Raw genomic sequence first — 44,499 nt, 5'->3', positions numbered from 1 at the left:
CCCCGATCCTGCCGCCCCACTGCTGGGATGCAGACCTACCCAGCAACACATTTATGACCTATAACCCTCGCATACTCCCACGTCGATTCCCCTACGCTACGCGTGGGCTGCCAGCTCCTCTGATCTGCGACTGTAGCGGTAACCCCAGCGACGGCAGCCTCAATGAGCAGTTCGGGCATATCTGGCTCGCCGAAATCAGCGTGGAGCTCCGCGATTTCCCCCCATGCCTCCACAAGATCTCTCTGCTGAGCCGACGCCACCAGGACCCGAGTACTGACGACGTTGTTGATGGCAGCGCCGGCCTCTTCCAAAGCGACACGGAGATTCTCAATGCACTTGCCTGCTTGCCCGGAGTAACTGCCGATGTGGGCGGTGGAGCCACCTTGATTCAAAGGACAGGAACCGGCGAGGAAAACGAACTGAGCATCTGCCGGCACCCTTGCCGCGTAGGCGTACTCCGCGACGTCGGAGAGGCGTTGGGAACGGATGAGCTTCGTAGGACTGGTCATGACCTCATTGAAGCAGACCCCCTCCTTGTCCGGATGAGGACAGGCAGGGGGTCTGCAGAAGTGGACAGTCGCGGGAGTGTCCCGTGCTCAGACGGCTGCGGCAGGTACCGGTGCTTCAGCGGCGTCGACCGGCTGCTTGCGGACCCAGCGTTTGAGCGCGATCACAGTGAATGCAGTCACGGCAGCGCCAATGACAACAGCCAGCAGAAACAGTGGGAATCCACCAATGGCGAACGGTACGAACACGCCGCCATGCGGTGCGATGGAGGTGACACCAAAAGCCATGGTCAGAGCGCCTGTCACGGCGCCACCTGCCATTGAGGCGGGGAGAACTCGCAGCGGGTCAGCTGCTGCGAATGGGATGGCGCCCTCAGAGATGAACGCTGCTCCCAAGAGAACCGCAGTCTTTCCGTTCTCACGTTCCACAACGGTGAAGAGTTTCCGGTCCAAGAAAGTAGCCAGTGCCATTCCCAGCGGTGGAACCATGCCCGCTGCCATGACGGTAGCCATGATCATCAATGGGGCCTCACTTTCGACGCCGACTCCAGCGGAGATTCCGGCCACGGCAAAGGAGTAGGCGACCTTGTTGACGGGGCCACCAAGGTCGAAGCACATCATGAGACCCAGAATGAGGCCAAGAAATACCGCTGCGGTGCCGGTCATCGACTGCAGCCAGTTCTCCAGTCCTGCCGTGAGTCCAGCGATGGGACCTCCAAGGAGGATCACCATCAGTCCACCAGCGACCAAGCTAGCGACCAGTGGAATGATGACAACGGGCATCAGTCCAGCCAACCAGCGAGGCACCTCTAGTTTGCGGATCCAGTAGGCGACCGCACCCGCCAGGACACCGCCGATAATGCCGCCAATGAACCCGGCGTCCATCGCTAGTGCGACGGCGCCTGCTGTAAAGCCTGGGGCAATGCCAGGACGGTCGGCCATACCGAATGCGATGTAACCGGCCAAGGCGGGAACAAGAAAGCTCATGGCAGTCCCACCGATGACGAAGAACACAGCGCCCAGATAGGCACCGAGCGCCCCGAACCCACGGAAGTCGTCGGGCAGATCCGCCTCTGTCGGGAGATTCCACAGGGCCCGGTCAAAGGCGATGTCGTCTGCGACTTCGGTGATGCTGTACCCACCGAGCAGGAACCCCAAGGCGATCAGCAGACCACCGGCTGCTACGAACGGAATCATGTAGCTGACTCCGGTCATGAGCACGCGCTGGACTTTCCGACCAAAGCTCTCCGACTCTTGCTCGCCGTCAGAGCTTTCCTGCGCTTCAACCGACACAGTCTGTGCGGCAGGGTCTTCGGCGGCACGCAGGGCCTCCTCGATCATGCCAGCGGGATCATTGATAGCGCGCTTCACCCGAGAAGCGACCACTGGTTTCCCCGAGAACCGGTGCTTTTCACGGACATCGACATCGGCAGCGAAGACCACCGCTGAAGCTGCGGCAATCACGCTGCTAGGCAGTGCGTCTGCACCAGAGGCTCCTTGCGTTTCCACGTGGAGGGTGATGCCGCGAGCTTCAGCGGCCTGGCGCAGTGCGTCAGCTGCCATGTACGTATGGGCGATACCCGTGGGGCAGGAGGTGACCGCGACGAGTGAGATGGATTCTGGTGCGCCCTCAGGTGCCGGAGCTGAGGCGCTGGGTGCGTTGGATGCGGTGGACGGCTGCTCGTCAGGGGTAACGGCTTCGTCGATGAGGCTCACCACCCGCTGCGCAGAGGACGCGTTTCTCAGGGACTGCACAAATTCATCGCGCATAAGATACGTCGCCAAAGCGGAGAGAATCTTGAGGTGATCCTGGTTCGCGCCATCAGGGGCGGCGATGAAAAACACCAGGTCGGCCGGGCCGTCAGTGGAGCCGAAATCTACGGGGGAGGCGAGTCGGGCGAAAGCGAGTGTTGGTGCGTTGATTGCACTTGTGCGGCAATGCGGAATCGCAAACCCTCCAGGCATGCCCGTCGCCGACTCCTGCTCACGATTCCACGCGTCGTTGAACAGTGCCTGCGAGTCGGAAGCGCGGTCTGTGGTAGCTATGTGCTCTGCGACGGCCTGGATAACCTCACGCGGTGTGGTCGCGCGAATCTGGTCCAGACTGACGAGCTCGCTGGTGATGATACTCATGATGCGTTGCCCTTCATAGTGGTGTTGAACTCGTCGACGACCACGTCGGCGAGTGTGAGGTCAGTGGGTCCCGGCATAGCGGAACCCGGCAGGGTTGCGGCCGCGCGCCCTTGAGCTACGGCTTGTCGAAGACAGTCAGCGGGTGATTCGTCTCGCTGGTGTGCGATGAGGAAGCCCGCAAGAGCGGCATCCCCGGCGCCTACGGTGCTGCGAGCTATGAGAGGTGGACCATAGGCGAACAGAACAGCGGCGCCCACATCACCTGGTTGAGGAATAAACAACGCTCCACGAGCTCCGAGGGTGACCAGGGCAGCACGGACTCCATACGGCTGAAGTGAATGGATGAGATCCGCTACAAGCTCGACGTCAGCTTCCAGCGCTTCAGCCGACACGGCTGAGGTCGCTTCAGCGCCGTGGACATGCTGGTGCAATTCCAGGAGTTCCTCAGCATTGGGCTTGATGAGGTCGGGCTCGGCGGTGATCGCCTCTGCCAGAGCGACGCCGGAGGCATCGACCGCTATGAGAGGGCTTCGAACGAAAGCTGTGCCGCGCAACTGATGAGTCAGCTCCGCATAGAACGCGTCAGGTGCCCCCGGTGGCAGTGACCCGGCAAGGGCCACCCACGAGGCCTTCGCCGCATGCTCGACGACGAGACTAGTAAGGGCTGCAGTTGCTGTGGCATCAACGGCAGGACCCGGTTCGTTGATCTTCGTGGTGGTGCCTGAAGGATCTGTAATCGTGATGTTGGTCCGCAGGGGATGACCAACCGGAACAGTGGCATGTGGCAGATGGATTGATTGAAGGGCGGTGAGGAGCGGATCGCCGGTGTCCCCGGGCAAGAGCGCAAGAGTCTCAGCTGAAGCTGCTGCCAGAGCACGCGAGACGTTCACACCTTTGCCACCAGGGCCACTATGGCTCGTCACAGCTCTGTGAACCTGCCCGGGCACTAGCGGTGCGGGTAACTCAATGGTGGAATCTAAACTCGGGTTTGGGGTGACGGAGAGGATCACGCGACCACCACCTGGACCTCAGCCTCTTCGAGAGCGGCAGCGAGCTCAGCAGCTGGCTCAGCGTCTGTGATCAACACGTCGACGTCGTTCAGTGCTGCAAACTGCACCAGAGTGGTCTGTCCCAGTTTGGACGAGTCCGCCAACAAGACTCGGTGGCGGGCCGCGCAGATATGTGCGGACTTTACTGCAGCTTCTGAGCTGTCAGGAGTGCTGAGGCCGAAAGCCGCGTCAACCCCGTTGGCGCCTATGAACACCACATCGGCGCGGCGGCTTTGCAGAGCACTGACGGTGTCCGGACCGACCGCGGCTCCGGTCACGCCCCGGATGCTTCCGCCGAGAATCTCGACCTGGACTCCGGAAGCTGCGGAGAGCTTCTGGGCAATGGGAACAGCGTTCGTGATGAGGTAACGATGGTGGCCGTCCAGCGAGGACTCTACTGCTAACAGATCTGCCAGTGCCTCTGTAGTGGTACCTGCATCGAAAATCATAGACCCCCCATCAGCGGGCGGTAAGAAACGCAGAGCGGCCTCAGCGATCCGCTGCTTCTGTGCTGTGTGGCGACCGAGCCTGTCGTGCCGAGACGTTTCTGCCCGAGACACAGAACCAGCTGGAACTGCGCCACCATGAACTCGTTGCAGACTTCCTTGGCTCTCCAGCAAGTCCAGATCGCGGCGGATTGTCTCCTTACTCACCTGCAGCCGGTCAGCCAACACCTGCACGGTAACGGGACCATCCTTAAGGCGAGCAAGGATGCTGTGATGTCGTTCCGGTGTGAGCTGCGCCATGCCGTCTCCTAAAAGTGATGCGAACCACACAAATGTGGGATTGGACCGACTTTATCTGTGTTTATCTGTGTTTGCAACACTATCTAGCCCAAAAACACAGAAATATGGTCATGAGAGGTTAGTGCAGGCCTTGGCTCAAGCTAGGGGTCGACTAAGGGTGGGCGAGCATCGTCCTCACGCAAGTGCCTCCTCGAGCCTCTGCGAAAACTCTTTGGTGTAATACCATCCAGGTCGCCCACCTGCTCCGAATAAGAGCACTGGGTGGCTGCTTCGCTGCCTGGTTGCGAGGGGAAATCGTTCGAAGTGGGCCAGTCTGCGCCACGAGGCTTCAGGTTTGTCCGCGAGTCCTGTGTAGGTTTCGGCCTCATTTTAGAGGGGGCGATGAGCTTGCCCCTAAAGTATTTTGGGGATCAAGGTCAAAATAAAAATGACATAATTCATGTTGTATAAAGAGATATACTATATGCTACTCCTGCTGGGCGAGGAGTGGAAGGAGGCGCGATTGGTCAGCGCATCCGACTTGCGGAACTCTGGGATAGGTGGACCGATGTCCTTATTGGCAGCGCAGTAGGCAGTGAGTACCATATTGTGATCCAGGGGGATTGACATGCTCAAGGCTGATGCGCTGAGGCAAACGGTTCAGCACTACAACGGTGTGAAGGCCCCTTTTGTTCTGCTACTAGGGCCCTTTGGTGCAGGCAAGGGGCGCTTCATTCAAGATCTAGAAACCCTGCTTGGGTCCCAGTTTGAACTGTGTTCTACGTCCTCAGTTTCTGGAAGATCTCTGCGCAGGCGCCTCAAAGCCTTTGACGCTCCAGGAATCGACACGCCAGCAGAGGCTGTCTCCAAGCTCCACGGATCCACGCTCGGCAACGGAATGCTTGAGAGCCGGCTCACGAGAACTCTAGTTTTCCGCGATGTGGACCTTTTCGACGAGGACTCCCTTGAAGTGCTTCGGCTGGTGATCGCCGCGCAGTGGGTAGGTGTCATTGCTACATGTTCATCTGAGTCCAACATCGGCTCTCAGTTGAGCCGATCGGTCCATGGAGACCGTGGCCTCCCCCTCAAGCTCAATGCTCTTGCCGATGAGGAGGTCAAAGGGCTCTTGGAGGAAGTACTGGGTGCCCCTCCGACATCGGCACTCCAGAGCTATCTGCAGAGCGTGACCGGCTCTTTGACAGAAGACCTGATCGTTGTGGCTGTCACAGGGCGCCATGAAGGGTGGATCGCCACGATTAACGCGCGAAGCGCCATTCTCCGGTCGCCTATTTGGCTCGACCGTCGCGGGGCTGACGCCTTCAGGCAAGAAATTGAGAGTATTCTCAGCGAAGGCGTCGTCGAGTTGCTTCGACAGGTGGCACTTGCCGAGCGAATCCCCATCGTGAACCTCTTCGCGGATGCCGAAACGCGTGACATGGTGTACTGGTGTGAAGAAGCGGGACTGCTTACCCTTCGCGGGTCCCACGTGCATTTGGCACGGGCCTGGCATCGACACGCACTGGTGTTGTCCATTGGTCACGATGGTCTCGCTGAACAAGAAACCTCAGCGGGGATTCTGCACTACCGTATCCAGTCCCATGTGCCTGACACGGACGCCGCTCTCTTCGCTGCGGGAGAGCATCTTGAGAGTGGCCTTCTTGACCAAGCATGGTTCCTTGTCAGTGACATACCCAAGAGCGATCCCAGGGTATTGGGAATCGAGGCCAGCGTCCTGGCCGTCAGGGGAGCGCCAAGAACGGCGCTGGACACCCTTGTGCAGCGGGATTCACCGGCAGATTTTACAGCCGATGTCTCAGCGGTTGAGGCGTTCATCCGTTCAGCTTTGCTCTCCGCCCCAAGTAGTGACAATTCGGTTCTGGCTGATCTGTCGCGAAGACTGGAAATGCTGGAAGATTTCGCGCCCGAAGGCTATTTGAGGACTTTCCAGCCACCCACCGGGCCGTTGGCCCCATCCCGTCACCGGCCGCAGGAGGCCAGCGACCTCGGCCAATATGTAGTAGACGCACAACTTCTCGCAGACGCCAGTTGCGCAGCGCTCGATGCCTATGCAGCAGTACTGGCAGGCGACGGTGAACGTGCTCGGTCTTCTCTAGCTGTCATCATGAGTATCAGCGCTGCCGAACTGCCGATCATTGCAACGACGTGGATCCTCGAACGGGTGGGTTTGGCGCGCGTATTGGCTTTCCCAGATGAGCACGTGCTTCCCCATGAGTGGATGGTGGGGGAAACGGCCGAGCGCAGGCTGCAGCACGCCATTACTGATCAAGCCCTACTCGCCCTCAAACACATTGTGTGCGGGGTCGACTCCGAGATTCTTCGAGTTGAGTTGGATGACCTCTGGCTCCAGTTCGAGGTAGGGCTGCCCTTGGGAAATGTGTCCCGGAGGCTGCTTGAGGCGCTCGACTTTGTGATCTCTGGACCGAGATCGGAAGAGATTTTTGGGCCCGCTGGCATCAGCGTCCCTTCGTTCGGCAGGACGTTCAGTGACGTCTGCGTTGAGGTGGTCGCAATTCTCGGGCGGTTGCTTCACGTGCCGGCACGCGACCTGATTCCCACTCTGTACAGCACCGCTGATGCGCGGCCGTTAGCGCCGGGAATGTGGCGGACCTCCATGCGATGCCTTCTGTTGCGCCGCGCGAGCCTCCTGCCAGCAGGTGTTCTGCGAGAGCTTGTTGTCTTAGCGCGCACGGCCGGAGTCGAACCGGAGGTTGTGGGCCGCGTCGAGGCCTATCTGGAGTGTGGACCACCGGCCGGAGCAGAAATGCTCGCTGAACCGATACCGGGCCACCCCGCCTTCAGATTCTGCGTGGACAGGATCACCGAGCATCCTGGCGCTCCCCAGCTGAGGTCTGACATCGTAGAGCTGCTCTCTGATCGAGAGGCCCATGTCACAGTCTTGCTTGCTGACGGTGCGAACGCAGTTGAGGTGGGAAGCGAATTGGGTATCTCTGTCCGAACGGTCCAAGCACATATTCGCAGCATCTACCGAAAGCTCGGCGTGGGTTCCCGACTTCAGCTTCTCGCCAGACTCACTGGGGGCGGTGGCGAGTAGCCATGACTATTCGTTCTCGAGGTATAGAATCACCAGGACTTGAGCCTGCAGCCGAGATAGTCGACGAGATACTGAGGGTCCCTTCCTCGCAGAACGTGGCCCTCGTTCTTCCCGGTCTGTGGTGCCTGGACGACGTCGTTGCTCGTCTTGGTGAACACGCCCCCGCGCTCTCCGTAGACGTGACGCATGGCTACCGATCAAGGACCTGCGCACTTGGGGCAGCACTTGATGCCGCCAATGGTCCCGGCGGTCCGTCGACGTCTGATCCTTTAGCAGATCGACTTGAGCAATGGTCACGTGAGGCATTCGTGGCGAGTGGCTCCGTTCCCTGGGTTGTCGCCGAATTCGCAAACCTCATGGACGGTGCCACCGCAGCGCTGCTTCATGAATTTGCGGGCCGTGGATGGCTACGACTCCTGCTTCCCATGCGTCATCTCGCAGAAAAGTGCGAGCTCTCGATGGCCCTGCAAGAGGCTGGGGCACTGGTCGAGCTGTTTCCGCGGCTCCTCAGCGAGCAGGGGATGGGACGCGCCCTTGAAGCATGGGTTGGAGCCCGCGTGTCAACCACATCGCAGCGCCGCATTCGCGCCCTCAGCGGAGGCCACGTGGCACTGGCGCGCCGCGTCGTTGAGGCCTCTATCCTGCAGGGTGTCCTCCGGCAGCGCGACGATATGTGGATGTGGGAACCAGATGAAAAGCCCCTCCATGACGCTCTGGAAAAGGAGAGCGGTCACCTCCAGAGCGGATTGACCGAAGCAGAGAGAACACTTCTGCGGCTCACAGCTGTCGCTGGACGGATTCCTGAGCAGTGGGCCGTCGAAGAGTTCTCCGATGACGTGGTGCTCAGCCTCAGGCATCAAGGGATTCTTGGCCCAGACTACAAGGCGCGGCTGGGAAGCGTTGACTTGCGAATCCAGCCAGAGGCCCTGCGCGAGGCCGTTCGCAGAGTGGTCCGCGATGTCGGGGCGATGACTTTGTGGTATGCCTATGGAAAGAGAATTCCGCGACTCACCGGCAGCGCGCTGTCGGAAGCGGCTCTGGTGTGTTGGGCAGCCAAATCAGGCGAGCCCATTCCTTCTCTCCGAGCTCAATGGGCGGCGCGGGTGTGCATCAATCATGGGTGGTATGAGCAGGTCGGGGTGCTCAGCCAGGCGCTGGCCACCATTCCTCCGGTGATGCGGGCACTTCGAGCGCGAGCCGAATATGCACAGGGCAATATCGCAGGTGCCAGCGATGAGCTGAATCTCCTGTTGAGGCAGAGTGATCACTCCCTTGGCGACGCTATAGATGAGAAGACACTGCGTGAGTCCTTGATCCTCGCCCGACGCATGAGTCTGTTCCATCCGGAGATCGCAGGGCCTATCGTCGGACGGCTCACCGCTCTCGGTGCGGCCGCCAGCGCCCCATCCCTCGAACGGGTGATCGCAGTCACCCAAACGCAGGAGCCCGAGGACTGGGTGCGAGAGTTGCTGGAGACTCGCGTGCACGGAACCTGGGAGGAATCCGTCACCGCCCAGCTGTGGGTCGGTGTCAAGCTCGGGCTTCGCATGCATCCAGAGCGGGGAAGGCTTGTGTTGTCCTCCCTTCTGGATGACCTGATCCGCGAAGGCGGACACCCCGATATCGAAGAAGCCGTGGTCGCTGTACTGCTGCTCATCGTGACGGCTCAGGGATGGCGAACCGACATGATGCGCGTTCACTTTCAAACGTGGAATGGAAGGACCCTCGGGGGTCCCGCACTTCCCGGGGTTGCCAACGTTGTGGCAACTATCGTGGCCATGCAGCAGGACCGAATGCAGAGCGCGCATTTGCACGCATCGGCCGCCCTGCGGGCATTCGGCATGAGTGATCCCTACGGATTAGTGCCTTTCAGCGCCTCGCTTGTCATGGCCACTGCGTCCTACCTAGATGAAGAGACCGGAGCAAGGGCGCGTCGCCACTGCAGCCCACTCATCGGTAGTGGAGACGTCAAACGGGGAATACCCTCCCTCCGGTTAGCAACACAGGGTATGGCGCTTATTGGGAGTGGGCCTCCTACGCCAGTGGTTGCATCCGCTTTGCTGCCCCTCGCACGGCAAGCTCGTGAGGAATCAGAGCTCCTCCAAGAGCAACAACTTCTCCTCCTTTCAGTGCTAGGGATGTCGACAGAGGCGGCTGGACTGATCCTAGAGGCTCCCTGGGGAGACCAGCCAGGACGGCCGAGCATGATCTACAGGCTCGCGGAAGCCCTGACGACCGACGAGGACCGCCTAGCAGTTGAGACCGCAGAGGTCTTTATCGCAGCAGGTTCTCAGCATTTCGGGCTCACGATCATGGCCGCCCTGTGGGCTCGACGTGACCAACTTGATAACGTGATACGCGCTCGAGTCGCCAAGATTGTGTTGTCTTTACGGCAGGAGCTCACAGAGCCCTCATGGCTGATCAACACCTTCGATGATCTCACCCTATGTTCGCGGGAGCGTTCTGTTCTCGAAGCGCTCCACCGGGGCGACACCACGCGCGCTATTGCCCGAATGCTCAGTGTGTCCCCCCGGACGGTCGAGTCAACAGTCTCGGGTCTGCTGAAGCGCTTCGGTTGCGCGAACCGAGTCGAGCTCATCGGCTTGGACCTGCTCACTCACTGAGCCGGACATTCACCCGCGTGCTGACTTCTTTGCAGTCTGCGCTCCGAAACCTTTGCGAGCACCGTCTCCCGCTCTAAAGTCCCTCGTCAGCGCAGTTAACAACCTCATTGGGCGCTGGTCCTGGCGTGCTTGCTGTGTTCCCACTGTGCGGATATCACCAGTTGCGCTCATGAAGATTGCGGAGATTACCTAATGCCTCCTTATCCCTTAAGCAGGGAATGTGCAGTAGCTCGCAGGGCCTTCGCGGAAAGTGTACAGTCACCGCAGTCCCAGTTCGCGCCAACTAACTAAAAAGAATTAAAACCTTACGTAAATATAACTATTGTCCCGGATATTCGTCCTTAAATAGAGTGTTCACAGTGCTTCTATAAGAGGCGCGTGGAATTTCTAACAGGGGGCAATATGCGTAATCAGGGTGATTTAACCTGCGCAAAACAAAATGTTTACGTTGGGTCAATTAAGAATCGTTTAGTGATTGGTCGGCCTTTCCACGGCCATCTTCCTCTCGCTTCTCCGTCCAGCAGTGATGGCGGAACAGCGAAGGCTCTTCTGCAGACGCCACATGCGGGATCAGCCGCGGATTCTGCGGCACCTATGCGTGGCATCGGATCAGGTGACTGTATACCCAGAGGGATACACCTGATCTCCGCAGCGCACGCTATCACTCCGAGCAGCTAGCTCGATTCGGATGAGGCAGCAGTTGAGACGCCTCCGGGATCGGGTTTCAGAAAAGCGGTTGAGTGGCCCGCGGTCCCCGGGGCGGACACATCCGGAGTGGTCAGCGCACCTTCCTCGTTTTCCCCGCAGTCTGACTGACATCTTCTGCTTCATCACACCCCTCCACCTGAGCACAGTCCTGTTGAGGAGAGCCTGATGAAAACCCCACACGTCACAGCAATCATTCCTACCACCGGGCGTCCCGGCCTGCGTCGCGCAGTGTCTTCCGTTCTGCGCCAAAACCAAGCTGTCCACCCTCTCGTCGTCGTTGATGACCCGGACTCCTTCGACCATGTCAGCAATAAGCTTGAAGGTCTTGCGTGTTCACTGGTCAAGACTGCCGGCGGTGTCGGAGGGGCCACCGCGCGGAACCTTGGCGCTCAGTTCGCGGAAACTCCATACCTGGCGTTCCTTGATGAGGACGACGAATGGCTCACAGAGAAGACGGCCGTGCAGTTGCCCCACGCTTCTGGAGACACTGTCGTCTCTTCACGTGCGATGCTCGTGGGCTCCAGCAGTCGTATAGTTCCGGACAGGTTGCACGAACCCAGCAGTGAATCACTTGCGGACTATGTTCTGGACCAGTCCACGGTCAAAGTCCGGCAGCGGTTCATGCAGACCTCAACGTTGCTCTGCAGCCGCGAAGCAGTTCTTGAGGTCCCCTGGGATGAGCAGCTCACCCGGCACCAGGACTGGGATTGGATGATCCGACTCGACGCCGCTGGTTTTTCTGTTCAACAGCTTCCCGAGGTGCTAGTCCGCGTCACGCAGCAGAGAGCTTCCTCCTTCTCCAAGCGGCAGGACTGGCAGGCAAGCATGGAGTGGCTCCGCACGCTCGAAAACGAGGTCTCGGTCAAGCCAGCGGCCGATTTCATGGCCTCGATCGTTGCTCGGGGAGCTTTTGAGTCGCGGGCCTGGGCCAGCGGTGCCCGTGCGCTAACCGACAGTGTCCGGCAAGGGGCTCATGGGTCAGCCCTCATGGTGGGCGCAAGCGGCATTCTGCGAGCAGTGGGCCGTCGTGGCTGAACGATCCTGTCCTGTCTCCTCGGCGCTGTACTCAAAAGCTCTCGATTCACACGATATTTCCACATCTCACAGCACCATCGACTCCGGCCAGAGAGAAAAGGCCATGGGTCCGATCACAGGATGGGCTAGGCACCTCATGCCCGAATTTTCAGTCGGTCGCTACAAGTTGCAGGGGGCAACGATATGAGTTTAGATACGCACAGCACGGCTCAGACATCAACGACGCTGTTTCGCCAGACAACTGACTTTGATACGCCAACGGCCCTGCCGACATCAGATCCGGACCGAGCTCGTCGATGGCGCGCCCGGCAATCCGCGATCCTCGTTAGCTCCGACACGCTAACTATGGTGGCGGCGGTACTGTTCACTTCGGCGGCACCGTGGACCAACAGTTTTCAAGCAGTCAGCAGCCCTTTGACAACCGGTTTGCTGATGACTGCGTGGATGGTTCTTCTCATCACGTGCGGTGCCTACCGGGTAAGAGGAGTCCAGACGGGGCCACTCATTCGGTCAGTGGTCACTGCCTCAGTGATCATCGCCAGTGCATCTGCGGTCGTGGGCATCCTGCTTCCATGGGAGGCAGCGCGGATGCACCTGTTGGTCACCATCCCGTTCGCATTCTTGGGGCTCATCGTGGTGCGCGCCCTATGGTTCACTCTGGTCGCGCGATCTACCGGAGCCCGAATGGGTACTCGTCGCGTCGTCGTAGTCGGCAGCGCGGACAAGAGCGTGCACATAGCAGCTGAGCTTCAAATGAGAGCCTCAAACTCAAGCTACGCGGTGGTCGACGTCGTCACGTCCGCAACCGGCGGAGCTGAACTTTCGAACGGCCAGCAATTCGACATGGTCGCCTCAGCCCGAGACGCAGTCTTGAGGACTGGCGCGGATCTGGTCGTGGTGGCAGGAGCGGACGCACTAGACCCGCAGGCGCTCCGACGCCTCACCTGGGATCTAGCGGACCTCGATGTTGGATTGGCTGTAGCCTCGGGACTTGGCGATGTCGCGCGGTGGCGGTTGCGCACAGAGTCAGTTGCCGGACTAGCCATGGTTCATGTAGAGCACGCCAGGATGCGTGGAGTATCCGCATTTCTCAAGCGACTTTTCGACATCGTCTTCTCCTGTGTTGTCCTTGCGATCATCTCTCCGGTGTTGCTGGTGATCAGCCTCGCGATCGTGGTGGACAGCAGGGGATCCATCCTGTTCAAACAACGGCGGATCGGACTGGACCATAGCCGGTTCACCATGCTCAAGTTCCGTTCCATGTGCGTGGATGCCGAGCAGAAGCGCGCTGAACTGATGGCTCAGTCAAATGGCAATGGCGTGATGTTCAAGATGCGCAGTGATCCTCGAACTACCCGTGTGGGTCGCTTTATCCGACGATTCAGTCTTGACGAACTGCCCCAGTTCATCAATGTACTTCGGGGCGACATGTCAGTTGTGGGACCGCGTCCGCCACTACCTGGGGAGGTCGCGGCCTACGACGAGCGCGCTGACCGCCGGCTCATGGTGAAACCCGGGATCACTGGTCTGTGGCAGGTCCATGGACGCTCTGATCTGAGTTGGGAAGAGTCCTTGCGTCTGGATCTCTACTACATCGAGAACTGGTCCATTGCCTCCGATGCCCGCATCATCCTCCGCACCGTTCAGGCGGTGGTGACCGGATCTGGTGCCTACTAGGTGAGGCGCAGAGTCGCGAACCTCACCATGCTGAGCGCAGAAGCTCAGCTCCATAGTCCGCTCTCCGGCGGTAGGACCCCCTGCCCGCCGTCGGAGGGCTTCACCCATCCCTGGATTTTTTGGATGATCAGTTCTCAGCGGCAGACCGCATCGCATGCAGCAGGTCTGTGTACAAGTCCTCAGGATCTTCTATACCCACCGAGAGGCGGATGAGGCCTTCCGGGACGGTCTCGGGTTCCCCGGGGTGGCGCCGCCGACGCTCTGCCAAGGACTCCACCCCTCCGAGGCTGGTGGCGGGGGTCCACACCTCCATGTTTTCCAACACGGCATCAGCAGTCTGCTTACTCGTCATCTCCACTGTGATAATCGCACCAAATCCGCGCAGCAACTGAGTTGCCCGGTCGAACTGCGGATGGTCCGGCAACCCCGGATAGGAAACTGCTACCAAGGGGAGGGAATCCTCGCCGAGGAGTTCACTGAGCCGGGACGCCAAATAGCCGGCATTTCGTTCAGCCGCATCAAGTCGCACAGCCAGAGTGCGGACCCCGCGCAAGGCGAGAAATACCTCCATGGGCCCAGGAATGGTGCCGTGGAGGTTCCGATGCGCTCGGAGTTCGGCGTTGAGTTCGGCGTCGTTTGTGACAGCAGCCCCCATGATGACGTCGGAGTGTCCGGAGAGGAATTTGGTCACCGAATGGATGACCACATCTGCTCCGTGGTGGAGCGGATTCTGCCGCAACGGCGTCGCGAACGTGTTATCGACCGCTGTTGTCACCCCCAGCGCCTTGGCTTCTGCCAGAAGCACAGGCACATCCGCGACTTCGAGCATGGGGTTGGTCGGCGACTCAATCCAAAGAGTGGCTTTCGTGGTTGCGGCATGAGCATCGGCAGCAACCTTGCGGACGGTGGCGAGCACCTGCTCGGTGTCAGCGATGTTCACACGGTGAAGTGTGAACAGGCCCTTATCCGCCATGTGCTGGGCCATTGACGCAAACCCCATATAGGCGTGCTGCGGAATAATAAGGTGTCCCCCCAGCGGCAGTTGACTCAGCATGGCGGAAATTGCGGATTGGCCGGAGGAGAACAGCAGGCCATGGGCCCCGTCCTCCAGCTCGGCCAGCAGCTCCTCCAGCGGCTCGAAACTGGGGATCCCCTCCCTCGCGTAGACCTGCGGGTACTCCACACTGGGCCGGTAGGTAAAGGTCGAGGTGAAGTCAACAGCTGGGTTGACCGGCGAATTCGGCTCGTGCGGCCGGCCGGCGGCAACTATCCGCGTGCGTCGATGGTGTGTCATAGGCATGGACTCAGGTTAGCGAATCCACTTGCCGAGTCGGCTCAAGGCACGTTCCAGAACTTCATCGTCCTTGCAGAACGCGAACCTCAGCAGGTAGTTCAGTGCATTGTCGGGCTCCTGCTGGGTGCTCGGCAGAGTCAAAGCCGACACGGGGATCGCGCCGACCCCCGCATGTTCCACCAGTTCCGCCGCGAACTCCGCCGCCGTCTTATCCGTCACGGCGGAGACATCAGCCAGAATGAAATACCCGGCCGCTGGGCGGAAGGGGCGCAGTCCTGTGGCGGTCAGCCCTGACATCACCATGTCACGGGCACCCTGAAGCTGCTGCTGATTCTCCGCGAAGAACCCGCGGTCGTCTTCCAAACCTTGAGCGGTGGCCCATTGATAAGCCGGGGCAGAGGTGAAGGACAGGAACTGCTTGACCCCGCGGACGCGGTTCACCAGGCTCGCACTGCCGGTCACCCAACCGACTTTCCACCCCGTCAAGGAGAAGGACTTACCGACCGAGCTGACAGCTACAGCAGTGTCCTCGGCCCCTGGGACGGAAAGCACCGGCGTGTGGGGTGCAGCATCAAAGGTGAGGTGCTCATAGACCTCATCGCTCATCACCACAGCCCCCGCCTGACGTGCGATGGCCACAATCTCGGTCATCTCCTCCGCTGTGAAGACTGCGCCGGTCGGATTATGCGGCGAGTTCAACAGAATCATCGAGGTCCGCTCCGTGACCGCCGCGCGCAAGCCGGCAATGTCCGGCCGGAATTCGGGGGCCTCCAAAGGGACGGTCCGCAACTCAGCGCCAGCCAACGCCACCATAGCTCCATAGGAGTCGTACCACGGCTCGAAGGCCACCACCTCACTGCTAGGTTCCGCGAAGGACAAGATGCTCGCGGCGATTCCCTCAGTGGCTCCAGTCGTGAACAACACCTGGTGGGCAGGATCCAACGTGATCCCATAGTGGGCTTCTTGATGTGCAGCGACCGCATCGCGGAGAACGGGCAGCCCGATTCCCGGCGGATACTGATTGGTCGGCCCCGCATCAGAGGTGATCGCCTCTGCCGCAGCAGCCCGCATCCACTGAGGGCCTTCGCCATCGGGGAATCCCTGACCCAGATTGATGGCTTCGGCCTTCATGGCTGCAGCCGTGGTGCGTTCGTAAACAGTGGGTAAGACGGCCTCGGCAGCGTGGTCATAGGTATTGGCACCGGCAGCAGCTCGTGCCCAGGGGAGGGAAGGCATGGGTTCATCGTAATCGTGATCGCCATCGAGGCTACTGCCCGTGGCAAGATGACTTCCATGCCACACGACCCGCTCACCGTTTCTCAGGCTGGTGAAGACGCCGTGGTGGAGGTGCTCCGCCGCGTGATCGACCCGCATAATGCTGGGCGTCCCGGTCTGTTCCTCGGACCTGGGGACGACGCCGCCGTACTCACCTGTTTCAGCGCCCAGACAGTTATCACCACCGACACCCTCAGCGAAGGCCAAGACTTCCGGCGGCAATGGTGGGCCGGATCCCCGGCGAAGGAATGGCCACAGGATGTGGGGACCAAAGCTGCAGCGCAGAACCTCTCGGATCTCAATGCTATGGCAGCCACCCCGACGGCACTGCTGATCAGCCTGACGCTGCCTCCGGAGTTCTCGGTGGATTGGGTCAGAGACTTCTACCAAGGTGTGGTCCGAGCCTGCAGCCAGACCGGCGCGCAGCAGTGCGTGGTGGCCGGCGGAGACCTCGGTTCTGGTCCAGAAATGTCAGTCACCATTACCGCCCTCGGCGAGCCCCGCGAGAAAGGCCGCCTGCTCAAACGTGACGGAGCCAGGGCCGGCGATGTGCTAGCCGTTTCCGGAGTTCTCGGGTACGCGGCGGCAGGGCTGGCCCTGCTGGAGCAGTCCATGAAACCGGTGTCGAGCGAACCCGCTGCCCACGCTTGGGAAGCCCTCACTGGCATTGCGGCACAATGCGTCGCTGCGCAGAAGCGGCCACAGCCCCCACTGACTGCCGGGGTCACGGCGGTCCGCGCGCAGGCATCCGCGGGAATGGATCTCAGCGACGGACTGATGCGCGACTGCAGCCGCCTCGCCCGAGCCTCGGATGTGCGGATCACATTCGATGACGCCGCTCTGGCCGCAGAGGCCCGGGTGTTGGAGCCAGTTGCCCGGCAGCTCGGGTTGTCAGATTCGGTCTGCCGCGATTGGGTCCTCACCGGAGGGGAGGATTTCGCCCTCCTAGCCGCATTTCCGCCCGAGGTTCCGCTCCCAGAGGGATTCCGCCGTCTTGGTTCGATCGAGTCCGGTCCGGCCGGGGTGAGCGCTGAAACCTTAGGAACCCACCGCGGCTGGGATTCTATGCGCAGCGAGTAACCGCTCTCCGGTGTTCAGTGGGTGGTTTTGCGGCCGAGTTGGGTGAAGGTCCAGTTTGCGTTTTCCCATTGGTGGGGGTTGAGGACGTTGCGGGCGTCGATGATGCGGCGGGTGGTGACTTTGTTGTTGAGGTTTTCTGGGGTGAGGGTTTTGAACTCGTCCCATTCGGTGGTGAGGATGACCAGTTCTGCCCCGGTGACGGCCTCATCTAGGGTGGGGGTGTAGGTGATGCGGGGGTAGCGTTTAGCGGCGTTGTGGCTTCCCTGGGGGTCATAAACCTGTACGTCAGCACCGGCGTTGAAGAGCCTGGCGGCGACGTCGAGGCCGGGGGAGTCGCGCACGTCATCGGAGAGGGGTTTGAACGTGATACCCAGGACGGCGATCTTTTTACCGATGACGTCTTGGCCTAACAGGTCGAAGGCCAGGGCGACGGCCTTTTTACGCCGGCGCAGGTTGATCTGGTCCATTTCATCAAGGAACCGCATCGAATGATCCAGTCCGAGTTCCGCGACCCGGGTTTGTAGGGCTCGGATGTCTTTGGGTAGGCACCCGCCGCCGAAGCCGACTCCGGCGTTGAGGAATTTACGTCCGATCCTTGTGTCGTGGCCGATGGCATCGGCCAGGGTGGTGATGTCACCGCCGACGGTTTCGGTGACTTCTGCGAAGGCGTTGATGAAGCTGATCTTGGTGGCCAGGAACGCGTTGGCGGCGACTTTGACTAGTTCCGCGGTCTGGTAGTCGGTGCTGATCCACGGGGTGTTGCGGTTGAGGGCTTCGGCGTAGACCTGCCGGAGGACTGCTTCGTCGTCCTCGTGGGTGGTGCCGACCACTAACCTGTCGGGGGTGATGGTGTCTTCTACGGCGAAGCCTTCGCGCAAAAATTCAGGGTTCCAGGCCAGGGAGACGTTGACCCCGGGGTTTTTGGTGTCCTGGACGAGGTCGGCGAGGCGGGCGGCGGTGCCGACTGGGACAGTGGATTTACCGACGATGAGGGAGTCTTTGGTGATGGCTTGGGTGAGGCTGGTGGTGGCTGCATCGACGTAGGTCATATCGGCCCCGGTGCCGCCCTTGACTTGGGGGGTGCCTACGGCGATGAAGTGGACATCGGCCCAGGCGCCGACGTCGTTGAGGTCGGTGGTGAAGCGTAGCTTCCCGGATTCCACGTGTTTGCGGATCAGATCTGGGAGGCCGGGTTCGTGGAAGGGCAGGTCTCCTGCGGAGAGGGAGGCGATCTTCTCCGGGTCGATATCCACCCCGACCACGTTGAACCCCAGCTCAGCCATACACGCAGCATGGGTAGCACCAAGATAACCAGTACCAATAACAGAAATATTCTTCACTTGAGCAGTCACAGAGGACATCCTAAGCGGCATACGTGACGGAGGGATTAACGGCCGTCAGTCGTCAGCGTCCTGAAGTCCATGGTTAGCATCGGGATTTGCCCGGACAAGCTCGGTGAGCTGATGGGCGGCGGCGACGACGACGCCGGCGAACTTCCTGCCGGGCTGACGGGAGAGCCTTTCAATGGGCCCGGAAATGGACACCGCAGCAATAACCCTGCCCGAGGGTCCGCGCACAGGTGCCGATACTGAAGCCACCCCGGGTTCCCGTTCGCCAAGAGACTCTCCCCAACCACGGCGGCGCACACCCGCCAAGACAGTGGGGGTGAACCGAGCCCGCCACAGACCCTCCACCAGACGTTCGTGATCCTCCCAAGCCAAGAGGACCTGCGCAGCAGAGCCAGCCTTCATGGACAACTGCGTTCCCACCGGAATGGAGTCCCGTAAGCCGATAGGACGCTCGGCAGAAGCCACGCAAACCCGCGCCTCACCCTGGCGGCGAAAGATCTGAGTCGATTCACCAGTCACATCACGGAGCTTCAGCAGGATAGGGCCGGCTGCGGACACCAGCTGGTCATCCCCAGCGGCAGCAGCAAGCTCCGCCAAGCGTGAACCAATCACATACCGTCCGCGGACGTCCCGGGAAAGAAACCTGTGGTGGACCAAGGCAGAGGCCAGGCGGTGCAACGTGGGACGAGCCAGGCCGGTGCATTCCACCAGCTGGGCCAACGTGGCCGGCCCGGCCTCCAAGGCGTCCATAATCATGACGGACTTGTCGATCACACCGATGCCGGAGGGAGAGTGCAGAGGTCTGGGTGAGTCGGGACGTGGGCCCGTTGAGGACGCAGATTTCTCGGCCATGCAGGACAGTCTAGCGCGGGTCTCACATATTGAGATGTGGGCACGCTGTTCTAGAGGCTCCCAGGCAACAATGGTTCCCTAGATAAGCGAAGCCCTACCGGGCCGGCGTCGTCGTTTTTCACCACCCTGAAAATTACGACGACGCCCACAGATTTCTGGAGGAACTCATGGTGGAGATTGCCAGCGACAAACCGCTGACCTTGGCGGAGAAGGTGTGGCGTGACCACGTCGTGGTCCGGGGAGAAGACAAAGACGGGCAACGTTCGCCCGACCTCCTCTACATCGACCTGCACTTGGTTCACGAGGTCACCAGTCCACAGGCATTTGAAGGCCTCCGGCTAGCAGGACGCCCGGTCCGGCGGCCTGACCTCACCATCGCCACTGAGGACCACAACACCCCCACCCTGGAGATCGACAAGCCGATCGCCGATCCCGTCAGCCGCATCCAGGTAGACACTCTGCGTGCCAACTGCGAGGAGTTCGGCATCCGGCTGCACTCCCTGGGCGACGCCAACCAGGGGATCGTGCATGTGGTGGGACCGCAGCTGGGTCTGACCCAGCCGGGAATGACTGTGGTCTGTGGAGACTCACACACCTCCACCCACGGAGCATTCGGATCCCTGGCCATGGGTATCGGCACCAGCGAGGTCGAACATGTCCTGGCTACTCAGACACTTTCCCTCAAGCCCTTCAAAACCATGGCTGTAACCGTTAACGGGACACTGCAGCCCGGAGTCAGCTCCAAAGACATCATCCTGGCGGTCATCGCGAAGATCGGAACCGGCGGAGGCCAGGGCTACGTCCTGGAATACCGCGGCACCGCGGTTGAACAGCTTTCCATGGAAGCGCGGATGACCATCTGCAATATGAGCATCGAAGCCGGTGCTCGTGCAGGGATGGTCGGCCCCGATGAAACAACCTTTGAGTACGTCAAGGGCCGTCCGCATGCGCCCACTGGCGAGGACTGGGACGCTGCAGTGCAGTACTGGCGTTCTCTGCGCACCGAAGACGGTGCCGAGTTCGACGCCGAGGTCACGATTGACGCCGACACACTCGAGCCCTTCGTCACCTGGGGCACCAATCCGGGCCAAGGTGTGGGACTGAACGAGTCCGTCCCGCAGCCCACCGACTTCGACGACCCCGTAGACCGCGAATCTGCCGAGCGAGCTCTGCAGTACATGGGCCTGGAGCCCGGCACGCCCATGAAAGACATACGGGTGGACACCGTCTTCCTTGGATCCTGCACCAACTCTCGGCTCGAAGACTTACGCCTGGCAGCGGAGATCATCAAGGGTCGGCAGAAGGACCCCCAAGTGCGCATGATTGTGGTGCCAGGTTCAGCGCAGGTCCGCTTGGAAGCCGAAGCTGAAGGATTGGACCGGGTCTTCAAAGACTTCGGAGCGGAGTGGCGGTTCGCCGGCTGCTCCATGTGCCTCGGCATGAATCCCGACCAGCTGGCGCCAGGGGAGCGGTGCGCTTCAACCTCGAACAGGAACTTCGAAGGCCGCCAGGGCAAAGGTGGACTCACCCACCTGGTCTCACCCGTTGTCGCTGCCGCCACAGCAATTCGCGGCACCCTCTCCGCACCCTCCGATGTCCTACTACCTGAACCGGCCCCTGCATAGCTTGAGGCGCGATGGCCGGTGCGAGCCGGCTTCACAGGCGAGCGGAGCCGCCCCGCCGCCGGAACTAGCACTGGAGCACCCCATGGAACCCATCATCACCCACACCGGCACCGGTGTACCGCTGAAACAGTCCAATGTGGACACTGACCAAATCATCCCCGCAGTATTCCTCAAGCGCATCACAAAAACCGGGTTCGAGGACGCACTGTTCTACGCCTGGCGCAAAAACCCAGACTTCGTGCTCAACCAGGAAGCCTACAAAGGTGCCACTGTGCTGGTCGCCGGACCAGATTTCGGCACCGGCTCCTCCCGAGAACACGCAGTCTGGGCGCTAAAGGACTACGGCTTCAAAGTCGTCATCTCATCCCGATTCGCCGATATCTTCTACGGCAACTCAGCCAAACAAGGCCTCGTGGCGGCCAAAGTGGCCCAACCCGACGTCGAACTCATCTGGAAAGAGCTGGAGAAGGACCCCACCACGGAGATCACCGTGAACCTGGAGTCCCGCACAGTACGGTGCGGATCCGTGGACACCAGCTTCGACCTCGACAACTACACACGTTGGCGTTTGATGGAGGGTCTTGACGACATCTCCCTGACCCTGCGTCAGGATGAAGCCATCGGAGCCTACGAGGCCGCCCGTCTGCGTCTGAAGCCCAAGACACTGCCCGCCAAAGTGTAGGTGTCTGGTTGGTCATGTCAGACCTCGGGGAATGCGCATGTTGATCGGGTACAGTGGCATGGCTGAGAATCCGCTGACCTGATCTGAAGGGACCTCTCGACTCCATGGCAAAGCTGCTCACCATCCAAGGTGGTAAGCCCCTGCAGGGCGAAGTACACGTCCGGGGCGCCAAAAACCTGGTCCCTAAATCGATGGTTGCTTCCCTGCTGGGCAGCGAACCCTCCGAACTGCGCAACGTCCCAGAGATCAAAGACGTGGAGATTGTCACAAATCTGCTCACGATCCACGGTGTGAAAGTGGACCGGGACGCCACCTCCGGGGTCATGACCCTAGACCCACGTGAGACCTATTCGGCGGAGCACTCGGAAATCGACGCCTACGCCGGCGACTCCAGGATCCCCATCCTGTTCTGCGGGCCGCTTATGCACAAAAACGGTGAAGCGTTCATCCCCGATCTCGGCGGCTGCCGCATCGGTGACCGCCCCATCAACTATCACCTGGAAGTGCTGCGGAACTTCGGGGCGGTCGTGGACAAGCGGGCTACCGGCATTCACATCTCAGCCCCCAGGGGGCTCCGTGGAGCCAAACTGGAGCTTCCCTTCCCCTCAGTGGGCGCCACCGAGCAGGTGCTGCTGACTGCAGTCCTCGCCGAGGGCATCACGGAGCTGAAGAACTCCGCGGTGGAGCCGGAAATCCACGACCTGATCGCCATCCTCCAGCAGATGGGCGCGATCATCACCGTCTACACCGACCGGACGATCCGCATTGAAGGCGTCTCCCGGCTCTCCGGCTTCAGGCACCGTGCCATCCCCGACCGCAATGAGACAGCCTCGTGGGCCTCGGCCGCACTGGTGACCGAGGGCGACATCTATGTCCGCGGGGCCGCGCAACGCGATCTCACCGCATTCCTCAACATCTACCGCAAGATTGGTGGAGAATTTGAGGTTGACGATGAGGGCATGCGCTTCTGGCACGCTGGCGAGCCGCTGAAACCACTGGTTCTGGAAACTGACGTCCACCCCGGCTTCATGACCGACTGGCAACAGCCTATGGTTGTTGCGCTCACCCAGGCCCACGGCGTGTCGATCGTCCACGAGACCGTCTACGAGAACCGCTTTGGATTCACCCAGGCGCTGACCCGCATGGGAGCCTCCATCCAACTCCACAGAGAGTGCCTGGGGTCCAACCCCTGCCGGTTCGGTCAACGGAACTTCCTGCACTCTGCCGTGATTTCCGGACCGTCAAAACTCACCGGGACCGACGTCGATGTCCCCGACCTGCGCGGCGGCTTCTCGCACCTGATCGCGGCCCTGGCCGCCAGCGGCACATCCAATGTGACGGGTATTGAGATCATCTCCCGTGGATACGAGTACTTCATCGACAAAATCGCCGGACTGGGCGCCGACATCTCGATCTCCGAACGCTGACCCCTCCTCCCCGGTAGGGTCTAGAGACATGACACGACGACGCCGCATCCCGCTCGGGATCCGCGCCACAGCTAACCTTTTCCGGCCGTTCATGAAGCTGGCCATCAGAAAAGAGTGGCGGGGTCTCGACACCCTGCCCGAACACGGGTTCATTGTGGTCTCCAACCACGTCAGTGAACTCGATCCGTTCGCCGTCGGACTTGCCGTGGTCAAATCAGGCACCACCCCGCACTTTTTGGCGAAGGACTCTCTATTCCGCATTCCGGTGGTCGGCTCCGCCCTGAGTAGGCTCCAACAGGTGCCAGTAGCCAGGTCTGATCGAACGGCGGCCAAACAATCGCTCCAAGTGGCGCAAAGTGCGCTGGACCGTGGCGGGGCGATCCTGATCTACCCCGAAGGCACCCTCACCCGAGACCCGGACCTGTGGCCAATGCGCGCCAAAACCGGTGCTGCCCGCCTCGCGCTGAACACCGGCGTGCCGCTGATCCCCTTCACACACTGGGGGGTCCAAGACGTGCTGGCGCCCTACGCCAAGTTCCCCAATCTGTTTCCGCGAAAAAAATACGTCCTTCAAGTGGGGGACCCCATCGACATCTCTGACCTGCGCAACAAGCCCCTGACCAAAACGGTGCTCGCCGAAGCCACCCAGCGGATCGAAGCGGCACTGACCGAAGGCGTGGCACAACTACGTGGTGAACAGCCACCAGAGCACATATGGGACCGCGCCCTGAACCAACGGGTGCCACGCAATCAGCTCAGGGCTCGCGGAGGAGAGGAGGCCACGCCATGACACCAATGCCTCACCTGTCAAAAATCGCTGTGCTCGGGGCTGGATCCTGGGGCACCACCTTCGCCAAAGTGCTCGCCGATGCCGCCTCCGGAGAACCCGAAGGTGCTCCCGAACGGATTATGCTCTGGGCTCGCCGGACAGAGATCGCCGAAGAGATCACCCAGCACCACACCAACACCACATACCTAGGTGACATCGCCCTTCCGGGGCGAGTCAGCGCCACTGACCAGCTCACCACCGCAGTGACGGGGGCAGGCGTCGTCGTGCTGGCGCTTCCGGCACAGAACTTGCGCAGCCACCTTGCTGAGGTCCGGCAGGCGCTCGCCCCTGGTGCAGTGGTGGTCTCGCTCATCAAAGGTCTGGAGCGCGGTACTCACCTGCGCATGTCTGAGGTGATCGCCACTGAACTGGGTATAGCCGATGATCACGTTGCAGTGGTGTCCGGACCAAACCTCGCCATGGAGATCGCCCGCGAAGAACCGACCGCCTCCGTAGTGGCGTGCCGCGACGAGACCGTGGCTGAGTGGATTGCCGCACTGTGCAGCGCCCGCTACTTCCGGCCCTACACCAACACTGATGTCACCGGGGTGGAGATTGCCGGGATCGTCAAGAACGTCATTGCCCTGGCTGTGGGCATCTGCGACGGCCAGCAGCTGGGGGACAATTCCAAAGCCTCGGTCATCACCCGTGGACTCGCGGAGACCACGCGGCTCGCCGCCGCACTCGGCGGACGGTTGGAGACATTCTCCGGACTGGCTGGGCTCGGCGATGTCGTCGCCACCTGCGCCTCACCCTTGTCCAGGAACCGCAGCGCCGGGCGTCTCCTAGGCCAGGGGTACAGCCCTGAAGAGACCACACAGCAGCTGACGCAGACCGCTGAAGGGATGAAGTCCGCCGCGGCCGTTCTGGAACTTGCCCACAAGCACCAGGTGGACATGCCCATCGCAGAAGCTGTGGTGGCGGTCCTCTCCGGGAAGCTTGCCGTAGAGAACATCGCCTCCCTGCTTCTTGCCAGGGAACTTAAGGCAGAACAGGAAGGACTCCCAGATGAGCACGAATAGGCCACGCGTCCTGGTCCTCTACGGAGGACAGTCCTCAGAGCACGCGGTCTCCTGCGTCACCGCAGCCGGTGTGCTGAACGCCATTGATACCGCAGGGTTCGAGGTCATTGAGGTGGGCATCACTGCCGACGGCCAGTGGACGAAACCCGTGGTGGACCCAAGAACTCATGCATTCGGTCTGAAAGAGCTTCCCCGGGTCCTACCGACTGATTCCTCCGTGCAGCTCATCCCGGGGACGTCCAGCTCAGCAGATCGAGGTGCTGAACTGGTGGAGGTCGGCGCAGACTTGCAGGCCTCGTCACTGGGCTGGGTAGATGTGGTCCTGCCGCTGCTGCACGGGCCGTTCGGTGAAGACGGAACGCTGCAGGGCATGCTGGAAATGGCCGGAGTGCCCTATGTGGGTGCCGGAGTGCTCGCAAGCGCCGTCGGTATGGACAAACACTTTATGAAGCTCGCATTTGAAGCTGCCGGTCTTACGGTCGGGCCCTGGGAAACCATCACCGCGCGGCAGTGGTCCCTTGACCCCCAAGCCGCCGTAGACCGGGTGCGGCGGCTGCAGCTTCCAGTATTCGTCAAGCCCGCCCGTGCAGGCTCCTCCACCGGCATTACCCGGGTGGATGACTTTGATGCGCTGGATCAAGCACTGGAAACCGCCAGAAAGTTCGACCCCAAGGTGATTGTTGAGCAGGGTATCGACGGCCGCGAGATCGAATGCGGGGTCCTCGGAAGCCGGATCGGCGGAGAAGTCCGCACCTCTCTCCTGGGGGAGATCGTGGTTGGTGACGGCGCCCAGGCGCACCAGTTCTACGATTTCAACGCTAAGTACACCGACGACGCCGCAGCCGACCTTTCCTGCCCGGCCGAGCTACCCCAAGACGTCAGTGACGAGGTCCGTCGTCAGGCGGCGATCGCCTTCGACGCCATTGACGGCGAAGGCATCTCACGGGTGGACTTCTTCTACACCACAGATGGGGGCATCGTGATCAATGAGGTCAACACGATGCCCGGCTTCACCCCCATCAGCATGTACCCGCAGATGTGGAAAGCCACTGGCGTGGACTACTCAGAGCTCATCACTGAACTGATCGAGTTGGCCCTGGAGCGGCCTGTTGGCCTCCGCTAAAATAGATCCATGATGTCCTTCACCGACCAACTGCTCCGGATGCACACCGCCGATCCCGCCACTATGCCGGGCGGGGCTGCCACCATCGAGCGTGAACGCGTTGAACAGCCCGCAGAACCCGGTGATCACGAGCGCTTTTCGCACTACGTTAAGAAAGACAAGATCATGGAGTCCGCCCTCGAGGGCGGCGCCGTAGTTGCCTTGTGCGGCAAGGTCTGGATCCCCTCACGAGACCCCAAGAAATTCCCGGTATGCCCGGAGTGCAAAGAGATCTACGAAGGAATCACCGGCGGTGGAGATAATGAGGGTTCCGGCAAGGGCCGGGGATTCTTCGGTTTTGGTAAGAACTGAGGCGTGACTGAACCTACTCTGTTCGACGTCGGCACCGACGTCGGATCACAGCTTCCGCCTGCCTACCCTCACCGGGCTGCGCACGGCACTGCCGGAACTCTGCGGCAGTGGCAGCAAGAAGCCCTCGACCTCTACATCCAGCGGCGGCCCAAAGACTTCATGGCCGTGGCGACCCCTGGGGCGGGGAAGACAACTTTCGCCCTGCGAGTAGCCAAACTGCTCGTCGAATCAGGCGAAGTGACCCGGATCTACCTCGTGGTGCCCACCGAACACCTCAAACGCCAGTGGGCCGACGCCGCCGCCCGAGTGGGTCTTTCCATCGACCCGAACTTCAAGAACAGTGACGGACGGCATGGATCCCAATACGTGGGAGTCGCCGTCACCTACGCGCAGGTGGCGAATAAGCCAGCCCTGCACCGGAACAAAACTGAAGCAGGTCGCACCCTGGTCATCTTCGACGAGATACACCATGCTGGTGACTCCCTGAGCTGGGGCGACGGTGTTCGCGAGGCCTTCGAGCCGGCGGTTCGCCGCCTCGCACTGACCGGAACACCTTTCCGATCGGACACCTCGCCGATTCCCTTCGTCACCTACGCCGAAGGCCCCGATGGGGTACCTCGGTCGAAAGCCGACTACTCCTACGGATACGGGCCCGCCCTGAAGGACCTGGTGGTCCGGCCGGTGGTTTTCATGGCCTACTCAGGGAACATGCGCTGGCGCACTTCCTCCGGAGAAGAGATGGAAGCCCAGCTCGGTGGAGCCGCGACCAAGGACATCACCCAGCACGCCTGGCGCACCGCGTTGAACCCAGACGGAGAGTGGATCCCCGCAGTGCTGAGCGCCGCCCATCAAAGACTGATGAACGTCAGGGACAGGATTCACGACGCCGGGGGACTGGTGATAGCCACCGATCACGAGGCGGCGCGGGCCTACGCAGCACAATTGGACAGGCTCACTGGCCAGTCGACCACCGTGGTGCTTTCCGATGACAGGGATGCCTCCCGCAAGATTGAGAGGTTCAGCGAGGACGGTTCCAAGTACTGGATGGTTGCGGTGCGAATGGTCTCTGAAGGAGTCGACGTGCCCCGGCTATGTGTAGGGGTGTACGCCACCTCCACCTCGACTCCTCTGTTCTTCGCCCAGGCGGTCGGTCGCTTTGTTCGGCTGCGCAAGAAGGCAGAGGTCGCCAGCGTCTTCCTGCCTTCAGTTCCAGTCCTGACTGACCTGGCCAACGCCATGGAAGCAGAACGTGACCATGCCCTGGCGGCACCGGAGTCAGAGTATCCCGAGGACGGTGAGATTCCAGAGGACGACCTTCTGGATGAAGCCAATAGGGAGGAGAAAGCCAGCGACGAACTCGCTAAGGGAGAATTCGCCGCTCTCGGCTCCAGCGCTGCCTTCGACCGGGTGATGTTCGACGGTGAAGAATTCGGTCTCGGCGGAGCGATCGGTTCAGAAGATGAGATGGACTTCCTGGGAATACCGGGGCTCCTCGAACCGGAACAGGTCTCCCAACTGCTGCGCCGGCAGCAGGCCGAGCAGCTCAAACGACGGCCGAAGAGCGCCCCGGAAGCAAGCGACGTCGTCGATCACCGGCAGCTGAAGTCCTTGCGCAGTAAGCTCAACAAGTCCGTCTCCGCCTACGCATCTAAGACTGGTATGCATCAGGGGAGCATCCACACTAAGCTCCGCGACAAATGCGGCGGCCCCCCAGTGGGACAGGCTACGCAGACTCAGTTGGAAGCGCGGCTGAAGCAACTCCAACTCTGGTTCGTCAGCAAATAGTACCCTCGGCACGCCCGCCTGGGACGCTCGATGGGACAACTCATGAATAGTCATCAGGAGTCCCATCCTTTGTGCCGCGGCGGGCTTCTGCGGCACAATGTTGGCAAGTTCAGTGGGACTTTTAGATTCACGGTCGTGAGCGTCCCATCGAGAGTTGCATTGAGCTGGGTTATCCACAGGTTCCACTTGCGGGTCTGCGCGGTCCCGAATGCTCTGCCAGGATCGTTGGTATGTACTTGGAAGGATCAGCGGCCTCGGGCATCATGCACATGGGAAGGTGGAACCCCTCCCGTACGTCCTGGTCGATACTCTGCACACCATGCCCAGGCAACAGGCCATGGTGATCCTTGATGCGGCGCTGGCGGGGAACTACGGGTACGGCCTGCGTGTCGGTGAAAGTGACCTGCATGAAGCTCAATCAGTGCTCAACCAAAGGCAAACGGATCTGAGGAAAAAGCTCTGAGAGTTCGCCGATGCGCGGTCGGAGAGTCCCGGCGAGTCGCGCAGTCGGGTGCTCTTCGACGAGCTGAGTTTTGCCGCACGGCAGCTTCAAATGGAACTCCGCCTGACTGGGGTCGGGCGCGTTCGCGTGGACTTCATGTGGGAGGCCATCGTCTGTGAATTCGACGGCATGATCAAGTACGCCCGTGGGCTGAGCGGAGTTGATGCTCAGGAGGTTCTCCAGAGGGAGAAGCTCAGTGAGGATGCTTTCCGCCTGCACAGCTACTGCGTTGCGCGGATTACCTGGGCCGATCTGGACCGCCCCGATGAGTTGAAGCGAAAGCTCCGGCTCGCTGGAGTCCCAGGCCGTCGCTACAGCTGAGGCGTTGGCGTCGGCGCACTGAGTCTCAGGCGCACCGAATTAGACGAGTTGCGGGACATGGGGGGATGTGTGCTCCACGGCCGCAGAATTCCCACTGAGACTCCCGCCTATGGCACGGTTCAGAGCGAATCTGGCACACGCGATGGGACAGCGGCCGCAGATGCGACGGTGTCCCATCATGTGTTGCGCCGGGCCCCAACCGCGAGGAGCCCGGATGGTCAGAGCTCGTCGAGCGAGACAGTCTGGATGTCGGCGTCGCGGAACTCCTGGTACGTCTCGGCGATCTTCTCCGGGCTGACGCCCACGGTGAGGTCAGTGACAACCCGCACCGCGTAATCATTCTCCGCAGCGTCCAAAGCCGTGGCCCGGACACAGTGGTCTGTGGCGATGCCCACGATCACCACCGAGTCGATGTTGCGCTCCTGCAGCCACGAATCCAAGTCCGGGGCATCGGGGGCGACCACATCCTCGGGCTCGACCTTGATGCCCTTTTCGCCTTCAAGAATGCCAACGCGCTCCGGATCCCCCAGTCGACCCTCGAACCCGGAGTAGCCGTCATCGTAGAGACCCTTCAGGAATCGGGCCTCCACATAGTCAGTGTCCAGGTCCTCGTGGAGTTCCGCCCCCGGGGTCCCTGCCACGCAGTGAACCGGCCAGGTGTGGTCAAAGTCCGGAGCGGCGGAGAAGTGACCGCCTGGGTCGATATGCCAGTCCTGAGTGGTGACCACGGCGTCGTACTCGGCATGGTGGTCCTCAAGGAATTCGCTGAGCTCCGCGGCCAGACGGGCACCGCCCTCCACAGCGAGCGCCCCGCCTTCACAGAAATCCTGCTGAACGTCCACGATGATCAGTGCTTCAGCCATGATCCTCTCCTCCCCAACCGTGCCGGCATTGTGCGTGTCTCAACGTTACTACTCGGCAAGCCCCAGTGGTACAGCTGCGGGCATAGGATTGGGGCGTGACGTTCTCTACCGCGCTTCTGACGGACCAGTACGAGCTGACCATGCTCCAGGCGGCACTGCGCTCCGGCGCCGCTGACCGCCAGTGCACCTTCGAGGTGTTCGCACGCAGGCTGCCTCAGGGACGTCGCTTCGGGGTGGTGGCTGGCACTGGCCGGGTCCTGGAAGGCTTGGAATCCTTTCGCTTTGGGCGGGATGAGCTGGACTTCCTTGCGGAGCGCGGAATCGTCGACGACGCCACCCTCGACTTTCTCGCCCACTACCGCTTTGGCGGTGACATCACTGGGTATGCGGAGGGTGAGATCTATGTGCCGAACTCACCTGTTCTCCAGGTCACCGCAACGTTCGCTGAAGCGTGTCTGCTGGAGACCTTTGTGCTCTCAGTGCTCAATCACGATTCTGCGATCGCCTCAGCTGGGGCCCGGATGGTGATGGCAGCCGGTGGAGCCCCCGATGCTGGGGGCCGACCCTGCGTGGAGATGGGTTCGCGCAGGACCCACGAATTCTCGGCCACAGCAGCTGCACGTGCTGCTGCAGTGGTGGGCTTTTCTGCCACGTCGAACCTGGAGGCCGGCAGAAGCTGGGGTGTTCCGACACTGGGCACTGCCGCCCACGCATTCACCCTGTTGCACGACACCGAGGAAGAGGCGTTCACCGCTCAGGTCGAAACCTTCGGCCCCGGAACAACTTTGCTGGTGGATACCTACGATGTGGAGTCGGCGGTCCGCAAAGCTGCTGAGATTGCCGGCCCGGAACTCGGGGCCGTCCGGCTGGACTCCGGAGATCTGGTGGCTCAGGCACATGAGGTCCGGAAACTCTTGGACTCACTGGGCAACACCGAGACTCGCATCATCGTGTCCTCCGACCTGGACGAGTTCGCCATCGCTGGTCTCGCTGCGGCCCCGGTGGATGCCTACGGGGTGGGCACTCGCCTGGTCACAGGATCGGGTGCACCGACAGCCTCTATGGTTTACAAGCTCGTCCAGCGGCAGAACTCTGCGGGTGCCGAAGCGCCAGTGGAGAAGTCCTCTCCCAATAAGGCCAGTGCAGGCGGCAGGAAGCAGGCCGTACGGGGCCTCGATGATGACGGGTGCGCTGAAGTTGAGCTCATCGCTGCCGACAGGACAGTGGCGGAAACTGGTTATTCGGGACGTGAGCTGCAGACCCCACTGGTCATTCGCGGAATCGTGCAACCCGGTCATACCGGACAGGAGGGTGTTCTGCGTGCCGCACAACAGCATCGGGCCTCACTGGAGGAATTACCGGCCGCAGCTCAACGCCTCTCCGAAGGTGAACCAGTCATTCCGACGGTCTTCGTCTGACGTATCCAGTTCTGGTTCGTAGAATAGGCCTATGAGTTCTGCTGCAGGATCGACACTGACTGAGGAGGGCACTGATCTGGACCTTCAGGGCCGCGTGCTCAACAGCAGGCCCTATAAGGTCGTGGTCTGGAACGATCCGGTGAATCTGATGTCCTACGTGGCCTGGGTCTTTCGCAGCTATTTCGGCCACTCGCGGGAGAAGGCGCACCAGCTGATGCTCCAGGTGCACCATGAGGGCCGGTCAGTGGTCGCCTCCGGGCCGAGGGAGAAGGCGGAACGTGATGTAACGGCCCTCCACGGCTATGGACTGCAGGCCACCCTCGAGGAATCGGAGTAGACCCGGATGGCCCGTGCCTTCCGCGCGACCACGCGCGGCTACCGAGCTGACATGGAATCTCATGAGCGGCGTCTGCTCTCTCATCTGTGTGCGGACGTCATCACCATGCTTGAAGCCAGGGGAGAGGCTCTCAACGACGACGCCGCCTCCCCAGAGGACAGCTTTGCTCACTTCCGACGCGAGTTGGCTGGCCTCGGAGCTGACCTGGACACCAGTGACGAGGTGCCAGGTGTGGAGCCACCGGAGGATGCGGCTCTGGCACGTTTGCTTCCGGATGCTTCGAAGGACCCGGAGGAAGCAGCCCAGTTCAGGCGGCTCTCAGAGGCGTCTCTGCGTGAGTCCAAAATCGCGGATCTGCGGGCAGCCCGAATGGCCCTGGAATCGGAGCCGGTCACTCTCACGGAGGAACAGGCGCCGGTGTTCGGCCGAGCGCTCAACGATGTCCGGCTGACTCTGGCGGCGCGGCTGAGTATTGACGATGAGACTGACGCGGAAAGGGTCCACAACATGGCGGGCAGGGGCAAGGCCGCCACCACCGATGAGTTCATGGCTGAGCTCTACGCGTTTACCACATGGCTGCAGGAGACGCTGTTCTCCGCAATGCTCGATGTCATGCCTGAAGATGAGTGACGATATGCTAAGCGACATATGAAATTGACGATCATTGGGTGCAGCGGCTCCTTCCCGGGGCCGCATTCCTCTGCCAGCTGTTATCTGGTCACCCAGGAGGATGAGGGGCGCATCTGGCGGATCGCTCTGGATCTGGGCAGCGGAGCATTGGGGCCGTTGCAGAGGCATATCGCCCTCGAAGACCTGGATGCCGTGTGTCTCAGCCATCTCCACCCCGATCACTACATGGACCTCACAGGGCTGCATATTGCAGTCAAATGGCGGCCGGGGGGCTGGCCGGCGGAACGTATTCCGGTCCACGGACCAGTCGGGACGGATTCTCGGATCGCAGCGGCCCACGGCATCGAGCCCAGTCCGGGGATGCATGAAGAGTTCGACTTCCATCATTGGACACCAGCTCAGCCGACTACCATCGGTCCCTTCACCATCACTCCCCTCACCGTTCGACACCCGATTGAGGAGCCCTATGCCTTGCGCATCGAGGCGGCAGGGGAGGACGGCACCACGCGTGTGCTGACGTACTCCGGTGATACCGACAGCTGCCAGGGACTTGTAGAGGCCGCTCGGGGAGCAGATGTGTTCCTCTGCGAAGCCGCCTACCAGGACGGTCGCGACGATGACATTGAGGGGATTCACCTCAACGGAGACAGGGCAGGCGCAGCGGCCGCCGAAGCGGGCGTGGGGCGGCTGCTGCTGACCCATCTGCCGGCGTGGACGGACCCCAACATAGTGCGCGAGCACGCGGCCCTGCGCTACGACGGAAATATTGCAGTGGCCGCCGACGGGGTCACCTACCACATCTGAGACACGCCACAGGAGGGTATATGACGGGTAAGTTCGTCCGTGCTGATGGTCGAGACATCGATCAGCTTCGCGAAGTCACCATCACTCGGGAATGGTCTGCGCACGCTGAGGGCAGCGCACTCATCGAATTCGGGGCGACGAAAGTGCTGTGCACCGCCAGCGTCGAATCCGATGTGCCCCGCTGGCTCAGGGGCCAGGGTCGGGGATGGGTCACCGCCGAGTACGCCATGCTGCCGCGAGCCACCAATACCCGTAACGCACGCGAATCGATCAAGGGGAAAGTGGGGGGACGGACCCACGAAATCTCGCGTCTGATCGGGCGCTCGCTGCGCGCCGTGGTGGACCTCGAATCTCTGGGAGAGAACATGATCACCTTGGACTGTGACGTGCTCCAGGCTGACGGTGGAACCCGCACAGCGGCAGTGACTGGTGCATTCGTTGCCCTCGCCGACGCGATCGAGTGGGCTCGTGGCGAAGGCCGGATTCGCAAACGTGCAGAAGTCCTCCGAGATTCGGTAGCGGCCATTTCGGTCGGTGTGCTGCCCAACGGCACAGCGGTCCTGGATCTGCCCTACGGGGAAGACTCCACAGCTGGAACCGATATGAACGTGGTCGCCACCGGAAGCGGAGACTTCGTCGAGGTCCAGGGCACCGCTGAAGGCGCACCATTCAACCGTAATCAGCTCAATGAGCTGCTGGACCTGTCGCTGATCGGCTGTGGACGCCTGGCCGAACTCCAGAGGATGGCACTGGCACAGTGAGCGCTCGGATCGTTCTCGCCACCGCAAATCAAGGCAAGCTCCGCGAATTCCGGGCCCTTCTGGCAGGGGAGGAACTACTGCGCGGCTTGGACCTCGACAGCGCTGTCGTCGACGCCGCCACCGCTGGTGTGGGCCCGATCCCTGAGACGGGAGTGACCTTCACCCAGAACTCCCTGCTCAAAGCCCGAACCGTCGCGGAGCAGACTGGCCTTCCCGCAGTGGCCGATGACTCTGGTCTCGCCGTCGAGCTTCTCGGCGGAGCCCCCGGTATACTCTCCGCCCGGTGGGCCGGGGCTCATGCCGGCGATGAGAACAACCGCAGGCTGCTCCTGGAACAGCTTTCAGATATTGCCGTGGAGCATCGCGCTGCGGCCTTCGTCTGCGTCGCCAGCCTCGTCATACCAGGTGCTGACGGCGTACCTGCCGCCGAGTTCACTGCTGAGGGACGGCTTGAGGGAACGCTCCTGACCCAAGAACGCGGAGAACAGGGCTTCGGCTACGACCCGATCCTGCAGCCCGTGGGGGAGACCCGCTCATGTGCAGAGCTGTCGATGGCTGAGAAGAACGCCATCTCCCACCGAGGCAAAGCCTTCGCCGCGCTCGCCCACCGCATTGTGGAGGTACTGGCCTAAATGTCGCTCTCAGCACTCGGCTCCATATCTGACCTGCGGCCGCCTCGGGTCAAGGGTCTGAACTTCACCGCTGTCGATTTTGAAACAGCTAATGGTTTCCGCGGTTCGCCCTGTGCGATCGGCATGGTGCGCATCAGAGACGGCAACGTGGATGAGCTCTTCTTCAAACGGATGCGTCCCCCTGAGGGTTTCGACCGGTTCGACCCTCGGAACGTGGCCATCCATGGCATCACCGCGGACCGTGTGGCCGATCAGCCACGCTTCGGCGAGCTCTTCGAGGAGATCGTCCAGTTCATCGGCTCCGATACGCTCATTGCCCATAACGCCGGTTTCGATATTGAGGTCTTTGAGTCCGCCTTGGAAGTCTCGGGTATGGACTCCCCAGGGCTGCGCGCTCTGTGTTCGCTCCGGCTGGCCCGCACTGTCTACCGCCTAGACTCCCATGCGCTACCCCGGTCCGCAGCAGAAGCTGGCTTCCACCTGAAACACCATCACCACGCTCTGTGGGACGCCCGGGCTGCCGCCGCCATTGTGGTCGATATCGCGGAGAGGGAGAAACGCGGCAACCTCAATGAGCTCTTCGCCGCCCATCAGATTGAGCCTGAAGACCTAGAGCAGTGGACCGGAGCCCGAGCCTACGAGTCCCGTGCCACACGTCAAGTACGCAGCTGCGCCTACCTGCTCGACGCGCGAAACCACGACGTCACCGACGAGATGCTCCCTGATCTGATGCGTTGGCAGGACGAAGGCCGGAACCTCCCTCCGAACGAGCACGCCGATCCGAATCACCCCCTGTTCGGTGAACACATTGTCTTCAGCGGCAACCTCGCGATCCCGCGGGCGGACGTCAAAGCGCTCGCCGCCGAGCACGGTGCGGTCACTGCGTCGAAAGTCACCAATGCCACCACCATGTTGGTCATTGGTGACGGAGTCTGCCGGGCTGACCTGAAGGCTGAAGACCTGGTGCCTCCGCTGCAGGCGCGCAAAGTCAGGGACGCCCTCAGTCGCCGAGCTCAGGGCCAAACGATCAACATCCTCACCGAGGACGGCTACCGTCAGATGCTGGGCAGTGCCTGGCCGCTGCCTCAGCCTTCAGCGCTCACGACCCCGGCAGAGTAGTCTTCCGCCAGCGCTTGCTGAGGTCCTCAACGACCACGTTCAACAGCTCGTGGGACGCGCCGTGCTGGGCCGGGTCTGGGACCTCCACAGCTCGGCGGCGGGACTCGCGCAGCAGCCGTCGGTTCCCGTGGGTGAGGCAGATGGCCTGCTCGGCCCAGCTCTGTTTCATCGAGTCCTCCACGTACGGAACGAGACTAATGGGCAGAATGCGCAGCAGGGCGGCGTCGTCATCTACTTCTGGTTGAGGCGGTGCACCACGGGTGCCCATCTCAGCAGTGGCCAGGCTGGCAAGCGAGGTGTCCGCGCTGCCGGGGATGAGCTCGAGTCCTGCGGATTCAACAATCAGCCTCAGGGCATGGTCAGTGGGCCGCGGCCTCGGCTGTGGCGCCCCCACGGGAAATCCTCCGGTAACCACCTTGTGCCAGCGCAGGGCAGCCAACCACATGCTTGCTGCCGGGTCAGCGCCGGTACCCTCCCGGGACCATTCGAGAACTTCCAACAGGCCGTCTCCCAGACAGAGAGCAAGCAGGACCTCTGCATGGACAGGTTCATCCTGAGCGGGGAGGAGGCTGCGCATGGCCGGCTCGAAGGCATCGATGAGGCGCAGGTCTTCTGGATCGAGTGAGGATGTCACGAATGGCAAGAATACCGACATTCGCGCGTTCGGCGGAGTTGATGTACGTGCCCCACCGTAGGGTGATGGTAGTGACGACCGAAGCGAGTGAACTATGAAGCTGCTGCACACCTCGGACTGGCACCTGGGCCGTGGGTTCCACGGGGCCGACCTCCGCGAAACCCAGCTGGAGATGATGAGGACCATATGCTCTGCTGTGACAGAGCACCAGATAGACCTGGTGCTGGTCTCGGGAGATGTCTTTGACCGTGCGCTACCGCCTGAGTGGGCGGTGCGGGAGCTGGGGCAGTGCCTGCGTGCTATGCGTGAGGCAGGTGCGCAGGTGGTGGTGACCAGCGGCAACCACGACTCTGCTGTGCGGTTGGGCTTCAACCGTGAGCTCGTAGCGCATTCCGGGGTGCATATCCGGTCCGGACTTGAAGATGCCTGGACGCCGGTGGAGCTGACCGCTCACGGGGAGCGGCTGCTGATCTACGGGGTGCCCTATTTGGAGCCCCAGATATACGCTGAACAGCTGGGCCTGGACCGGGCTCATCATTGTGCGGTGATGGCCGAGGTGGTCAGCAGGATTCACGCCGACGTGGCGACCCGCAGAGACCATACCGGCGACGACGCGGTGCGGGTGATCATGATGGCTCATGTGTTTGCCGACCGGGGCCAGGCCAGCGAATCTGAACGCAATATCGGAGCTCCTGCCGAACCGGAGGCCATCCTGGAGCATCACGAGGACAGTGCCGGTGGCTTAGCAGTGGTGCCCCTGGAAGTGTTTGACGGATTCGACTACGTGGCTCTGGGCCATCTTCACGGGCGGCAGAAGCTCTCCGACCGGGTTCGATACTCGGGAGCGCCCCTGCGGTACTCCTTCTCTGAGGACAAGCAGGACAAAGGCGCCTGGGTCATTGACACCACAGAGCTCGACGACGCCGCGGCAGCCGTGACTGGTCTGGACTGGAACCTGGGCCGGGACGTTGTCCGTCTCGAAGGCACCATCGAAGAGATGCTGTTCCCAGAGCAGGTGCAGAGACTACAAGAGGCCTTCGTACAGATCACGCTCATCGATGAGGAACGGCCCGAACGGGCCTACAGTCGCCTTCGGGAAGCCTTTCCGTATCTTATGCACTACCGGTATGCAGGAGCAGGACTCCGCCGTTCCGAGCACAGCTTCGCCCAGCGACTCCACAGAGCGGAGAGCGAACTCGAAGTGGTGGCCGGCTTCCTCGAACATGTCCGAGAACGCTCGGTGACTGAAGAGGAACTCGGCGCGGTGGCAGCCGCCCTGGATGCGGTGCGCACCGAAGACGCGGGGGAACGGGCATGAAGTTCCACTCGTTGACGATCTGCGCGTTCGGACCATTTGCGGGAACGCAAACGGTGGACTTCGACGCGCTCAGCTCCGACGGGCTGTTTCTCCTGCGTGGCCACACCGGATCAGGAAAGACCTCTGTCCTTGATGCCATCACTTTCGCGCTCTACGGAAATGTCCCGGGGGAGCGGCGTCCCGAAGGCCTGAAATCCCAGCACGCTCCGATGGATCGGAAACCCTACGTGGAGCTGGAGTTCTCCACTGGTGAGGACCGCCTATGGGTCCGCCGTGAGGCTAGCTACTACCGGCCCGCCAAACGCCGGGGGGCGGCTCCGCAGAAGGAAAGTCAAGCGCTCTACATCAAACGTCTCCGCAACGGAGAGTGGAAGCCCCTACCGGTGCACAAGATCGATGAAGGCGGAGCCGAGTTGGCGAGCATCCTCGGTTTCTCGATGAGCGAGTTCACCAAAGTGATCATGCTTCCGCAAGGTTCCTTCGCTCAGTTGCTGCACGCCACCAATGAAGAACGGCGCAAGATACTTGAGCAGCTGTTCGACATCGGCACCTATGACCGGCTGGAAAGCTACCTATGGGAGCACAAGCGCGAATCCGAGGGGCAGCTCAAAGAGCTCGACTCCCGGATCACACTGCACATCAACCAGCTCACAAGCTCCGCAGCTGCCCTGCTCGGTGAGGACATGCCCTCCACTGAAGAGCTGCGGCCTGGGGAGCTGAGCGAACCACTGCTGACCGAGGTGGAGAAGGGCCACGAACGATTGCGCTGCGCAGAAGAAAAGGCGCAGGCTGCAGCAGAAGGGGCAGCCGAAGAGCTCGAAAAGCTCACCACGCGGCACCGCCAACTCACACGCTGGACAGAGCACGCCGAACTGCGCCGAGTGCACGAGGAGTTCCGCGCGGAGGCCGTCCGAGCCGAGCACCGCATAGCGGAGCATCGCGCGGCGGAGACCGTCCACCAATGGGTTGTTCGCGCCGACCGTGACGCTGAGACGGCACAGCAGAAAGAGAAGAGCGCAGTATCCACTGAACACGAGGCGCGGTCGCTGCTACGCGACCAGTCTGACGTGAACGCTGAGACGCTCGACGCGGCAGCTGAAGAAGTGCTGCAGCTGCGTGCGCGACTCACTGACCCCGAAGCGCTCGGACTCGAGGAGCGCTACACCAAGCTCAGCTCCGCGGCGCAGACTGCGGAACAGGCCGCCACGGACGCGCAGCTGCACGCCCACACCCTGAGATCTCAAGCGGCTGCTGCCCAGGAGAAGCTTGAGACACAGCAAGACAAGATCGTGCCCTCAGAGCAGCTCGACCAAGAGGTTGAGGCTGCGCAGGCGGCGGTCAGAGCAGCCCGGACACGTATGGACCGAGTAGCGCAGAGGGACACCGCCGCTTCCGAGGTGAAGAACCTTCGCCAGCAGGTCGAACAGGCGAAAGATCAGCAGAATCAGGCGGAAAGCGACCTTCGAAAGGTCTCTCAGGGATACCTCCAGTCCCTGGCGCAGGAGCTTGCCGAAAACCTCTCAGACGGTGAGCCCTGCCTGGTCTGTGGGTCCACCGAACACCCCGATCCTCTGAAACGTGACCAGGAGACGGTGACCAAGGAGGAACTCAACGCAGCGACCGAAATTCTCCAGCAAGCGCGTCTGCACAGCGGGAGCCTCGCCGAACAACAGCAGCGTGCCCACAGCCAGCTTCAAGAAATCCACGGAGAGCTCTCTGCTGATGCTCACCTCTCGGAAGAGGAGGCGAAAGCCATTCATTCCGCGGCCGAAGAGAAGGCCCGGATGGCAGTGCAACGCCGCCGAGACCAGCGTCTACTGGTGGAACAGGTGCAGGAGATGCGGGAGCAGATAGTGGCTCTGCGCGAAGACCAGACGGCCGCTGAGCACACAGCAGGGCAACAGGCTGCAGAGGCCCAGCGACTCAGCGAAGAGGCGAAGACTGTGTGGGCGCGCCTCACGGAACTGCGAGGGCCCCACCCCAGTATCGCTGCACGGGTAGAAGTATTGGAGCAGTGGCAGCTGGTGTTCAAGTCGGCGCAGACAGCGCGGCAGGAGGCAGAAAACGCCGCTGCTGCGGCGCAGCGCAGCGCCAAAGAAGCTGACGACCACGTCACCGCCTCCCCCTTTGCAGACGTCGATGCGGTCAATAGTGCGCGTCTGCCCCAAGAGACCCTCAATGATCTCAGCCAGCAGGTGACGGCTTTCGCCGACACTGACAAAAGGCTTCATTTCGAAGCTGAGCTTGAAGATGTCACGGCCGGAATGCAGCGCGCAGAGAGGGGAGAGACACTTCCCTCGCAGGAAGACGTCAACGACGCCCAGGCCAAAGCGCAACAGGCCCGAGAGACCGCAATCAGCACCCAACGCAGATTTGCGGAGTACAGGGCGGAAGCCAAGGCCGTCGAGCGTGTCTCCGGGGACCTGCACCACGTACTCACCCAGCGTCGGGACCAGGCCGCTGAATCACATCTGCGTGCTGAACTCGCTGACGCTGTCCGGGCCCAAGGGGGAGACAATGACAAGGGAATGCGCCTGACCACCTATGTGCTGGCCGCACGGTTAGAGCGCGTCACAGAAGCTGCGACTAGACACTTAAACGTCATGACCGACGGGCGGTACCAGCTGTTGTTAGACCCTGAGCGCACGGGAACCAGACAACGATTGCGTGGCCTCGATCTGAAGGTCTATGACGAGTATGCCGAGCAAGAACGGCCAGCTGAGTCCCTCTCGGGTGGCGAGACCTTTATGGCGTCACTGTCCTTGGCGTTGGGGTTGGCCGAGGTTGTGCAGTCCGAGGCCGGTGGGGTCGGGCTGGACAGTCTGTTCATCGACGAAGGCTTCGGGTCATTGGATGACCATACGCTGGAGTCGGTGATGTCCGCGCTGCACACATTACAAGGTGAAGGGCGCAGAATTGGCGTGGTCAGTCACGTCACGGAGATGCATCAACAGATACCTATCCAGTTGAAGGTCACCAAGACCAATACTGGTTCCGCCCTCGAGCTGATCGGCGTGTCCTGATGCGTGTCCTCGAGCTGATTGCGCGCCTACCAGGGACCTTGCTGCCCTTCGCGGTCGGGTTGAGCCTTGTCAGCCTGGCCGGAGTGGGGTGGTGGACGGCTCTTGCCGGGGGAGTTGCCGCCGTGGTCGGATACGTCCTCTCAGCCGTCATCGCGCAAGTGTTGGTGCGGCGGTGGGGCAGCTGGAGGAACCTGCTTCTCGGGCAGACGGTCGCCTACGTAGTGCTGGTGGTGCTGCTGATTGCGGCAAGCGACCAGCAGCGACTTTGGCTTGTGCTGTTACTGAGCCTGCTCGCCGGCACAGCAGCCCCAGCGGAGCGAGTGTGCGTGCCAAACATCCGGCTTGACCGCTCCGCGCTGGGCCTGAGTGTGCTCCTGACGCTGGCGTGTGGTTTCGCTGGAGCTTGGTCGGTTCCACTGGCGGTGTGCGGGGTCACTGCTGCCGCTGCAGTGCCGGTGCTGGTGATGCGACGGTACCGGGTGGACTCTGAGGAACCCCAGTAGCTGGCTGATCAGAGATCCAACTGAAGGGTCTCCGCTGTGGAACTGCTGATTTCCTTCAGAAGCTGAGGGTCATCGTTGAGCAGTCGGCCGTAGGAGGGCACCATGCTCTCGAGTCGCGGTTTCCATGCATCGATCTGTCCGGGGAAACAACGCTCGAGCAATTTCAACATGATGCTGGGTGCTGTCGAGGCACCAGGGGAGGCACCCAGCAGCCCGGCGATTGAGCCGTCAGCTGAAGCGATCAGTTCGGTGCCGAATTGCAGCACTCCCTTGCCTGATTCGTTTTTCTTCATGACCTGGACCCGCTGGCCGGCAGTGATCAGTTCCCACTGATCCTGGTGAGCCTCTGGATAGAAGTCTTGGAGGGCTTCCACCTTTTTCTTGTGGGTCTTTGCCACTTCTTTCATCAGGTATGTCACCAGGGAAGTGTTTGAGGCTCCCACTTGCAGCATTGGCACCAGGTTGTGGCGGCGCACCGAAAGTGGCAGATCGAAGTAGGATCCGGACTTCAGGAAGTTCGTCGAGAATCCTGCGAATGGTCCGAACATCAGGGAGCGCCGACCCTCGACGAAGCGTGTGTCGAGGTGCGGCACAGACATCGGAGGAGCCCCGACAGAGGCTAGGCCGTACACCTTGGCGTGATGCTCCTGAGTGATGGCCGATTCTGTGGTGCGCAGGAACTGCCCAGAGACGGGGAAACCGCCGAAGCCTTTGATCTCGTCGATGCCACTGGCCTGCAGGAGGCTGAGCGCCCCGCCGCCCGCGCCGACGAAGACGAACCGAGCACTTGCTGAGAACTTTTCGCCGCTGGCGGTGTTCTTGACCTTCATGTCCCAACGGCCATCGTTGCCGCGGGCCAAACTGGAAACCTCATGGCTGTACCGCAGCTCGACACCCTGTGCGTCCAGGTGGCCAGCAAGTTGGCGTGAGATGGAGCCGAAGTCAACATCGGTCCCATCCTGGAAACGCGATGCGGCGACCGGGGTGTCGGTGTTGCGTCCTCGGGTCAGAAGTGGTGCCCAGTCGGCGATCGTGTCTGGGTCCTCAGTGTGTTCAATATGGGAGAAGAGCGGTTCAGCCCGCATGGCGTGGTAGCGATCACGCAGATACTGCGAGTTCTTCTCTCCCCACACGAAGCTAATGTGAGGCAGGGCGTTGATGAATGTGCGGGGCGATCCCAGCACACCTTCCTTGACCCAGTGGGACCAGAGTTGCCGCGAGACATGGAACTGATCCGCGATACCGCAGGCTTTTGCGGTCGAGATCTCGCCGTCGGTTCCACGCGGAGTGTAATTCAGTTCGCAGTAGGCGGTGTGACCGGTTCCAGCGTTGTTCCAAGGGTCCGAGGACTCCTGGCCGACGCCGTCGAGCTTCTCGAAAAGAGCGATATTCCAATCCGGCTGAAGTTCCTTCAGGATGGCTCCAAGCGTGGTGGACATGATGCCACCCCCGATGAGAATCACATCGAATCGCTGGGTGGCGTGGGTCGACGATGACTCGCTCACGGCAGGGGCTCCTCTAGTGGCAGACAGTGCAACTGATCTCTCAAGACTTTACCGCTGGCGCTTCACGGCAAGAAATTGTGTTTCGCAGATCACATGCCGGTGAGCCGGATCTCCGCGAAGCGTTCATTGAGAACCGGTGACATGGGGTAATCAGCAACCCGGGCGTTCAACGCCAGCCCTGAAATCGGGTAAGCCAGCGGCAAGGCGGGCAATTGGTCCTGGATCAGGTCAGCGGCATCGCGGTAGATCTCTGCGCGTGCTTCTTCATCAGCTTCAGCGCGTGCCTCATTGAGAAGATCGACGAGGTCTTCGTCGTGAAAGTTGAACTCTCGGCTGCGCTGTCCGAACAGCGGGGAGAGGAAGGCATGAGGCGACCGGAATCCGCCGTTGCGGCCGAGCAGATGCAGCGCTCGGGAAGAGTCGCCCATCACTTGGTCCACATAGCCGTCGCCCCAGCGGACGGGCCGGGGCCGAACGACGAAGCCAGCTGCAGTCAGGTCCGCGGCAATCGCGGCGAATACGGCCTCCGGTTGCGGCAGGTAGCTTCGAGTGGTGTTGATGGGGTAGAAGAAGTCCAGCGGTTCGTCGTCGTAATCTGAATCTTCCAGCAGTTCCTGGGCCTCCGAGAGGCTGTAACTGTACTGCTGAGCACTATCAGAGTGGACCGACAGTGCCGCCGGAGTGAACTGATAGGCGGCCCTGGAACCTTCCAGGAACAGCCTGTCGACCAGCTGTGGGCGGTTGATGGCTCGGGCTGCCGCCTCGCGAATTCCAAGATCAGACATGACGGGATGGTCGAGGTTGAAACCCATGTACAGGACCGAAAACGGATCACGTTGGAGAATCATGCGACCCGATTGAACCAGGGAGCGAAGATTGTCTGCAGTGATCAGGTCGTAGACATCCACCTGACCGCGCTGAAGTTCACGGAGCCGGTCAAAGGTGTGCGGCAGAGGGCGAACAATCACCTCAGCCGGGCCGTCCATTGAATCCCAGTAGTCGTCGAAGGCCTGAAGGATAAGCCGTGATGCGTCCTCGGACTCAGATTCGACAAGTTGGTAAGGCCCAGTACCCACCGGGGTTCGGGAAGCCAGGCCTGGATCGCTGTCCACCAACACTTCAGAGGAGGCGATGCCGAACGCTGGAAGGGTCAGCGCCTGCAGGAGGTAGACCACCGGTTCGGACAGAGTCAGGACAACTGTGTGGTCGTCCTCAGCCTCGACTGACTCCAGCACACATTCATCGCTGTCGTAGTACCCGCCGAAAACCGTGGGGAAAGCCAGTGGCGTCGATTGGCTGATGTTGCCGAAACCGTAGAGATAGTCCAACCGCCCCCAGCGTCGGAAGTTCTCGACTACTACATCTGCGGTCAACTCGGATCCATCGTGAAAGATGACATCTCTGCGCAGCGTGAATGTGTACGTCAGCTCATCGTCACTGATCTCCCACTCCTCTGCGAGTAAGGGATCGAACGAGCCGGTGTCCTGGTCGATACCCACCAAGGGTTCGTAGATCTGGCGGATAATCCGCTCAGTTTCCGCATCAGTTGCCAGACCTGGGTCCAGGGACTGTGGACGATGGATACCAGCTATCGTGATGGTGTCATCGTCAGCATCAACGTCGAGGTCGGGCCTCTGATCCGTTGCCCCGATCGAGGCCGTGTGAAGTGCAGCTGCTGCTCCGGCTGCCGACGTGGCGCCGAGAAACCGGCGCCGGGAGAGCCGGGAGAGAGTGTTCACGTGCGCGAGGGGGGACTTGAACCCCCACGTCCTAAGACACTGGAACCTAAATCCAGCGCGTCTACCAATTCCGCCACTCGCGCAAGGCGCTGCGCGTTGTGCTCACCCGCACGCCGCAGCAGCACACTAGTGTACAGCCCTTGCTGGAGGGCAATGCTCAATGCCT

Annotated in this window: 37 protein-coding genes and 1 tRNA gene; 25 read left to right on the top strand and 13 right to left on the bottom strand. The window is 61.3% G+C overall.

From position 1 onward, the window contains the following. Positions 1 to 35: 35 nt before the first annotated feature. The 4 genes from FEF26_RS00685 to FEF26_RS00670 all read right to left on the bottom strand — a co-directional run bounded on the left by FEF26_RS00685 (position 36) and on the right by FEF26_RS00670 (position 4,434). The gene (locus tag FEF26_RS00685) at positions 36 to 509 is read right to left on the bottom strand and encodes a RidA family protein (protein WP_138251598.1); all 474 of its coding nucleotides are present in this window, start codon (positions 507 to 509) and stop codon (positions 36 to 38) included. A gap of 87 nt (positions 510 to 596) precedes the next feature. Continuing rightward, positions 597 to 2,642, bottom strand: coding sequence for a PTS fructose transporter subunit IIABC (locus FEF26_RS00680; RefSeq protein WP_138251597.1), 2,046 nt, complete (start codon positions 2,640 to 2,642; stop codon positions 597 to 599). Next, positions 2,636 to 3,649, bottom strand: a complete 1,014-nt coding sequence (locus FEF26_RS00675; protein WP_138251596.1) for a 1-phosphofructokinase family hexose kinase — start codon at positions 3,647 to 3,649, stop codon at positions 2,636 to 2,638. Before FEF26_RS00675 ends, FEF26_RS00680 begins: the two co-directional genes overlap by 7 nt. Then, a complete protein-coding gene (locus tag FEF26_RS00670) occupies positions 3,646 to 4,434 on the bottom strand; it encodes a DeoR/GlpR family DNA-binding transcription regulator (protein WP_138251595.1) in 789 nt (262 codons plus the stop codon). Before FEF26_RS00670 ends, FEF26_RS00675 begins: the two co-directional genes overlap by 4 nt. 607 nt (positions 4,435 to 5,041) lie before the next feature. Here FEF26_RS00670 and FEF26_RS15855 point away from each other — a divergent pair. The 4 genes from FEF26_RS15855 (at position 5,042) to FEF26_RS00650 (ending at position 13,530) form a co-directional block, all read left to right on the top strand. Continuing rightward, on the top strand, positions 5,042 to 7,486 hold the full coding sequence (locus tag FEF26_RS15855; protein WP_208012813.1) for a helix-turn-helix transcriptional regulator: 2,445 nt from the start codon (positions 5,042 to 5,044) through the stop codon (positions 7,484 to 7,486). Positions 7,487 to 7,488: 2 nt separating this feature from the next. Further along, positions 7,489 to 10,110: a helix-turn-helix transcriptional regulator gene (locus FEF26_RS15850; protein ID WP_208012812.1), complete on the top strand. Its 2,622-nt coding sequence runs from the start codon at positions 7,489 to 7,491 to the stop codon at positions 10,108 to 10,110. An 873-nt stretch (positions 10,111 to 10,983) separates the two neighbouring features. Further along, positions 10,984 to 11,853, top strand: coding sequence for a glycosyltransferase family 2 protein (locus FEF26_RS00655; RefSeq protein WP_138251594.1), 870 nt, complete (start codon positions 10,984 to 10,986; stop codon positions 11,851 to 11,853). A gap of 183 nt (positions 11,854 to 12,036) precedes the next feature. After that, positions 12,037 to 13,530 carry a sugar transferase gene (locus tag FEF26_RS00650; protein WP_138251593.1) on the top strand — a complete coding sequence of 498 codons (1,494 nt, stop codon included), beginning with the start codon at positions 12,037 to 12,039 and terminating at the stop codon, positions 13,528 to 13,530. Between the two features lie 127 nt (positions 13,531 to 13,657). Here FEF26_RS00650 and FEF26_RS00645 read toward each other — a convergent pair whose 3' ends face one another. Next, positions 13,658 to 14,830 (bottom strand): trans-sulfuration enzyme family protein, encoded by a 1,173-nt coding sequence (locus FEF26_RS00645; RefSeq protein ID WP_138251592.1) that lies wholly within the window; start codon positions 14,828 to 14,830, stop codon positions 13,658 to 13,660. A 9-nt stretch (positions 14,831 to 14,839) separates the two neighbouring features. Beyond that, positions 14,840 to 16,060 carry an aminotransferase class I/II-fold pyridoxal phosphate-dependent enzyme gene (locus FEF26_RS00640; protein WP_138251591.1) on the bottom strand — a complete coding sequence of 407 codons (1,221 nt, stop codon included), beginning with the start codon at positions 16,058 to 16,060 and terminating at the stop codon, positions 14,840 to 14,842. Positions 16,061 to 16,117: 57 nt separating this feature from the next. Here FEF26_RS00640 and thiL point away from each other — a divergent pair, with 57 nt between their 5' ends. Next, complete coding sequence (gene thiL / locus FEF26_RS00635) at positions 16,118 to 17,179, top strand: thiamine-phosphate kinase (protein ID WP_166432853.1); 1,062 nt, start codon at positions 16,118 to 16,120, stop codon at positions 17,177 to 17,179. A 14-nt stretch (positions 17,180 to 17,193) separates the two neighbouring features. Here the strand turns inward: thiL and FEF26_RS00630 are convergent, their stop codons facing one another. Next, positions 17,194 to 18,462, bottom strand: a complete 1,269-nt coding sequence (locus FEF26_RS00630; protein ID WP_243730324.1) for a UDP-glucose dehydrogenase family protein — start codon at positions 18,460 to 18,462, stop codon at positions 17,194 to 17,196. 114 nt (positions 18,463 to 18,576) lie between these two features. Next, a complete protein-coding gene (locus FEF26_RS00625; protein WP_424991710.1) occupies positions 18,577 to 19,380 on the bottom strand; it encodes an IclR family transcriptional regulator in 804 nt (267 codons plus the stop codon). Between the two features lie 167 nt (positions 19,381 to 19,547). Here FEF26_RS00625 and leuC point away from each other — a divergent pair, with 167 nt between their 5' ends. The 10 genes from leuC (at position 19,548) to FEF26_RS00580 (ending at position 29,047) form a co-directional block, all read left to right on the top strand. Beyond that, on the top strand, positions 19,548 to 21,005 hold the full coding sequence (leuC, locus tag FEF26_RS00620) for a 3-isopropylmalate dehydratase large subunit (RefSeq protein WP_138251588.1): 1,458 nt from the start codon (positions 19,548 to 19,550) through the stop codon (positions 21,003 to 21,005). A gap of 82 nt (positions 21,006 to 21,087) precedes the next feature. Continuing rightward, entirely contained in the window at positions 21,088 to 21,687 is a 600-nt protein-coding gene (gene leuD, locus FEF26_RS00615; protein WP_138251587.1) for a 3-isopropylmalate dehydratase small subunit, read from the top strand. 104 nt (positions 21,688 to 21,791) lie between these two features. After that, complete coding sequence (murA, locus tag FEF26_RS00610; protein ID WP_138251586.1) at positions 21,792 to 23,114, top strand: UDP-N-acetylglucosamine 1-carboxyvinyltransferase; 1,323 nt, start codon at positions 21,792 to 21,794, stop codon at positions 23,112 to 23,114. Between the two features lie 28 nt (positions 23,115 to 23,142). Beyond that, entirely contained in the window at positions 23,143 to 23,904 is a 762-nt protein-coding gene (locus FEF26_RS00605) for a lysophospholipid acyltransferase family protein (RefSeq protein ID WP_138251585.1), read from the top strand. Beyond that, positions 23,901 to 24,965 (top strand): NAD(P)H-dependent glycerol-3-phosphate dehydrogenase, encoded by a 1,065-nt coding sequence (locus FEF26_RS00600; RefSeq protein WP_138251584.1) that lies wholly within the window; start codon positions 23,901 to 23,903, stop codon positions 24,963 to 24,965. The genes FEF26_RS00605 and FEF26_RS00600 overlap by 4 nt, the downstream gene beginning before the upstream one ends. Continuing rightward, complete coding sequence (locus FEF26_RS00595) at positions 24,952 to 26,088, top strand: D-alanine--D-alanine ligase family protein (RefSeq protein WP_138251583.1); 1,137 nt, start codon at positions 24,952 to 24,954, stop codon at positions 26,086 to 26,088. Before FEF26_RS00600 ends, FEF26_RS00595 begins: the two co-directional genes overlap by 14 nt. Before the next feature lie 9 nt (positions 26,089 to 26,097). Continuing rightward, a complete protein-coding gene (locus FEF26_RS00590; RefSeq protein ID WP_208012810.1) occupies positions 26,098 to 26,439 on the top strand; it encodes a DUF3039 domain-containing protein in 342 nt (113 codons plus the stop codon). Between the two features lie 3 nt (positions 26,440 to 26,442). After that, positions 26,443 to 28,224 carry a DEAD/DEAH box helicase gene (locus FEF26_RS00585; protein ID WP_243730323.1) on the top strand — a complete coding sequence of 594 codons (1,782 nt, stop codon included), beginning with the start codon at positions 26,443 to 26,445 and terminating at the stop codon, positions 28,222 to 28,224. 319 nt (positions 28,225 to 28,543) lie between these two features. Further along, positions 28,544 to 28,687 (top strand): hypothetical protein, encoded by a 144-nt coding sequence (locus tag FEF26_RS15625; RefSeq protein WP_166432852.1) that lies wholly within the window; start codon positions 28,544 to 28,546, stop codon positions 28,685 to 28,687. 48 nt (positions 28,688 to 28,735) lie between these two features. Then, positions 28,736 to 29,047 carry a hypothetical protein gene (locus FEF26_RS00580; protein WP_138251582.1) on the top strand — a complete coding sequence of 104 codons (312 nt, stop codon included), beginning with the start codon at positions 28,736 to 28,738 and terminating at the stop codon, positions 29,045 to 29,047. Between the two features lie 218 nt (positions 29,048 to 29,265). Here FEF26_RS00580 and FEF26_RS00575 read toward each other — a convergent pair whose 3' ends face one another. After that, on the bottom strand, positions 29,266 to 29,910 hold the full coding sequence (locus tag FEF26_RS00575) for an isochorismatase family protein (protein WP_138251581.1): 645 nt from the start codon (positions 29,908 to 29,910) through the stop codon (positions 29,266 to 29,268). Between the two features lie 140 nt (positions 29,911 to 30,050). On the opposite strand from FEF26_RS00575, the gene FEF26_RS00570 reads away from it, so the two are divergent. Genes FEF26_RS00570 through FEF26_RS00540 form a run of 7 tightly spaced genes read left to right on the top strand, consistent with a single transcriptional unit; the run spans position 30,051 to position 35,611 of the window. Continuing rightward, positions 30,051 to 31,328, top strand: a complete 1,278-nt coding sequence (locus FEF26_RS00570) for a nicotinate phosphoribosyltransferase (protein ID WP_138251611.1) — start codon at positions 30,051 to 30,053, stop codon at positions 31,326 to 31,328. Positions 31,329 to 31,359: 31 nt separating this feature from the next. Beyond that, on the top strand, positions 31,360 to 31,665 hold the full coding sequence (gene clpS / locus FEF26_RS00565) for an ATP-dependent Clp protease adapter ClpS (RefSeq protein WP_138251580.1): 306 nt from the start codon (positions 31,360 to 31,362) through the stop codon (positions 31,663 to 31,665). Positions 31,666 to 31,671: 6 nt separating this feature from the next. Beyond that, positions 31,672 to 32,295, top strand: coding sequence for a DUF2017 domain-containing protein (locus FEF26_RS00560; RefSeq protein ID WP_138251579.1), 624 nt, complete (start codon positions 31,672 to 31,674; stop codon positions 32,293 to 32,295). An 18-nt stretch (positions 32,296 to 32,313) separates the two neighbouring features. Further along, on the top strand, positions 32,314 to 33,099 hold the full coding sequence (locus FEF26_RS00555) for an MBL fold metallo-hydrolase (RefSeq protein ID WP_138251578.1): 786 nt from the start codon (positions 32,314 to 32,316) through the stop codon (positions 33,097 to 33,099). A gap of 20 nt (positions 33,100 to 33,119) precedes the next feature. Continuing rightward, positions 33,120 to 33,860, top strand: coding sequence for a ribonuclease PH (gene rph, locus FEF26_RS00550; RefSeq protein ID WP_138251577.1), 741 nt, complete (start codon positions 33,120 to 33,122; stop codon positions 33,858 to 33,860). Next, complete coding sequence (rdgB, locus tag FEF26_RS00545; protein ID WP_138251576.1) at positions 33,857 to 34,492, top strand: RdgB/HAM1 family non-canonical purine NTP pyrophosphatase; 636 nt, start codon at positions 33,857 to 33,859, stop codon at positions 34,490 to 34,492. The genes rph and rdgB overlap by 4 nt, the downstream gene beginning before the upstream one ends. Continuing rightward, positions 34,493 to 35,611, top strand: a complete 1,119-nt coding sequence (locus FEF26_RS00540; RefSeq protein ID WP_243730322.1) for an exonuclease domain-containing protein — start codon at positions 34,493 to 34,495, stop codon at positions 35,609 to 35,611. It begins immediately after the preceding gene. Here FEF26_RS00540 and FEF26_RS00535 read toward each other — a convergent pair. Next, positions 35,592 to 36,245, bottom strand: coding sequence for a hypothetical protein (locus FEF26_RS00535; RefSeq protein WP_138251575.1), 654 nt, complete (start codon positions 36,243 to 36,245; stop codon positions 35,592 to 35,594). The genes FEF26_RS00540 and FEF26_RS00535 overlap by 20 nt on opposite strands. A 94-nt stretch (positions 36,246 to 36,339) precedes the next feature. On the opposite strand from FEF26_RS00535, the gene FEF26_RS00530 reads away from it, so the two are divergent. The 3 genes from FEF26_RS00530 to FEF26_RS00520 are packed head-to-tail and all read left to right on the top strand — an operon-like array spanning position 36,340 to position 41,089. Then, entirely contained in the window at positions 36,340 to 37,563 is a 1,224-nt protein-coding gene (locus tag FEF26_RS00530) for an exonuclease SbcCD subunit D (RefSeq protein WP_138251574.1), read from the top strand. Continuing rightward, positions 37,560 to 40,586 carry an AAA family ATPase gene (locus FEF26_RS00525; protein WP_138251573.1) on the top strand — a complete coding sequence of 1,009 codons (3,027 nt, stop codon included), beginning with the start codon at positions 37,560 to 37,562 and terminating at the stop codon, positions 40,584 to 40,586. Before FEF26_RS00530 ends, FEF26_RS00525 begins: the two co-directional genes overlap by 4 nt. Further along, positions 40,586 to 41,089 carry a hypothetical protein gene (locus FEF26_RS00520; protein WP_138251572.1) on the top strand — a complete coding sequence of 168 codons (504 nt, stop codon included), beginning with the start codon at positions 40,586 to 40,588 and terminating at the stop codon, positions 41,087 to 41,089. The genes FEF26_RS00525 and FEF26_RS00520 overlap by 1 nt, the downstream gene beginning before the upstream one ends. A gap of 8 nt (positions 41,090 to 41,097) precedes the next feature. Here the strand turns inward: FEF26_RS00520 and FEF26_RS00515 are convergent, their stop codons facing one another. From FEF26_RS00515 to FEF26_RS00505, 3 genes are all read right to left on the bottom strand, one after another. Beyond that, complete coding sequence (locus FEF26_RS00515; protein WP_138251571.1) at positions 41,098 to 42,621, bottom strand: malate:quinone oxidoreductase; 1,524 nt, start codon at positions 42,619 to 42,621, stop codon at positions 41,098 to 41,100. Between the two features lie 62 nt (positions 42,622 to 42,683). Beyond that, entirely contained in the window at positions 42,684 to 44,333 is a 1,650-nt protein-coding gene (locus FEF26_RS00510) for an ABC transporter substrate-binding protein (RefSeq protein ID WP_138251609.1), read from the bottom strand. Position 44,334: 1 nt separating this feature from the next. Beyond that, positions 44,335 to 44,416: transfer RNA gene (locus FEF26_RS00505), tRNA-Leu, on the bottom strand. Positions 44,417 to 44,499 lie beyond the last annotated feature (83 nt).

This window comes from Nesterenkonia salmonea (assembly GCF_005771525.1).
GTDB lineage: Bacteria > Actinomycetota > Actinomycetes > Actinomycetales > Micrococcaceae > Nesterenkonia > Nesterenkonia salmonea.
Note: the sequence above shows the minus strand (reverse complement) of the source record. Positions and strands in the feature narration are given on the sequence as shown.

Excerpts from the sequence above, each read along its gene's own strand:
- rph (WP_138251577.1), top strand. The coding sequence starts at position 33,120 with ATGACGGGTAAGTTCGTCCGTGCTGATGGTCGAGACATCGATCAGCTT.
- FEF26_RS00575 (WP_138251581.1), bottom strand. The coding sequence starts at position 29,910 with ATGGCTGAAGCACTGATCATCGTGGACGTTCAGCAGGATTTCTGTGAA.
- FEF26_RS15625 (WP_166432852.1), top strand. The coding sequence starts at position 28,544 with ATGCCCAGGCAACAGGCCATGGTGATCCTTGATGCGGCGCTGGCGGGG.
- clpS (WP_138251580.1), top strand. The coding sequence starts at position 31,360 with ATGAGTTCTGCTGCAGGATCGACACTGACTGAGGAGGGCACTGATCTG.
- thiL (WP_166432853.1), top strand. The coding sequence starts at position 16,118 with ATGCCACACGACCCGCTCACCGTTTCTCAGGCTGGTGAAGACGCCGTG.
- FEF26_RS15850 (WP_208012812.1), top strand. The coding sequence starts at position 7,489 with ATGACTATTCGTTCTCGAGGTATAGAATCACCAGGACTTGAGCCTGCA.
- FEF26_RS00685 (WP_138251598.1), bottom strand. The coding sequence starts at position 509 with ATGACCAGTCCTACGAAGCTCATCCGTTCCCAACGCCTCTCCGACGTC.
- FEF26_RS00570 (WP_138251611.1), top strand. The coding sequence starts at position 30,051 with ATGCTCCAGGCGGCACTGCGCTCCGGCGCCGCTGACCGCCAGTGCACC.
- FEF26_RS00600 (WP_138251584.1), top strand. The coding sequence starts at position 23,901 with ATGACACCAATGCCTCACCTGTCAAAAATCGCTGTGCTCGGGGCTGGA.
- FEF26_RS00655 (WP_138251594.1), top strand. The coding sequence starts at position 10,984 with ATGAAAACCCCACACGTCACAGCAATCATTCCTACCACCGGGCGTCCC.
- murA (WP_138251586.1), top strand. The coding sequence starts at position 21,792 with ATGGCAAAGCTGCTCACCATCCAAGGTGGTAAGCCCCTGCAGGGCGAA.
- FEF26_RS00630 (WP_243730324.1), bottom strand. The coding sequence starts at position 18,462 with ATGGCTGAGCTGGGGTTCAACGTGGTCGGGGTGGATATCGACCCGGAG.
- FEF26_RS00555 (WP_138251578.1), top strand. The coding sequence starts at position 32,314 with ATGAAATTGACGATCATTGGGTGCAGCGGCTCCTTCCCGGGGCCGCAT.
- FEF26_RS00670 (WP_138251595.1), bottom strand. The coding sequence starts at position 4,434 with ATGGCGCAGCTCACACCGGAACGACATCACAGCATCCTTGCTCGCCTT.
- FEF26_RS00605 (WP_138251585.1), top strand. The coding sequence starts at position 23,143 with ATGACACGACGACGCCGCATCCCGCTCGGGATCCGCGCCACAGCTAAC.
- FEF26_RS00560 (WP_138251579.1), top strand. The coding sequence starts at position 31,672 with ATGGCCCGTGCCTTCCGCGCGACCACGCGCGGCTACCGAGCTGACATG.
- FEF26_RS00530 (WP_138251574.1), top strand. The coding sequence starts at position 36,340 with ATGAAGCTGCTGCACACCTCGGACTGGCACCTGGGCCGTGGGTTCCAC.
- FEF26_RS00640 (WP_138251591.1), bottom strand. The coding sequence starts at position 16,060 with ATGCCTTCCCTCCCCTGGGCACGAGCTGCTGCCGGTGCCAATACCTAT.
- FEF26_RS00590 (WP_208012810.1), top strand. The coding sequence starts at position 26,098 with ATGATGTCCTTCACCGACCAACTGCTCCGGATGCACACCGCCGATCCC.
- FEF26_RS15855 (WP_208012813.1), top strand. The coding sequence starts at position 5,042 with ATGCTCAAGGCTGATGCGCTGAGGCAAACGGTTCAGCACTACAACGGT.
- FEF26_RS00625 (WP_424991710.1), bottom strand. The coding sequence starts at position 19,380 with ATGGCCGAGAAATCTGCGTCCTCAACGGGCCCACGTCCCGACTCACCC.
- FEF26_RS00595 (WP_138251583.1), top strand. The coding sequence starts at position 24,952 with ATGAGCACGAATAGGCCACGCGTCCTGGTCCTCTACGGAGGACAGTCC.
- FEF26_RS00650 (WP_138251593.1), top strand. The coding sequence starts at position 12,037 with ATGAGTTTAGATACGCACAGCACGGCTCAGACATCAACGACGCTGTTT.
- FEF26_RS00645 (WP_138251592.1), bottom strand. The coding sequence starts at position 14,830 with ATGCCTATGACACACCATCGACGCACGCGGATAGTTGCCGCCGGCCGG.
- leuD (WP_138251587.1), top strand. The coding sequence starts at position 21,088 with ATGGAACCCATCATCACCCACACCGGCACCGGTGTACCGCTGAAACAG.
- FEF26_RS00525 (WP_138251573.1), top strand. The coding sequence starts at position 37,560 with ATGAAGTTCCACTCGTTGACGATCTGCGCGTTCGGACCATTTGCGGGA.
- FEF26_RS00540 (WP_243730322.1), top strand. The coding sequence starts at position 34,493 with ATGTCGCTCTCAGCACTCGGCTCCATATCTGACCTGCGGCCGCCTCGG.
- FEF26_RS00520 (WP_138251572.1), top strand. The coding sequence starts at position 40,586 with ATGCGTGTCCTCGAGCTGATTGCGCGCCTACCAGGGACCTTGCTGCCC.
- leuC (WP_138251588.1), top strand. The coding sequence starts at position 19,548 with ATGGTGGAGATTGCCAGCGACAAACCGCTGACCTTGGCGGAGAAGGTG.